This window comes from Pseudomonas sp. 58(2021) (assembly GCF_017491585.1).
Classification (GTDB): Bacteria; Pseudomonadota; Gammaproteobacteria; order Pseudomonadales; family Pseudomonadaceae; genus Aquipseudomonas; species Aquipseudomonas fluorescens_BT.
The window spans coordinates 228023-281915 of sequence record NZ_JAFGYZ010000006.1; the positions used below are offsets into that span (position 1 = coordinate 228023).

The 53893-nt window shown below is 60.7% G+C and carries 47 protein-coding genes (1 of these 47 only partly in view); 21 read left to right on the top strand and 26 right to left on the bottom strand.

The genetic code is table 11. The features are described from left to right. The 3 genes in view from J5M72_RS09365 to J5M72_RS09375 are tightly spaced (at most 17 nt apart) and all read left to right on the top strand, a layout consistent with a single transcriptional unit that may run on beyond the window. Nucleotides 1-912: the 3' portion of an FUSC family protein gene (locus J5M72_RS09365; RefSeq protein WP_207865312.1), read on the top strand. 1281 nt of this gene lie to the left of the window's left edge; the window shows 912 of its 2193 coding nt (coding positions 1282-2193); its start codon lies beyond the left edge, outside the window; it ends in the stop codon at nt 910-912. Beyond that, complete coding sequence (locus J5M72_RS09370; RefSeq protein ID WP_003221811.1) at nt 902-1102, top strand: DUF1656 domain-containing protein; 201 nt, start codon at nt 902-904, stop codon at nt 1100-1102. Before J5M72_RS09365 ends, J5M72_RS09370 begins: the two co-directional genes overlap by 11 nt. 17 nt (nt 1103-1119) lie before the next feature. Beyond that, a complete protein-coding gene (locus J5M72_RS09375; RefSeq protein WP_085611394.1) occupies nt 1120-1986 on the top strand; it encodes an HlyD family secretion protein in 867 nt (288 codons plus the stop codon). A 130-nt stretch (nt 1987-2116) separates the two neighbouring features. On the opposite strand, the gene J5M72_RS09380 is transcribed toward J5M72_RS09375, so the two are convergent. After that, complete coding sequence (locus tag J5M72_RS09380) at nt 2117-2515, bottom strand: DUF4440 domain-containing protein (RefSeq protein ID WP_207865313.1); 399 nt, start codon at nt 2513-2515, stop codon at nt 2117-2119. Continuing rightward, nucleotides 2512-3882: an MFS transporter gene (locus tag J5M72_RS09385; protein ID WP_207865315.1), complete on the bottom strand. Its 1371-nt coding sequence runs from the start codon at nt 3880-3882 to the stop codon at nt 2512-2514. The genes J5M72_RS09380 and J5M72_RS09385 overlap by 4 nt, the downstream gene beginning before the upstream one ends. A 109-nt stretch (nt 3883-3991) precedes the next feature. On the opposite strand from J5M72_RS09385, the gene J5M72_RS09390 reads away from it, so the two are divergent. Next, nucleotides 3992-4873: a LysR family transcriptional regulator gene (locus tag J5M72_RS09390; protein ID WP_207865317.1), complete on the top strand. Its 882-nt coding sequence runs from the start codon at nt 3992-3994 to the stop codon at nt 4871-4873. Between the two features lie 100 nt (nt 4874-4973). Here J5M72_RS09390 and J5M72_RS09395 read toward each other — a convergent pair whose 3' ends face one another. Both J5M72_RS09395 and J5M72_RS09400 read right to left on the bottom strand, forming a co-directional pair. Continuing rightward, complete coding sequence (locus J5M72_RS09395; RefSeq protein ID WP_207865319.1) at nt 4974-5798, bottom strand: SDR family oxidoreductase; 825 nt, start codon at nt 5796-5798, stop codon at nt 4974-4976. 35 nt (nt 5799-5833) lie between these two features. Next, nucleotides 5834-6298, bottom strand: coding sequence for a multidrug transporter (locus J5M72_RS09400; RefSeq protein ID WP_169428948.1), 465 nt, complete (start codon nt 6296-6298; stop codon nt 5834-5836). A 183-nt stretch (nt 6299-6481) separates the two neighbouring features. On the opposite strand from J5M72_RS09400, the gene J5M72_RS09405 reads away from it, so the two are divergent. Then, nucleotides 6482-9301 carry an RHS repeat-associated core domain-containing protein gene (locus J5M72_RS09405; protein ID WP_243433256.1) on the top strand — a complete coding sequence of 940 codons (2820 nt, stop codon included), beginning with the start codon at nt 6482-6484 and terminating at the stop codon, nt 9299-9301. 76 nt (nt 9302-9377) lie between these two features. Here J5M72_RS09405 and J5M72_RS09410 read toward each other — a convergent pair whose 3' ends face one another. From J5M72_RS09410 to yaaA, 13 genes are all read right to left on the bottom strand, one after another. Then, the gene (locus tag J5M72_RS09410; protein WP_169428949.1) at nt 9378-10829 is read right to left on the bottom strand and encodes a mannose-1-phosphate guanylyltransferase/mannose-6-phosphate isomerase; all 1452 of its coding nucleotides are present in this window, start codon (nt 10827-10829) and stop codon (nt 9378-9380) included. A gap of 155 nt (nt 10830-10984) precedes the next feature. Then, a complete protein-coding gene (locus J5M72_RS09415; RefSeq protein WP_085608134.1) occupies nt 10985-11641 on the bottom strand; it encodes an alginate O-acetyltransferase AlgF in 657 nt (218 codons plus the stop codon). A 14-nt stretch (nt 11642-11655) separates the two neighbouring features. Further along, entirely contained in the window at nt 11656-12831 is a 1176-nt protein-coding gene (locus J5M72_RS09420) for an alginate O-acetyltransferase (RefSeq protein WP_169428950.1), read from the bottom strand. A gap of 10 nt (nt 12832-12841) precedes the next feature. Then, on the bottom strand, nt 12842-14407 hold the full coding sequence (locus J5M72_RS09425) for an MBOAT family protein (protein ID WP_207865320.1): 1566 nt from the start codon (nt 14405-14407) through the stop codon (nt 12842-12844). A 361-nt stretch (nt 14408-14768) separates the two neighbouring features. Next, nucleotides 14769-15893: a mannuronate-specific alginate lyase gene (locus J5M72_RS09430; RefSeq protein ID WP_207865321.1), complete on the bottom strand. Its 1125-nt coding sequence runs from the start codon at nt 15891-15893 to the stop codon at nt 14769-14771. 8 nt (nt 15894-15901) lie between these two features. Then, nucleotides 15902-17353 (bottom strand): alginate O-acetyltransferase, encoded by a 1452-nt coding sequence (locus tag J5M72_RS09435; RefSeq protein WP_169428953.1) that lies wholly within the window; start codon nt 17351-17353, stop codon nt 15902-15904. A 10-nt stretch (nt 17354-17363) separates the two neighbouring features. Next, complete coding sequence (gene algG, locus J5M72_RS09440) at nt 17364-18950, bottom strand: mannuronan 5-epimerase AlgG (protein WP_207865322.1); 1587 nt, start codon at nt 18948-18950, stop codon at nt 17364-17366. A gap of 26 nt (nt 18951-18976) precedes the next feature. Then, nucleotides 18977-20458 (bottom strand): alginate export family protein, encoded by a 1482-nt coding sequence (locus J5M72_RS09445; protein WP_169428955.1) that lies wholly within the window; start codon nt 20456-20458, stop codon nt 18977-18979. Then, on the bottom strand, nt 20455-21960 hold the full coding sequence (algK, locus tag J5M72_RS09450) for an alginate biosynthesis TPR repeat lipoprotein AlgK (protein WP_169428956.1): 1506 nt from the start codon (nt 21958-21960) through the stop codon (nt 20455-20457). The genes J5M72_RS09445 and algK overlap by 4 nt, the downstream gene beginning before the upstream one ends. Nucleotides 21961-21975: 15 nt before the next feature. Beyond that, nucleotides 21976-23145, bottom strand: coding sequence for an alginate biosynthesis protein Alg44 (locus J5M72_RS09455; protein ID WP_207865323.1), 1170 nt, complete (start codon nt 23143-23145; stop codon nt 21976-21978). A gap of 35 nt (nt 23146-23180) precedes the next feature. After that, complete coding sequence (gene alg8, locus J5M72_RS09460; protein WP_169428958.1) at nt 23181-24662, bottom strand: mannuronan synthase; 1482 nt, start codon at nt 24660-24662, stop codon at nt 23181-23183. Nucleotides 24663-24745: 83 nt separating this feature from the next. After that, nucleotides 24746-26062, bottom strand: coding sequence for a UDP-glucose/GDP-mannose dehydrogenase family protein (locus tag J5M72_RS09465; protein WP_169428959.1), 1317 nt, complete (start codon nt 26060-26062; stop codon nt 24746-24748). 807 nt (nt 26063-26869) lie between these two features. After that, the gene (gene yaaA / locus J5M72_RS09470) at nt 26870-27649 is read right to left on the bottom strand and encodes a peroxide stress protein YaaA (RefSeq protein ID WP_207865324.1); all 780 of its coding nucleotides are present in this window, start codon (nt 27647-27649) and stop codon (nt 26870-26872) included. A gap of 186 nt (nt 27650-27835) precedes the next feature. On the opposite strand from yaaA, the gene J5M72_RS09475 reads away from it, so the two are divergent. From J5M72_RS09475 to J5M72_RS09500, 6 genes are all read left to right on the top strand, one after another. Next, complete coding sequence (locus tag J5M72_RS09475) at nt 27836-28912, top strand: polysaccharide deacetylase family protein (RefSeq protein ID WP_169432596.1); 1077 nt, start codon at nt 27836-27838, stop codon at nt 28910-28912. Nucleotides 28913-29261: 349 nt separating this feature from the next. Then, nucleotides 29262-30656, top strand: coding sequence for a PhoH family protein (locus J5M72_RS09480; RefSeq protein WP_085729706.1), 1395 nt, complete (start codon nt 29262-29264; stop codon nt 30654-30656). A 102-nt stretch (nt 30657-30758) separates the two neighbouring features. Next, on the top strand, nt 30759-31232 hold the full coding sequence (gene moaC / locus J5M72_RS09485) for a cyclic pyranopterin monophosphate synthase MoaC (RefSeq protein ID WP_007957321.1): 474 nt from the start codon (nt 30759-30761) through the stop codon (nt 31230-31232). Continuing rightward, nucleotides 31229-31471 (top strand): molybdopterin converting factor subunit 1, encoded by a 243-nt coding sequence (moaD, locus tag J5M72_RS09490; protein WP_207865325.1) that lies wholly within the window; start codon nt 31229-31231, stop codon nt 31469-31471. The genes moaC and moaD overlap by 4 nt, the downstream gene beginning before the upstream one ends. A gap of 3 nt (nt 31472-31474) precedes the next feature. Continuing rightward, nucleotides 31475-31927, top strand: coding sequence for a molybdopterin synthase catalytic subunit MoaE (gene moaE, locus J5M72_RS09495; protein WP_169428961.1), 453 nt, complete (start codon nt 31475-31477; stop codon nt 31925-31927). Nucleotides 31928-32206: 279 nt separating this feature from the next. Further along, nucleotides 32207-32983 (top strand): ABC transporter substrate-binding protein, encoded by a 777-nt coding sequence (locus J5M72_RS09500; RefSeq protein WP_169428962.1) that lies wholly within the window; start codon nt 32207-32209, stop codon nt 32981-32983. A 37-nt stretch (nt 32984-33020) separates the two neighbouring features. Here the strand turns inward: J5M72_RS09500 and J5M72_RS09505 are convergent, their stop codons facing one another. The 5 genes from J5M72_RS09505 to J5M72_RS09525 all read right to left on the bottom strand — a co-directional run bounded on the left by J5M72_RS09505 (nt 33021) and on the right by J5M72_RS09525 (nt 38348). Next, nucleotides 33021-33662, bottom strand: coding sequence for a PAS domain-containing protein (locus J5M72_RS09505; protein WP_169428963.1), 642 nt, complete (start codon nt 33660-33662; stop codon nt 33021-33023). A gap of 93 nt (nt 33663-33755) precedes the next feature. Further along, on the bottom strand, nt 33756-34883 hold the full coding sequence (locus J5M72_RS09510) for an FAD-binding oxidoreductase (RefSeq protein WP_169428964.1): 1128 nt from the start codon (nt 34881-34883) through the stop codon (nt 33756-33758). Between the two features lie 150 nt (nt 34884-35033). Then, complete coding sequence (locus J5M72_RS09515; protein WP_207865326.1) at nt 35034-35978, bottom strand: ornithine cyclodeaminase family protein; 945 nt, start codon at nt 35976-35978, stop codon at nt 35034-35036. A 124-nt stretch (nt 35979-36102) separates the two neighbouring features. Continuing rightward, nucleotides 36103-37581: an ATP-dependent RNA helicase RhlB gene (gene rhlB, locus J5M72_RS09520; RefSeq protein WP_207865327.1), complete on the bottom strand. Its 1479-nt coding sequence runs from the start codon at nt 37579-37581 to the stop codon at nt 36103-36105. Nucleotides 37582-37691: 110 nt separating this feature from the next. Continuing rightward, the gene (locus J5M72_RS09525) at nt 37692-38348 is read right to left on the bottom strand and encodes an alpha/beta fold hydrolase (protein ID WP_169428967.1); all 657 of its coding nucleotides are present in this window, start codon (nt 38346-38348) and stop codon (nt 37692-37694) included. A 467-nt stretch (nt 38349-38815) separates the two neighbouring features. Here J5M72_RS09525 and J5M72_RS09530 point away from each other — a divergent pair, with 467 nt between their 5' ends. The 9 genes from J5M72_RS09530 (at nt 38816) to J5M72_RS09570 (ending at nt 47647) form a co-directional block, all read left to right on the top strand. After that, nucleotides 38816-39847: an amino acid ABC transporter substrate-binding protein gene (locus tag J5M72_RS09530; RefSeq protein WP_085729714.1), complete on the top strand. Its 1032-nt coding sequence runs from the start codon at nt 38816-38818 to the stop codon at nt 39845-39847. A gap of 65 nt (nt 39848-39912) precedes the next feature. Continuing rightward, nucleotides 39913-41094 (top strand): amino acid ABC transporter permease, encoded by a 1182-nt coding sequence (locus tag J5M72_RS09535; protein WP_169428968.1) that lies wholly within the window; start codon nt 39913-39915, stop codon nt 41092-41094. Between the two features lie 10 nt (nt 41095-41104). After that, entirely contained in the window at nt 41105-42202 is a 1098-nt protein-coding gene (locus J5M72_RS09540) for an amino acid ABC transporter permease (RefSeq protein WP_169428969.1), read from the top strand. Between the two features lie 11 nt (nt 42203-42213). After that, nucleotides 42214-42978, top strand: coding sequence for an amino acid ABC transporter ATP-binding protein (locus tag J5M72_RS09545; protein WP_003221897.1), 765 nt, complete (start codon nt 42214-42216; stop codon nt 42976-42978). 137 nt (nt 42979-43115) lie between these two features. Continuing rightward, entirely contained in the window at nt 43116-43775 is a 660-nt protein-coding gene (locus J5M72_RS09550; protein WP_207865328.1) for a FadR/GntR family transcriptional regulator, read from the top strand. Then, on the top strand, nt 43765-45069 hold the full coding sequence (locus J5M72_RS09555; RefSeq protein WP_207865329.1) for a CynX/NimT family MFS transporter: 1305 nt from the start codon (nt 43765-43767) through the stop codon (nt 45067-45069). Before J5M72_RS09550 ends, J5M72_RS09555 begins: the two co-directional genes overlap by 11 nt. Nucleotides 45070-45169: 100 nt before the next feature. Beyond that, entirely contained in the window at nt 45170-45643 is a 474-nt protein-coding gene (locus J5M72_RS09560; protein WP_207865330.1) for a nuclear transport factor 2 family protein, read from the top strand. A 39-nt stretch (nt 45644-45682) separates the two neighbouring features. Further along, the gene (locus tag J5M72_RS09565) at nt 45683-45985 is read left to right on the top strand and encodes a GIY-YIG nuclease family protein (RefSeq protein ID WP_169428973.1); all 303 of its coding nucleotides are present in this window, start codon (nt 45683-45685) and stop codon (nt 45983-45985) included. A 726-nt stretch (nt 45986-46711) separates the two neighbouring features. After that, the gene (locus tag J5M72_RS09570; protein WP_169428974.1) at nt 46712-47647 is read left to right on the top strand and encodes a glutathione S-transferase family protein; all 936 of its coding nucleotides are present in this window, start codon (nt 46712-46714) and stop codon (nt 47645-47647) included. A gap of 31 nt (nt 47648-47678) precedes the next feature. On the opposite strand, the gene J5M72_RS09575 is transcribed toward J5M72_RS09570, so the two are convergent. Further along, on the bottom strand, nt 47679-48029 hold the full coding sequence (locus tag J5M72_RS09575) for a glutaredoxin family protein (protein ID WP_207865331.1): 351 nt from the start codon (nt 48027-48029) through the stop codon (nt 47679-47681). Then, complete coding sequence (gene yejK, locus J5M72_RS09580; protein WP_039769496.1) at nt 48029-49033, bottom strand: nucleoid-associated protein YejK; 1005 nt, start codon at nt 49031-49033, stop codon at nt 48029-48031. Before yejK ends, J5M72_RS09575 begins: the two co-directional genes overlap by 1 nt. Before the next feature lie 396 nt (nt 49034-49429). On the opposite strand from yejK, the gene J5M72_RS09585 reads away from it, so the two are divergent. Further along, nucleotides 49430-49711 carry an HU family DNA-binding protein gene (locus tag J5M72_RS09585; RefSeq protein WP_003221909.1) on the top strand — a complete coding sequence of 94 codons (282 nt, stop codon included), beginning with the start codon at nt 49430-49432 and terminating at the stop codon, nt 49709-49711. A gap of 126 nt (nt 49712-49837) precedes the next feature. Here J5M72_RS09585 and rlmF read toward each other — a convergent pair whose 3' ends face one another. Next, nucleotides 49838-50860: a 23S rRNA (adenine(1618)-N(6))-methyltransferase RlmF gene (rlmF, locus tag J5M72_RS09590; RefSeq protein ID WP_085747006.1), complete on the bottom strand. Its 1023-nt coding sequence runs from the start codon at nt 50858-50860 to the stop codon at nt 49838-49840. Between the two features lie 133 nt (nt 50861-50993). Continuing rightward, a complete protein-coding gene (locus tag J5M72_RS09595) occupies nt 50994-53840 on the bottom strand; it encodes a valine--tRNA ligase (protein ID WP_085697239.1) in 2847 nt (948 codons plus the stop codon). Between the last annotated feature and the right edge of the window lie 53 nt (nt 53841-53893).

The following is a 53893-nucleotide window of genomic DNA, read 5'->3' on the forward strand; positions in this document are numbered from 1 at the left end:
GCCGCTGCCACCGTGGGCCTGTCCGCCGCCACGCCGAACCCGAAACGCATGGCGTTCCAGATGGCCTGCGGCACGTTCCTCGGGGCGTTGATCGGTTTCGTCGAGATGTTTTTCATCTTCCCGTGGATCGATGGTTTCCCGTTGCTGTGTGTGATGCTCGCACCGGTGATCGTGCTCGGCTCGTTCCTCGCTTCGCGACCGCAATACGCCGGTGTCGGTCTCGGTCTGCTGATCTTCTTCAGCACCGGTTCCGTGCCGGACAATCTGACGATCTACAACCCGTACACCTTCATCAACGACTACATCGCCATGGTCATGGGCATGCTGGTCTGCGCGGCGGCGGGCGCGATCATTCTGCCGCCGAACAGCCGCTGGTTGTGGCGACGCCTGGAGCAGAATCTGCGCGGGCAAGTGGTGTACGCGATCAGCGGCAAACTCAAGGGCCTGGCGTCGAGTTTCGAAAGCCGTACCCGCGACTTGATGCATCAGGCTTACGGCCTGGCGGCCGGTCAGCCGCAGGTGCAGAAAAACCTGCTGCGCTGGATGTTCGTGGTGCTGGAAGTCGGTCACGCGATCATCGAGTTGCGCAAGGAGCAGGCGATCCTGCCGGTGCACCCGGCGTATGCCGAATCGCAACCGTGGCGGCAGGCAATCCGGGTCATGGGGCGCTCGCTGGTGCGGCTGTTCCTGCAACCGAATTCAAGCAATCTGGAGCGCGCACTGGTCGCCGTCGATCACGCGATCAGCCGGGTCGCCGCTACCGATGAACCGTTTGCGCCGCACTTCGATACCTCGGCGCTGCGGCGGGTGAAAAGTTACCTGCACTTCATCCGCACCTCGTTGCTCGACCCGCAATCGCCCCTTGCTGCCTATGCCATCGCCAAGCCCGAAGGACTTGCCCATGCCTCGTGAAATCGCCTTCCACGGCGTGTACATGCCGACCATGACCCTGATGTTTTTCGTCGCCGCGGCACTGGCCTGGGCGCTGGACCGGTTCCTTTCGGGGTTCGATCTGTACCGCTTCTTCTGGCACCCGGCGCTGCTGCGCCTGAGCCTGTTTACCTGTCTGTTCGGCGCGATGGCGCTGACCGTCTACCGTTGAGTCTGAGAATTGTCCCGATGAAAAAGTTTTTCAGCCTGCTCGCGACCCTGCTGGTGCTGGCCCTGGCGTTGTGGATCGGCCGTACGTTGTGGGAGCACTACATGAACACCCCGTGGACCCGCGACGGCCGGGTGCGCGCCGACATCATCAACGTCGCCGCCGACGTCACCGGTGAAGTGGTGGACGTGCCGGTACGTGACAACCAGTTGGTGAAAAAAGGTGATCTGCTGATGCAGATCGACCCCGAACACTATCGCCTGGCGGTGAAACAGGCGCAGTCGCTGGTGGCTTCGCGCAAGGCCACGTGGGAGATGCGCAAGGTCAACGCTCACCGCCGCGCCGACCTCGACAACCTGGTGATCTCCAAGGAAAACCGCGACGACGCCAGCAACATCGCCGACTCCGCACTGGCCGATTACCAACAGGCCCAGGCGCAACTGGAAGCCGCCGAACTCAACCTCAAACGCACCGAAGTGCGGGCGGCGGTGGACGGCTACGTGACCAACCTCAATGTCCATCGCGGCGACTACGCCCGTATCGGCGAAGCGAAAATGGCCGTGGTCGACATGAACTCGTTCTGGGTCTACGGCTTCTTCGAAGAAACCAAACTGCCCCACGTGCGCGTCGGCGACAAAGCCGACATGCAACTGATGAGCGGCGAAGTCCTCAAGGGCCACGTGGAGAGCATTTCCCGCGGCATCTACGACCGCGACAACCCGGAAAGCCGCGAGCTGATCGCCGATGTGAACCCGACCTTCAACTGGGTGCGCCTGGCGCAACGGGTACCGGTGCGGATTCACATCGATGAAGTGCCGGAGGGTGTGCTGCTGGCGGCGGGGATTACCTGCACCGTTGTTGTGAAGCAGGACGCAGTGGATAACTGACAGACCGAGTCGCTGCCAATCGCGAGCAGGCTCGCTCCCACACTGGATCTGTGCCGCACTGAAGATCCCATGTGGGAGCGAGCCTGCTCGCGAAGAGGACAACTCGGTCTGTTTGGAAGATGCCCAATAGCTACTCGCTGCAAAACGTTTCGTGCAGATGCCGCCAGATCACCCGTCCGGATTCGGTTTTTTCAAACACCACAGTTGAACGTCGATCCGTGTGCAATCCGCTCGCATCGGTCTGCTGTTCGCGATAACTCACCGTCGCGCCGCGTTCATGCAAAGCAATCCCGCGAAGCTCGTCGAGCTTGATCCTGAACCCGCTCTTCTTGCCGCCCACCGTTTGAAACAGCGCACGCAAGGCCTCGAAATCCAGCACGCGCCCCAGCGGCGTCACCATGGAAAACCGTGGCGAAAAACGCGCCAGCAATCGTTCAAGCGTTGCCTCTTCTTCCTCCACGGCAAACCATCGTTCGATGGCCTCATGGGCCCGGATCACTTCGTCAAAATAGTCGGTGTAGTCAGTCATGTGGATTTTTCCTGAAGGTGAGGTGAGCGCAGAAGGGCTAGCACTTTTGTCGAGTCGAAACGCAGTACGGCGGCCATCGGCAACAGCGTGAGCAGTGCAGCGGCGAGAAAGCAGTACTTGAATCCGTTGGCGCCCAAGGCACCCAGCAATGAACTGAGCAGCGCTGCGCCGAGGCAGAAACCGAGCTGGCGGTTGATGTTCCACAGGGCGCTGGAGTGGCCCATTTTTTCCGGCGTGATGCCGACAAATGCCAGGGTCTGCGCGGTGACGCTGCACAGACTGCCGCCCAATCCCATCAGGGCATAGGCGAGGATCAACGGGACGCTGGCGGGTTGATCGATCTGCATCAGCACGACGATGCCAAGGCATTGCAGCAGCATGCCGACAATCAGCAACGGCCTGGGACCGGTCCGGTTGAAGCTGCGTTTGCCAAGCATGATCGCCACGCCCGAGGCCGCCGCCCAGGCCAGCATCAGCGCCCCGGTTTGCGCTGCACCGAAACCGAGGTCGTGCAGATACAACACGGCAATCATGTTGGTGCCGGTAAAGATGCCGGGCACAAACAGATAGATCAGCATCGCCAGGCGCAATGACGGGTTCTTGATCAATTGCAGATCAAGGACTGCACCCGGTCTGTTCCAGCCATCTCGCAGGTAGATCCACAAGGTGATGACGCTGAGCAGCAGGACACCGCCCGCGAGATGTCGGGTTGCGGGTGCACTCGCCAGACTCACGGCAATCAACAACAGACTCAGCGCGGAAACGGCCAGCAGCAGGCCGCGAGCGTCCAGTGTCGGGCGTTCACTCCCTGTCTGATCCGCTTTCAACCAGAGCAGGCCCAGACCGAAAGCGAAAAGTGCCACCGGCATGTTCAGGTAGAAAATCCAGCGCCACGACAACGTCTCGACGATCAAACCACCCGCCGCCGGCGACAGGGCCGGCACCATCAACGCCACCAGCAAAACCACACCGGTGAAGTGCGCGCGTTGTGTCGCCGGAAACTCTCGATAGGCCAAGGCCTGACCGACCGGAAGCAGCAACCCGCCACCCAGTCCTTGCAGCAGTCGCCAGCCGATCAGGCTTTCAATCGAGCTCGCCTGAGCGATGAGTCCGGAGGCGATCCCGAACAGCAAAAGCGAACCGAGGATCAGCCGCCGCTCGCCCACCCGTGCAGCCAGCCACACGCTCAACGGAATGATCAGCGTCAGCCCGAGCATGTAGGCGTTGGTGATCCAGGCCAGTTGCGTTACCGAGGCGTGCAGCTGTGCGGCAATGTCCGGGTAGGCAATGCTGGCGGCGAACATGTTCAGCAGGTCGAGGGCGAACCCCAACAGATACACCAGCGCGACTTTCGAGCGATAGGCCATGGCAGCTTTCCTGTGATGAGGCGTGCAGGGTAGTGCGCTGGTGGCAATAGAAATACGCTGGTTTGGCTGCTAGTTTGTCAAAATTATTTTGACAGGGAGCGCTGTGAACATGGTCAGCCTGGATCGATTCGATACCTTCAAAGCCGTGGTCGAGGCCGGCTCGCTGACCGCCGCTGCCGACACGCTGGGGCAAACGCGGGCGGTGGTGAGCTTCAACCTCAAGCGCTTGGAAGAAGAGTTGGGCGTCACCTTGCTCACCCGCAACACCCGGCAACTGGCCCTCACCGATGCCGGCGAACGTTTTTATCGGCGCTGCCTGCGCACGCTGGACGAAGCGCGGCTTGCGATCGAGGAAGCACGTTCAGAGCACTCGCAGCTCAAGGGCACCCTGCGCATCACCACGACCGTGGAGTTCGCGCTGGCTCAGGTGGTGCCGGCGCTGGAAGTGTTTCGTCAGCAGCAGCCGCAACTGAACATTCACTTGTCCACATCTTCGACCCATGCCGATCTGATCTCCGAACGCTTTGACATGGCGATCCGCCTGGGCCGCATGCACGACTCCAATCTGCGGGCAGTGCAGTTGTCGACGTTCGAGGTATTTGCCGTGGCGGCGCCGGGGCTGGTCGAGCGATTTGTGCCGGTCGATACGCTGGCGGTGCTGGAGTCGATGCCGACGCTGGGGCATGGGCGAGTGCCGGAAATGACGGTCAGCGACCCGGCCGGCACCGAGCATATCTATCAGCCAAAACCGGGAACCACCGCCATCGTCGCCGACAACTCGGCGACCCTGCGCGCCTTTGCACTGACCGGGCAAGGCGTGGCGATTTTGCCGCAATGGCTGATTCAGGAAGACCTCGACGCCGGGCGATTACAGCGCTTGTTGCCGGATTACCGCTTCGCCCAGCAAGGCGTTTACGCGCTGTACCCGGACACCCGGCACCTGCCATTGAAGGTGCGGGCGTTCATTGATTTCATGAAGGGCTGGGGCTGAGTGTTGGCTGGCCTGGCCTCTTCGCGAGCAAGTCCGCTCCCACATTTGGAATGCATTCCCCTGTGGGAGCGGGCTTGCTCGCGAAAGCGTCAACTCGGTCTCAGAGCTTTGCGCGCAAGCCGAAGCGCTTCATCAACGTTAATTCCAGCAATCCTTTCGGTAACAACGTCGCCAGCAACGGCAATGCCCGGCTGCCATTGCCGATGCGGATCAGTCGCGGTGGCTTGCTCTGCTGCACAGCCTTGAGCAACTCGGCGGCGAAGTCGCTGGCCGGGGTCGGTTTGTCCTGCGAGGCCTTGGCCCGCGCCCGAATGCCTTCGCGTAACGGAAACCACGGCGATTGTTCGTTGATCAGTTGTTCGGCCTCATGGCCGGCATTCTTGGCGAAGCTCGATTGAATCGCCCCCGGCTGCACTTCCATCACGCGAATGCCGAACGGCGCCAGCTCCATGCGCAACGCATCGCTCAACGCATGCACCGCCGCTTTCGACGCGCAATAGGCGCCGGCAAATGGCGTGACCAGCACCCCGGAAACACTGCCGACATTCACCACCAGACCCTTGGCCCGGCGCAGCACCGGGAACAGCGCACGGGTCACGCCGACAATCGAAAACACGTTGGTTTCGAACTGGCGCTGCATGGCCGCAACACCGCCGTCGAGCAGCGGGCCCATGGCGCCGTAACCGGCATTGTTGATCAGCACGTCGAGGCCGCCGTGTTGCTGGTTGATCCGCTCGGCGAGTTGTTCCAGCGCTGCGTTGTCATTGACGTCGAGCTGCACCGCCGTGAACCCGGCCGTGCAGAGTGCCGCGACATCTTCAGCCTTGCGTGCACTGGCCCAGACCTCGTACCCGGCGCTTTTGAAGGCATCGGCGAGCGCGCGGCCGATGCCGCTGGAACAACCGGTAATCAACGCAACGGGCATGGCGCATTCCTTGTGCAAAAGTGTGGGGGAGGGGATCAGTCGGAGAAACTACCCTGCAATCGCTCGGCGCGAAACTCCAGGGTTTGCGGGCGATAACCGGGTCGCAGCGGTGGCAGCGGCAAACAGTCTTCCCAATTGCCGCCGGCCTGCAATTCGCCTGGGCCGCGATAGCGTGGGGCGGCGTATTGATTGTCGGCCAGGTTCACGGTGTCGCCCGGCGCATACGCGGCAATGCGCCAGCGCAGTTCGGTCAGCGGCACGTCGTTGCCGTTGTTCATCTTGAGCAGCAGCGGCCGGTCGGCAGGGCATTGTTCGGGGGCATAGACGATGCGCAGTTCAAGGCGCGCCAGTTGCTTGACCTCGCGGTTGTCCAGCCACACCACCCACATCGCCACCAGCCCGAGGCCCACAGCGGCAGCCATCGACACCGGCAAGGCCTTGGCCGGGTAGCGCAACAGCAGGATCAGCCAGGTGATGACCAGCAAGACGCCGATGAACATGTTCGAACGCTCCTTGAACTCGTGATGACCATCCTACCGAAGGGGCGCGGGAATGGACATTCACGGATTGAGCGAAGGTGCCGTTGGTCGGAACTGTAATTTCTGACAGTGGCCGAACGAGCGCTGAGCTTGCTCAGATACCCGAGGCAGAAAGACATGCCGGTCGCGCGGGGAGCGCGCTCCATGAGTTTGCACATCAATACGCCGAGGATGTCTGCAGTCGACCTGCGCGGTCTGACGGTCCGCACGGTCGACTATTGTCGGGTCATCGACGGCGGCCCGGTCGAGCCACGGATCAACCGCGTCCTTCATGACCTCGCGGGGCGTGCGGTGAAGCAGTGGGATCCGCGGCTTTGGCTGTCACAGACCGGCGACCCGCTGACACCGGCCAACCTGGCGCAGGTGTTTGCTCTGGACGCCACGGCGATTCGTTCGGACAGCGTCGATGCCGGCACGCAAATCGAGCTCAAGGGATTCGCCACGCAAACGGTGTTCAGTTGGGACAGCCGCCAGACTCGCCGCCAGATCGAACACGATGACCTGCTGCGACCGGTCGCTATGTTCGAACAAGGGGCAAGCGAGCCTCGGCGTTGCGTCGAGCGCATGACCTACGGTCGTCCCGGTAGTGGGGATCAGTCGCGAAACCAGTACGGTCAGCTGATTCGTCATGACCATCCGGCGGGCAGCGTACTGTTCAACGGGTTTGCAATCAGCGGTCAGTGCACCGAAGACACCCGCCATTTCACTCTGGATCCGCTAACACCCGACTGGCCGGAGCTGGAAGCGGATCGTCTGCGGCTGCTGGAACCCGGCGCCGGTGCGACATCGCGGTGGCGCCATGGTGCGCTCGGCGATGTACTGGAGCAGACGGACGCCCGAGACAACCGACATACATTCGCGCTGACCGTCGATGGCCGCTTGCGCGAGCGTCGCTTGCAGTTGAGGGGTGAGCCTGAACAGATCCTGATCAGCGATATTCACTACAACGCTTATGGCAGTATCGAGCAGGAAACCGCTGGCAACGGTGTGCAGACCACCCGCGTATATCGGCCCGAAGACGGTCGCCTGATGGTCCGTCGGGACGAAGACACTCACGGTGGAGTGCTGCAACACTTACATTATGGATACGACAGGACTGGCAATGTCCTGAGTATCGAAGACAAGGCGCTGCCGATCCGTTACTTCGCCAACCAGCGCATCGAGCCGGTCAGCCGCTTTGTCTATGACAGTCTTTATCAGTTGATCATGGCGTCCGGCTGGGAAGCCGGGAGTGCCAGTCAGGGCCCACATTCGATGGGGCGCGTCGATCCGGCGGCTGTCAGTAACTATCAGCAGACTTACGATTATGATCCCTCTGGCAACCTGCGCAGGCTGACTCATGCAGGCGCACAAAGTCATGGGCGCAAACTGCAACCGGCGAGTTACAGCAACCGCGCTCTGCCTTATGACGACGCACCTCCCGACGACGCTCAAATCGAAGCCGCATACGACCGCAGAGGCAACCTGTTGCAGCTGGAACCGGGGCGGATACTGAACTGGAACCTGCGCAACCAACTGCAATCGGTCAGCCCGGTGGAGCGTGCCTCCCGGCTCAACGACCAAGAGGTCTATCTCTACGCGTCTGGCAGTCAACGAGTACGCAAGATCCGCTCATTACGAACCAACGCCCGCACCCTGGTTTCCGATGTGCGCTATTTACCTGGACTGGAATTGCGCACCGACAACGGCACCGGCGAACGGTTGCAGGTCATCATTGCCGACAACGCTCAAGTACAGCACTGGGAAAGCCCGCCACCTTCGGGAATCGACAATCGGTATCGATACCAACATGTCGATCATCTGGGTTCGGTCTGTCTGGAAACCGCCGCTGACGGTGCGATGATCAACCGCGAAAGGTTTCACCCTTTCGGTACCAGCGCATGGCGGGACGGCGAATTCAGCTGCAAATTCGTTCGTTACTCGGGCAAGGAGCGCGATGCCTCCGGGTTCGACTACTTTGGTCTGCGTTACTACATCCCATGGCTGCAACGCTGGTCCAGTGCGGACCCTGCCGGTCATGGCGACGGTGCCAACCTCTACCGAATGGTTCGCAACAATCCGCTCACCTTCACCGATGACGAGGGGGCGGTCACGCGTAGAAGGCTGGCCAACGGATTGTGGCAACCTGTTATCGCGACGGGGGCTGATCGAATGATGGCCGGGGCTCTGGAGGTGAAAAGCGGCGCACCTCGGCGCGGAGTGCCCGCTACAGGCAGCTCTGGCAACATCCGAAAGGCGCTGGAGGTTGGCGAGCTGGGCAGGATTGAAGTCAGTACCCAACTGCTGGACCCCGCTCCCGGACGTTACTCGAACGAAACCGTCGCGCAGTTGAGCCGCCGTAACGGTGGCGCAGAGTTTATTTTCAGTGTGGATCGCATGACTTATTCCGGTGCTGGCAGTGGGGAATTCAATGCTTTGCGGATCGTCGATATTCCCAATGGCGAGATCCCTGACCAGAACAACGCGGTATCCGGGTATTGGGCGCCTCAGGGTGGTTATGTCGATATTCCGCTGCATCCGACAGGCACTCAGCCTGACTATGTATTTACCCCCGGTTTCAGCGGTTGCTCACTGACGGTGGATCAACTCAACGACAACGTGCTTCGTGTCCGGCATGTGGAAGGCGGAAAGGAAAATGCCCAATACAACGATCTCTCCGAAGGCCACGGAATGGGGCAGGCCGCCGCCATGGAATATCAGGATTACGGTTATGCACCGGATGATCAGGGCCGTCAGGAAAACCTCACGACCGGTTTCGCTTTCATGAAGTACGACCGCAAACAGCAGCAATGGAACATCCATTATCAGACCATTCAGGGCTCCAGCGGAATCGAGCGTTACAGCCCTGGCAGCACCGGCTTTTTCAAGAAAACCAATGCATCGGTTTCGGTTTATCCACAGACACGTATCAGGAAAACCATGAGCCGGGCAGTCATTCCGAGTGACAGGCGCAAGACGGGCTGAAAAAAAGCCCCCGCCCAACCCGCTGCGGATAGGGGACGCAGCGGGCTGGACGGGGGCTTCTTGTTTTGCGCAACGCTTACTGCGCGATGGTTTTCACCGACACGCCGCGTTCGATCGGGGTCGAGCGACCGTAGATGTCTTCGAAGCGCTCGATATCGTCTTCGCCCAGATACGAGCCCGACTGCACTTCGATGATTTCCAGCGGGATCTTGCCCGGGTTGCGCAGGCGATGCACCGAGGCGATCGGGATGTAGGTCGACTGGTTTTCAGTGAGCAGGAACACGTTCTCGTCGCAGGTCACTTCGGCAGTGCCGCTGACCACGATCCAGTGTTCGGCGCGGTGGTGGTGCATCTGCAGCGACAGGCATGCGCCCGGCTTGACCGAGATGTGCTTGACCTGGAAGCGCCCGCCCATGTCCACCGAGTCGTAGGAGCCCCACGGACGGTAGACTTCGCAGTGGTTCTGGGTTTCGCTGCGGCCCTGCTCGTTGAGCGTGTTGACCATCTGCTTGACGCCCTGAACCTTGTCCTTGTGGGCAATCATCATGGCGTCCTTGGTTTCGACCACCACGATGTTCTCCAGGCCGATCACCGACACCAGTTTGCCGTTGCCGTGGATCATGCAGTTCTTGCTGTCCTGGATCACCACATCGCCCTTGCTGACGTTGCCATTGGCGTCCTTCTCGTTGACTTCCCACAGCGACGACCAGCAACCGACATCGCTCCAGCCGGCGGTCAGCGGCACCACGCAGGCGCGCTGGGTTTTTTCCATCACGGAGTAGTCGATGGAGTTGTCCGGGCAGCAGGCGAAGGTGGCTTCGTCCAGTGTGACGGTGTCAGCATCCTGCTGGCTGCGCTCGAGGGTCAGCAGGCAGGTGTCGTAGATGTCCGGATCGTGCTTTTTCAGTTCTTCGAGGAAGCGGCTGGCGCGGAACAGGAACATGCCGCTGTTCCAGTAGTAACCGCCGGACTCGACGAACTCGGTAGCGCGTTTGACGTCCGGTTTTTCCACGAAGTGCGAGACGCGGCTCACGCCTTCGGGCAGCAGCGAATCACCGGTGGACTTGATGTAGCCGTAACCGGTTTCCGGTTTGGTGGCCGGCACGCCGAACAGCACCATCTCGCCATTTTCAGCGGCGACGGTGGCCAGGGCGAGGGCGCGTTGCAGGGCTTTCTGGTCTTCGAGGACGTGGTCGGCCGGCAGTACCAGCATCAGTTCGTCGCGACCTTCATTGACCAGCATCATCGCGGTCAGCGCCACGGCCGGCGCGGTGTTGCGGCCGAACGGTTCCATCAGGATGCGCTGGCATTCCAGATTGCGGCTGGCCAACTGCTCGTTGACGATGAAGCGGTGATCCTTGTTGCAGACCACGATCGGGGTGTCCATGCCTTCGAACACCAGACGCTCGAGGGTTTGCTGGAACAGCGTGTGTTCGCCGGTCAGGGCGAGGAACTGCTTGGGAAACTGCTTGCGCGAAAGCGGCCAAAGACGTGAACCGCTACCACCTGACAAGATCACCGGAATCATATTGTTTACTCCATAAAATCGATTTGTTTGGGCTTTTGTGGGAGGGGGCTTGCTCCCGAAGGCGGTGTTTCAGTGACATCAATGTTGAATGTCAGACCGCTTTCGCGAGCAAGCCCGCTCCCACAGGGGGAACTGCGTCAGTTCAGGAAAATTTGTTAGCGAGTCGACACCGGGCGTTTCACCCAGACTGGCGACAGGTTGCTGCCGTTGCCGGTGACGTACAGCACGGCTGCTTCACCGCGCTCCAGGGCAACCGGCTTCACATCGCCGACTTTCTTGTCGCCCTCGTACAGCGCCAGGCTGACTTTCACCGGGTTGATTTCACGCTCGCCACGGCCCTTGGCGGCCACGTTCGGCACCACGTCGGTCTTGCCGTCGGCGGTCTTCAGGGTCAGCGGCTTGTCGCTGAGGTTCTGCACGCGCACCAGGGATTTCTGCTTGTTCTTGAACGGCGGTTCTTCGATCAGTTGCGGCGCGCCGGAGGCGTTGTTGACCAGGGTGTAGTAGTGGTCACCGGCGAGTTTTACCGGCAGGGTCTGGCTGCCGACCTTGGCGCTGTAGTCACCACCCGGCATGAAGCTGAAGTCGCTGCTGGCCAGCGGCGCAACGTCGCTCAGGTTGGTGCTGCCGACGGTGGCGCTGACTTCAGCGTTGCTGGCGTTGTAGACCCGTACGAAGGTCGAGCCTTTCGGTGCGGTCGGGCCGTACAGCGCGGCGTCACCACCGGCAAAGGCCTGGACCGACAGCACGCTCAGACCCGCGACCAGAGCGAAGCGTTTAGCGAGACGACGAGGAGTTGTAGTGAAAGTCATGGTGGACCTCTCTTTCAGTTTTGCGCCCGATCGGGCGTCTCGGATTTAGTGTTTACAGCTACGTTTTGTTGGCGCGCGCCGGCTTGTTTAAGCTCTGCGACCCACTGCGGGTCGGCGTCGCCGATTTCGTTGTTCACAGGCAGATATCGTTCAGGAAACTCCCAGATCAGCACCTGTGGCGGGCTGTTCTTGAAGTCATCGCTTTTCAGGTAGCTGAGCATCGGCAGGATCGGGCCGTGGCCGTCTTCTGCGTAGTTGACGACGTCGCTGTGCAGCGCTTGCTTGAGCGCACCGACGAAGTTCCAGTTGGGGTTGGCGCTGTAGCTGGTGCCGATCAGCGCCACCGGCACTTCGCTGTTGGCGAACAGCGCGTCGTCACCGGCAGGCTGCTCGGTGGCGGCCACGGTGTTGCGCTTTTGCAGCGGCTCTTTGGCCGGCATCAGGTTTTCGAACAGCGGATCCAGCGGCAGGAACAGACGCAGGTCGCCCTTGTGCGTGACCTTCTCCGCCGGCGTGGTGACGAAACGCTGCGGCTCGCCGCTGAGCGGGAACTTGTCGGCGATGGTTTTGGCCAGGGTGTTGGCGGCGATTTCCGCGCCTTCCGGGGTCCAGTGGGTGTCGGTGCGCAGGAACACTTGCTGACCGTTCTGCTTGGCCGTTTGCAGCGGGCCGAGCAGGTCGGGGGCGAGGATCTTGTCCGCCGCGACACGGGCGTGGAAGTCCTGATAGAGGTTGGCGTGGATGCTCGCCGGTTTCACTTCACCCAGGTGTTCCGGGTACAGGCGAACCTTGGCCGGCACGATCGCCATCACCAGTTTCACGCCTTTCTCTTTCAGGGTCTGGCGCACGCCTTCGACCAGCGCGTAGTTGCCTTGCAGGTTCAGCTCTTCGTTGACGATCGGGTTGAATTCCTCATCGCTGTACAACCACTGATCGCGACCGAGCACCACGCCCGGACGACCTTCGTTGAACAGTTTGAAATCCAGCGCGGCCCAGAGGTTGGTGCCCAGTCGCTTGATCGGGAATTCATCGTCGTAGTGGGTTTCCACGGCTTTGGTCCAGCGGCCGTTGAGCACCGTCGCGTCGGCGTTGGTACTGAAGCCGAAGAAGCTGCGCACCGACCACAGACCGAGCACCAGCAGGGTCACCAGAAACAGTGCGACATAGAAGATGCGTAATGAGCGGGTCATGTCAGATCCCTCAGAACTGGAAGTAAAGGAACGGCGAGAAGCTTTGCGCCGAGAGTTTGAAAATCGAGGCGATGAACAGCAGCAGGATCAGCCCGCGCATCACGTAGCGCGACCAGTCCGCCGTCCAGTACGCCGGTTGCACCTGGGCTTCGACGCCGACGGTGTAGCCAGGCTCGTGGATGCTTGCCGGGTTTTCGCCAGGCGCTGCCTTGATCAGGCCTGGTTGCGCACCGGCAGGGCCGTCGCTTTCGACGTTGACCGCAGGTTTGGTCTTCACCGGTGGCTGGTTGGTGTACAGATCACGCAGACCGAAGAACGCCAGGGTCACGTAAGCCACCACCAGGGTCGCCACTTGCAGACCGGTCAGGCTGGCGCGGTTGAGTTCCGAGAGCGACCAGTCGCCGAAATTGAACATCGCGCCATACATGCGGCCGGCGACGTGCAGGTTCTCGGCGCGGAAGATCACCCAGCCCATGACGACCAACAGGAATGTCAGCGCCCAGCGGATCGGGTTGAGGCTGCGCGGCGCGGTGTTGAGGCCGAGCATTTTTTCGATCGCCAGCCACATGCCGTGCCAGGCACCCCAGACGATGTAGGTGATGTTCGCGCCGTGCCACAGACCACCGAGCAGCATGGTCAGGAACAGGTTGCGATAGGTCATCAGCGTGCCTTTGCGGTTGCCGCCGAGGGTGATGTAGAGGTAGTCACGCAGCCAGGTCGACAGGCTGATGTGCCAGCGGCGCCAGAACTCGGTGATCGACTGGCTGATGTACGGCTGCTTGAAGTTTTCCATGAAGCGGAAACCCATCATCAGGCCCAGGCCGATGGCCATGTCGCTGTAACCGGAGAAGTCGAAATACAGCTGCGCGGTGTACGCCAGCGCACCGAGCCAGGCATCGCCCGTGGTCGGGTTTTGCAGGGCGAAGCAATGGTCGGCTACCACGGCCAGGGTGTCGGCGATGAAGACCTTTTTGATGAAACCCTGCATGAACCGCGTGCAGCCCTCGGAGAATTTGTCGAGGGTGTGGGTGCGGTTGTTGAACTGGTCGGCCAGGTCACGAAAGCGCAGCACGGGACCGGCGATCAGGTGCGGGAAGATCGCCACGAACGCCGCGAAGTCGATCAGGTTGCGGGTGGCCGGGGTGTCGCCGCGATAGACGTCGATGATGTAGCTGATCGACTCGAAGATGTAGAACGAGATACCGATCGGCAGCAGCACATGGGTCAGGATGAACGGCTCGAGACCGAACGAGGTCATGATCGCGTTGATGCTGTCCACGCCGAAGTTGGCGTACTTGAAGTAGCCGAGGATGCACAGGTCCACCGCCACGCCGAGCAACAGCCAGCGCTGGGCCGGTTTGCTGCGTACGCCGGCGGCACCGACTTTCAGGCCGATCCAGTAGTTCCACAGGGTGACGCCGGCGAACAGCGCCAGGAAGTCCACCCGCCACCACGCATAGAACACGTAGCTGGCGATCAACAGCAGCAGGTTGCGATAGCGTTGCCCGCTCAGGTAGTACAAGCCGAGAAAGATCGGCAAGAACAGAAACAGGAACACGTTGGATGAAAATACCATCCCGATCTCTCCATGTTTGAACCAACAGTCAAGGGCCAAAGCCCCCCCAAACCCCCCGTGGTGTTGGAGGGGTGAAACGGTGTTTCTTCGAGGGTGTGGGTGGCCTTGCGACCGCAGCCCTCACCCCCGCCCTCTCCCGGAGGGAGAGGGAGCCTGATCTCAGTTGTTGCCAAAATTGAGATCGGCTCGGTCTTTCCTATTGCAGCCAATGGCCCCTTGTTTCGATCGCTTTCAAAACCTGAGAACCACTCGGTAGCTCAGGTCGGCGGATCTCTCAAAAGCACCTCGGTCAGTCCCCTCTCCCTCCGGGCGGTCCGACGTTTCGGGAGGGTTAGGGTGAGGGGCTTTTGACTTTGGCTGCTCAAGAACCCTTGTTACCTTTCTCATGCGACGGGTCGTAGACCTTGGTCAGGTCGCCACCGAGGCGAAAGGTCTTGAACGGCTGCATCCCGTGCTTCTTCTCCAGCACATCCGGCGAACAGGTGTAGAGGGTGCAGAACGGTTCGAGCCAGGCGAATTTCATGTCCTCTTTCAGATCGGTCATGTCCTGTTCCTTGCCGTTCTTCTTCTCGAACTGATCCGGGTCTTTCACCCCGGCCAGCACCCGGTCACCCAGACGCTTCAGCGCGCCGTTGTTTTCCTGGCGCAGATCCACACCGTTGACCTGGGCAAAACTGGCGATCATCGCCAGCGGCGGCAGGGCGTAGTTGTGGTAGGCGAGGGCGCGTTGCTGGCGCTTGAGTTCGTTGGGCAGGTAACCGTCGGCATCGATCTGGTTGACGCCGACCTTGTATTCCTTGACCGCCCAATCGAACAGGTCGCGGCGGTTGGTGGCGATGGACGTCGCCATCACTGACCACGCCGCCCAGTACGAGTGGTTGTTGGTTTTTTCCAGCGGCAGGTTGTCCCAGTCGCTGACCACCTGATCGGCCATTTTGCTGAACCAGGCTTCGATCACCTGCGCTTCCTGCTGATGCTGCGCCAGTGGATGGGAGTCGGAGAACTTCAGGCGAATGTACGAAGAGGCCATGCTGCCCAACGCCCATTTGCGCATCGACTTGCCGGTGTGGTTGAAGTCCTTGGACATCAACGCATCGGCCTTGGCCCACGCCGTCAACCAGTTGAGCGTGCAATCGAGCTGTTCCGGACGACCGTCACGCATGAACTGCATCACCCGTTTGGCGGTGCCGCGCTCCAGCGTGGTGATGTCTTTGGTGGTGTCGCGGAAGGCTTTTTCCGACTGCACGTTCAGCGTCGCGCGAGCCTTGTCCGAGCCTTCGTATTTGCTGCGAAATTGCAGCGGGCCGGTGTAGGGCGCCGGCATCGAGTCGCAGCCTTCGCTCTTGTCGCCGGTCTTGAATTTATCCACAGCGGCGAAGTAGCCCTGAGGCGGACGCAATGGCGCGGCGGCCTGAGTGGCCCCGGCGAACATCGCCAGTGTCAGCAGGGAAGGCGCAAGCAGGTGTTTGATCGTTCGGTTTCGCATGGCAGACCTCATTGCCCGACCTGAGCAGTTTGTTGCCCAGCACCCGGGAATACGTTGCGTTTGCAGATTTTCGCTTCGACTTTCTGTGGCGCGGTGCCCGCATCCGGGCCCTGGACTTCGACGGCCAGCAGGTTCTGCGAGGCCCAGTCTTCGTCCGTGCGCAACTCAAAGGCGAAACGACCGTCGGTGTCGGAGGTTTCCGGTTTCTCGATCTTGATGTCCTCGTGGCGACCGTTCATGTACCAGAGGGTGGCTTGCAGTTTTTTCACCGAGGTGTCGGCGAAGCGGATGTCGACCTGATGGCCGCTGTTCTGCAGGTTCAGGTTCTTGCTGTTGACCAGCAGCTCCTGTTTGCCGCCGGGCTTGAGCGTGGTGCTGGCGGACATTTGGGTTTCCTTGCCTTCGCAACCGTTATCCAGCAGCGCCATCATCTGGCGGTAGATGGTTTCCTGGTCGAGGCGATACAGCGGCGAGAATTCCCAGATAAGGATTTTCGGCGGAGTCTTCTGGAATTCGTCGCTGCCCAGGTACTGCAGCATCGAACCTTCCAGACCGCCGCCGGGGAAGGCAACGTTGAGGATGTCGGCGCCGATGGCTTCTTCGAGGAAGCCTGCGAAGTTGTAGTTCTTGCCGCTGTGGGAGGTCCCTACGAGGGTGATCTGCGGGTTGCCGGAATCGCCGAACAGATCGCCGTCACCGGCTTCACCTTTCGGCTCGGTGGTGAACTGATCCATGTACTGGATCGCGTAACTGGTGCCGCACAGTTGCCCGGCCATGTTGTGCAGGGTGCCGGTCTTGCCCATGCGCCCGGAGCGTTTGGTCTCGAACTCACGCTTGGGAATGTCGGCGAAGGCCGGGATCTGCTTGACCTTCTCGGCGACGATTTTTGCCGTGCGCTGCGCACCGTATGGCGTCCAGTGCTGGTCACCGCGGAAGTAGAAGTCGTGGGCGGGCAGGGTGTCCGGCAGCGATTCGTTGGTCAGTGGCGACAGGTCCGGCACCACGTAACCCATTTGGGCGAAACGGCCGAGCATGGTCTTGTAGTTGCCCAACGCTTTCTCGTAATCGAACGCGGCTTTTTCTGCCGGATTGAGCTTGTTGCGATTCACCAGACCACGGGTCGGCTGGTAGACAATCACCAGTTCGACACCTTTGGCCTTGAACGCATCGTGCAGCTGTTGCAGGCGTTTGTAGCCGGCCGGGGTGGTGTTGAACTCGGTGCGCAGGTCTTCCTGGGTCCGGAACAACCAATCGCCCTGGGCCTGCACCAGTGTGGTGAAGTTCTGCTGATAGCGCGTGGTGTAGTTCTTCGCGTCATGGGCGGCGGGGCACAGGCTGCAGCAGGGTTCGGCCGTGAACTTCGGCGGCTGGACTTCATCCGCGCGCACGCCGTTGCTGGCCGCCAGAATGCCTACGGTCAGGGCCGACAGGCTGAGTAATTTGATCAGGTGTGGGTGCATAAAATTATCCTCAGTCCCGCATTTCGGTCTGGCGTTCGACAGGGTCGATCAGCACGGCTTTCTGCTGGCGCACCAGCAGGTCGAGAATTTCATCCTGACGGTCACCCAGGACGCCGTTGAAGCTGATGCCGCTGGATTTGGTCGGCGCCAGCATCGACACGCGGTACAACTCGACGCTCAGCGGCGAGTCGATGGCCATCGGGCCGCTGCCGTTGGCCGCCAGTTCTCCGCCGACCACGATCAGCGAAACCTGGGCGTCGAACGGGTCGAGCTTGATGTCGCGGTCGGTATCGGTCAGGTCCTTGATGTGGCCGTAGACACCGGTCAGGCCGTTGGCCATGGCGATGTTTTCGTAAAGGCGGATGTTCACGCTGTTACGAATGCGGATGCCGTGGCGCTTGTTGCTGATGACCTTGTTGCCCCACAGCAGGTTGTCGGCGGACTCGTAAAGCGTGATGCCGTCGGTGTGGTTCTTGTAGATCTCGTTGTAGGCAATGATGTTGTTGACGCTGTTACGGTCGATCACCAGCCCCGAGAGGTGGTTGTCGAAACTCTTGTTGTTGAAGATGAAACTGTCGTTCACCTCACGGGAAATGATGATCCCGTGCTTCTTCTTCGTCCCATGGACGGTGTTCTCGGCAATGATCAGGCCGTGGGAACGGTCGTGAGGGTCGATGCCGTAGACGATGTTGTCCTTGTAGGTGTTGCCCTTGACCACAAAGTCCCGGGTCTCATAGCAGTAGAAGCCGTACCACATGTCCGAGAACTCGGAACCGACGATCCAGCCGGTCGGCTCGGGACGCTTGAGCACCTTGGCCATGTTCGGCGTGTACTGGGAAATACTCACCCCGTACGACTTACTGTTGGCGTAGCCGAAGCTGGCCATCTTGCTGTTGACGATGTAAGTCTCGGTGCCGCCCCAGGCCAGCAGAAACGGGCGGAATTCCTTCGGCGAACGGAAGGTCGCCGGGCCGTTGTCCTTCTCGCGCCAGCCAGTGACTTTGGTGTCACGCACAAACAACTGACCGTCGTTGACCAGAAACGAACCGGCCTCTTGCGACAGGCGCAGTTCCTGGGTCTGGCCGTCGATGTCGAGAATGCCTTTGCGGCCCACCACGATGGGCAATTTCGCCAGATACACGCCCGGCGAGGTTTCGCTGAAGTATTGCTTGGGCAGTTTCTGCGCCAGGTCCTTCAGGTTCATGTAGCCGTCGTCGACGAAGATCGCCTGCGGGATGCCGTGCTGACGCACCACCCATTCGGCCATCTTGTTGTCGCCGCCGATGAAGTCCTTCAGGGCGTCTTCCTGCATCATCCGGCGCACGCTGATCTTGCCCGGTTTGCTGCGCACGATTTTCGCGGCAGCGGCCTCGGCGGTGAAGTCGGAGAGGTCGGGCAGTTTCGGCTTGGCCAGTTCCAGCGCCTCGGTCGGGGCGCTGCTGACGGTGTAGGTCTTGGCCTGTTGCAGTTCCTTGGCGATGGTGACCGGCTTGCCAGGCTGAGGGGCCGCCGGTTCGACCGTGGCGAAGGCGCCAGTCGAGGCCAGCAACAGGGCGCCGGCCAACAGGCTGAGCGAGCCTTTCCTTGGGTTGTTCATGTCGGGCACTCCCTTCGCGGTTTGCATCAGAAGCGCCAGATCACGTCGATGAACGCGCGGTGCATGTACGAATCGACCTGGCTGCCATAGGCATCACCCGGCTTGAACACACCGCCACGCAAACGCACCAGGGCCGAAGGCTCGTCGATCGACTGGCTCAGCGCCGCCGGCAGCAGGCCCTGCTTGAAGTACTTGGTGACCACCAGATCCATTTCCTGGCCCAGATCCTTGTTGCCGTCCTGCAGTGGCAGGGAGGTGCTGGAAAGGATCGCGCCAGTGACGTCGTCGGTGTTGTTTTCCACAGCGTTGATGCCGTTGCTGCCCACCGGTTTGTTGCCGTCCACGCGCCAGAACTTGTGGTAGATCAGGCTGGCGTCGTACTGGTCGTTGAGCATCCAGGAACCGAACAGGGTGGCGGTCTGCATGTTGTTCATTTCGCCACGGAAAGCCTCGCCGAAACGGTGCACCCGCGAGCGGGTGCCGGTGTAGTTCGAGCGGTTGCTTTCCAGGCCGTTCTGTTGGTAATCGGCACTGGCGCGGGCATAGGCCGCACCGACCTGCCACTGCGGATCGAGGCGCAGGCGCACGCCGATGTCGGTGGCCCAGCCGTTGATGTCTTCGCTACGCTTGGCCTGTGCCGGGCGGGTACCGTCGGCGTTCAGCGGGTTGACCGTGTCGCGGTCACCGCTCATGCCAGTGATGCTGCCCCAGTAGTTGACGGTGTTGGTGTTGCGCCAGTTGTAGGCGTCGCTGTCGGCGGTCAGACCGAGCCAGCTGATGTCGCCGTTCTGGGTTTTGTCGAGGGTGTCGCGGGGCACGCCCGGTTCGGCGTAATCGAGTTTGCCGTCATCGTGGGTGTGATGGCCGCGTATGCCGACCCAGTTGCCCGGTGTCCACTGATACGCCGCATCGGCGTAGGCGTGCAGGCGATCCTTGTCTTTCGGTGCCAGCTCTTTCAGATCGGTGCGGTATTCGCTGAAGCGCTCGGCGACACCGGCATTGGCACGCAGCAGGGTGGTGTCGAAGGTCCAGTTCAGCGCTTCGATATTGGTGTCGCGCCACTGGCCGTCGTCGTTGCGCAGGCGCTGGCGACCGAACTTGAGGATCTCGCCGGGGTAGGGCGTCAGGCCGCTGTAGCCGACCCAGAACTCGCGCATCGCCAGGTAGTTTTTCTTGGTCTTGCGGTCGCCGTTGTCGGTGGTTTCGGCGCCGTCGGACTGTTGCAGGGTGTCGGTCTCGATGATGTCGGTCGAGGTCACGGCCTGCCCCATGGCGTAGGCGCTCCAGGCGCCGCTTTCGCCGTAGACCCAGGGGCGCAGATCCAGGCCCACACCGTTGACGTCGCCACCCGGGGCGGTGCCGAGGTCGCGGTCGTCTTCGGACTGGCCGGTGATTTTCACTTCGAGGCCGAAGTTCTTGGTTTCGGTCATCGCGGCCAGTGTCGGGCAAGACCAGATCAGCGCGAACGAAAGGCCAATGCCGGCCTTCACGAATGGATTCAACTTCATAATTTTTCCTCGCCGTCTTCTTCTTGCAGGGCGTGCAGTTGCATTGCGTTCGGGTTCAGGGCGCCACGGCTGGCCTGTTCCTGTTGCAACAGGCGCTGGGCTTCGGCCAGGCGCTCGGGGGGCAATTGCGCCGCGAGGGTGGTCGCCAGCTCATCGGCTTGCGGGGTGTTCTGCGCCTTGGCCAGTTGGCTGAACACGTAGGCGTTGAGCGGATCGGGTTTGGTGCCCTTGCCCTGGGAAAACAGCTGGGCGATGGCGAAGTCGGCGCTGTTCTGGCCGTTGCGCGCAGCGGTCAGCAGGTGGTCGAGAGCCTTCTGCGGATAGACCTTGCCCAGGTAGCCACGGCGGTAGATCTGGCCCAGGTAGTAGTCGGCGGCGACTTCGCGGCCAACGGCTTTCTGGAAATGTTCCTCGGCGACTTTCGCGTCGGCCGGTACCAGTTTGCCTTCGTAGTAGAGCTTGCCCAGCAACAGTTCGGCACGGGGCTGGTCGGCGGCGCGGCCGTTGTCCAGGTACTTCATCATCTGATCGACGTCGCCCAGTTCCGGGAAGTCGTAGAGCAATTGCGCCAGCGTCACCCACGATGCCGGGTACCCCGGAGCGATCGGCTCGAGCAGCGCCTGTGCAGTCTTTTCGTCGGTCTTGCCGAGGGTCGAATCGGCGAGCACACGGGCAACGGAGTCCACACGCTGGGCCGTGACGCTGCCACGGCTGTAAGCGGCCTGCATTTGCTTGATCAGCTCGGCTTGCTGGTCTGGCTGGGCACGTTTCTGATAGACCGTGGCCAGTTCGACGTAGCAGATGTCGGTGGTGTGGAGCGCGGCCTTGCAGATCTTTTCCACGTCATCCAGATGTTGGTCGTAAGTGCCCTGGGTGCGATACAGCAGCACCTGCGCCAGGCCCGCTTCCGGATAGCCCGACTTGCGCCACTGGTCGATCTGCTGCTGGGCGTTGATGTTCGGGAAACTGTGCGGGTATTGCAGGTACAGCATCGCGAGCGGGATCAGCGTGTTGCCTTCGCCACTGGCGGCGGCTTTCTTCAGCAGGGTTTCGGCCTCGTGATGTTCGGCTTCGGTGGAGCCGGGCTTGGCCACCAGCAAGCGACCGAGTCGGGCCTGGGCGCGCGGCGAAACACTGGCGGCGGCGCGGTAGGTGGCTTCGGCCTGTTTCATCTGTTCCGGGTCGCGGCTGTCGACCTGAATATCGGCGAGGCCGACCTGTGCTTCGCTGTAACCCAGGTCGGCCAGCGCACGGTAGTTCTGCGCGGCGGTCGCGGTGTCACCGCGCTTGAGCGCTTCGTTGGCCAGACGCTGGTCGGGCAGGCCGGCGCAACCGGCCAGAGACACTGCTAATGCAACTGCACACAGAGGACCCATGTGGGAGCGGGCTTGCTCGCGAAGGCGGTGTGTCAGCCCACACTGATTCTGAATGTTGAACCGCATTCGCGAGCAAGCCCGCTCCCACAAGGGCTGCGGCGTGTTCAAAAGAGTAGGAGTAGTCACAGGCATGTCCTCGACTTAAAGACCGGCAGCCATGGCTTTGTCGATCAGCCAGTTCAGGTTCGGGCCACGGTCGCTGTTCACTTCCACCGGACGGCCGGCAAAGGTGCTGTCCAGCGGCTCGTCCGGCTGGATCTGCACGCGGATATCGGAGGACAGGTCAGCGCTTTTCAGGCTGGTGCTGCTGATGATCTTGCCGGTGCGGGTCTTGTCTTCGCCGGCGATCTGGAAGCTCACGGGTGTACCCGGGCGCACGTCGCCGAACTGGCGATAGGAGAAGCGTGCATCGACGGTGGCCTGGGTGTTGCGCGGTACCAGGGTGAAGATCACATCGCCCTTGCTCGCGTATTGACCGTCAGCCACCAGTTGCTGAGCCACGGTGCAATCGCACGGCGAGGTGAGGGTGCCGGTCATTTGCTTGCCGAACAGTTCTTCAACCTTGGCCGGTTGCAACTGGTCTTCATCCAGATGGCCCTTGAGCACGTCGAGCATGCTGGTGCTGAAAGTCGCCAGCGGTGCGCCCTTGGCGGCGACGCCGTCGGACTTCACCAGGCTCTGCACGGTGCCGTCGCGAGGCATGGTGATGTTCATCCCCGGCACGCTGACCAGGCCGGCCTGCGCGTGGCTGACGAAGTACATGCTGTACACCGATTTGAAAACGAAACCCGCCGCCACGAGGCCGATCGCGAAGATACCGGCACTGAAGGTCACGGCTTTCAGACGCCCGAACGGGGTCATGCCGTGGCCGCCGTCCTTGGCCTTGCGCGCCTTGGTGAAGTTGTCGCGCTGCAGGGTTGCCAGCACTTCGCCGATGGTGACGATGTCGCCGGCCAGGTGCGAAGTGATCAGGTGGCGCAGGGTGGAAATGTCCTGCGGTTCGAGGTTCTGGAACTGGCAGCCGGCGCGGCCGGTCTGGCGGTCGTAGGAACGCACTTGCAGTTCAACATCCATGGCGATGCCGAGGTTGTCGATGACGAATTGCAGGCGCGCCTTGTACACCTGGCCGACGGTCAGTGGCAGTTGCCCGGCGTTGAACGCCAGACCACCGGCGGACAGGTCGATGACCCGCGCTTCGACCGGTGTGCGGTCAGGGCCGAAGAATCGCAGTTTGGCCGGGATTTTCACTCGGGCGTGCTGACGCTGGGCTTCGGATTCATGCACTACGTTGACGTTGACGGCGGTATTCATGGGGGCGATTTCCTTGTTAATTCAAGAGGGGCAGGTCAGACCATCATCAGCAGCACGGCGACGAAAATGCTGCCGGCGGAGAAGGTCATGGTCCGAGACGACCAGGTGTTGAACCAACGTTGAAAGCTGGCGAGATCACGGGTCAGGGAAGTGGGCTGGCGAGTCCAGGATTGTTGGTCGAGGCGGAAGAACACGTAGATCTTCACCAGCGCGCCGACGATCTGGTTGTAATAGAGAATCACCGGGTAGGCCGGGCCGATACGGTGGCCGGAGCACGACAGCAGCAGCGTCAGAATCAGGCGGGTGATGCCGATCCACAGCAGGTACGCGAGGATGAACGCGCCGCCGTACTTGAAGCTGGCGATGATCGCTACGGTCAGGCCGAGCAGCGAGGTCCACATCGATACGCGCTGGTCGAACAGCACCACCGAGGTAAAGGCGCCGAGGCGTTTCACACCCAGGCCCAGCGCCCGGGAGTTCTGCCGCAGGTTGTTGCCGTACCAGCGGAACATCAGTTTGCGACTGGCCTTGATGAAGCTCTTTTCCGGTGGGTGTTCAACGGTGTTGATCGCGGCGTCCGGCACGTAGAAGGTGTCGTAGCCCAGGCGCATCAGGCTGAACCAGCTCGACTTGTCGTCGCCGGTCAGGAACTTGAAACGGCCCAGGCGCCAGTGTTGCAGCGAGTCGCTTTCGACGTCGGCGATGAAGTCCGGGTTGGTGACCACGGAAGCTCGGAACACCGACATCCGGCCGGTCATGGTCAGCACGCGCTTGGACAGGGCCATCGAGCACATGTTGATGTGGCGCTGGGCGAAACGCAGCTTGTGCCACTCGCTCATGATGTAGCCGCCGCGCACTTCGCAGAATTCGTTGGTGGTCAGGCCGCCGACGTTGCCGAACATCTGGAACCACGGCACGGTCTTGCGCACCACGCCTTCGCCGAGCACGGTGTCGCCGTCGATAACGGCAACCACGGCGCGGTCGTCCGGCAGGTGACGGGAGATCGCACGGAAGCCATAAGCCAGGCCATCGCGTTTGCCGGTGCCGGGAATGCGCACGAAGTCGAGTTTGACCCGGTCCGGTGGATTCATCCGTGCCCACAGCGCCTTGACCAGCAGCTCGTCGGACATTTCGACGATGGAGCAGACCACGGTGGTCGGCAGTTCGCAGTCGATGGCTTCGCGGATCACCGAGCTGTAGACCTGCGCGGTGGTCAACGCGTCGATGCGAAAACTGGTGACCATCAGAAACACATGGGACGGGTCCGCCGCCTTACCCAGCTTGCGAACCTTGCGGCGCAGGTGCGGGTAGACGATGTAGAGAAAAATCATGCCGCGCACAAAGTGCGTGGCACCCATCGAGTAGCGCCAGATACCCACGGCGCCAATCAGGAAAATGAAGTCCTTCGACTCGGAGTCGAATGTGGACACGGGCAGCATCAGGGCCAGGCCCATCAGCAGGCTCAGAAACAAAAGCCAGCCGGCGGATTGCAGAAAAAAATGTGTGAGCTTGGACATGACCGTCATCCGAAGGTGATGGGGGCTTCAGGCCGCCCGCCGATTCACGGCGTGCGGCCTGAAGCTCGAGGCTTGCTGCTGCGTTACCAGCAGATCCCTTCGGTGCGGCTACCGGCACTGGTGGCCTTGGACATGAAGCCCACCAGGTCGATCACCTGCTTGCCGTGCGGCGCTTCTTCGGCTAAGGCGCGGAACTTCTCGTCGCGGTTGCCGAGGATGATCACGTCGGAGTTGTCGATCACCGAATCGAAGTCCGCATTGAGCAGGGACGACACGTGGGGGATCTTCGACTCGATGTAATCCTTGTTCGCGCCGTGGACACGGGCGTACTGGACGTTGCTGTCGTAGATGCTCAGGTCGTAACCCTTGCCGATCAGCATCTCGGCCAATTCCACCAGCGGGCTTTCGCGCAGGTCGTCGGTGCCGGCCTTGAAGCTCAGGCCCAGCAGGGCGACTTTGCGTTTGTCATGGCTTTCAACGATGTCGAAGGCGTTCTGCACTTGCGATTCGTTGCTGCGCATCAGCGAGTTGAGCAGCGGCGCTTCGACGTCCAGGGAGCCGGCGCGGTAGGTCAGGGCGCGCACGTCTTTGGGCAGGCACGAACCGCCGAAAGCGAAGCCCGGACGCATGTAGTACTGGGACAGGTTGAGGGTCTTGTCCTGGCAGACCACGTCCATCACTTCACGGCCATCGACGCCCACCGCTTTGGCGATGTTGCCGATCTCGTTGGCGAAGGTCACTTTGGTCGCGTGCCAGACGTTGCAGGTGTACTTGATCATCTCGGCGACGGCGATGTCCTTGCGGATGATCGGTGCGTCGAGTTCTTCGTACAGCGATTGCAGAACGTCACCCGAGGCCTTGTCGAACTCGCCGATGACGGTCATCGGTGGCAGGTCGTAGTCGGCGATCGCGGTGGACTCACGCAGGAACTCAGGGTTGACCGCCACGCCGAAATCGACGCCGGCCTTCTTGCCGGAGCAGTCTTCGAGGATCGGGATGACAACGTTTGCCACGGTGCCCGGCAGCACGGTGCTGCGCACCACGATGGTGTGGCGGGTGGATTTTTCACGCAGGACAAAACCGATCTCGCGGCACACCGCTTCGATGTAGTTCAGCTCCAGGTCGCCGTTCTTCTTGCTCGGCGTGCCGACGCAGATCATCGACAGATCGGTGTCACGAATCGCCTCGGCGAAGTTGGTCGTGCCGCGCAGACGACCGGTCTCGATCCCTTGCGCCAGCAACTCGCCCAGGCCCGGTTCGACAATGGGGGATTTGCCAGCGTTGATCATGTCGATCTTGTCTTTGGCAACATCGACGCCAACCACGTCATGGCCCCGTGCAGACAGGCAACCGGCACACACTGCGCCGACGTAACCCAAACCAAATATGCTGATGCGCATCGCAATTACCTCTGTATATATCAGGCCGTTAGAGGGCCGGAGTTAATGGTGTTCAGCGGTTTTAGTGCACTCGAAAGTGTGACTTGCAGGCGTCACAATGCCGTGTGCAGGCATACTAAGTTTCGAGTGTCTAAATAAGTGCACTCAAGATGTGCGCAACCAGGCCTTGTTGTGACGTGCCCCGTTATGCAGCTGATCCTCTGGCAAGAGGACTCTTGTGCAATCTCGTTTTGCGCGCCCGATGTCAGGCGCAGGCCTGTAGATCGGGCGGTTGGGTGCTCAGGCGAGCACGTTTATAAGGGCGCGGCCTTGGCCTTGTAGGGGATATTGATGGTGCGTATCTCCTGTCCTTCGATAGTTGTCCAGAGTTGTTATCCATGCAGGCAAGTTGCTGTGACAACTTGGTTACATGGTTTCAGTCTCTGAGTAAGTTATCTCGTACAAGCTCGGCGATAATCGTTACCGGTGGTATGAGCTATGCATTTGGACATAGTTCCAGTCCGCCCATCGCGAATTCTGAAATTTCTTGAAATATTGAGAAAGATGGCACTGCTCTCATATTGATAGCACTTTCCATTTCGCCCTTTATTAATAGGCAGATAATCGCGTTAGATAGTTTTGTGCCACTACTCTGAAAAAAATCAGGTGCCACTACTGAAAAAAATGACATCTGTCGAGTGAAAGAAAAGATAGAAATGAGGGTGCTGTTTTTATGGCGCCAATAAATCGGCGAAAAGGAGGGAGGTTTTTTTGACGTCGTGCGAGGTGCACGACTCTCTCTATAAAGAGTCGTGCAATGGGCATGCTTTATTCGGGTGCGTGATCGCGCAGAAACACCAGATTGTCCGGTTTGGACTGTTCGGCGCTGTAGCGATAACCCTGCACATCGAACTGTTTGAGGGCCGCCGGATCGTTGATGCGTTCCTGGATCACGAAGCGGCTCATCAGGCCTCGGGCTTTCTTGGCGTAGAAGCTGATGATCTTGTACTGGCCGTTCTTCAGGTCCTTGAACTCGGTGTTGATGATCCGCGCGTTCAGGGCCGTGCGCTTGACCGCCGAGAAGTACTCGTTGGACGCCAGGTTCAGCAGCACGTCGTCGCCCTGATCGGCCAGTGCTTCGTTCAGCCATTCGCTGATGCGTGTGCCCCAGAAGGCGTACAAGTCCTTGCCCCGGGCGTTGGCCAGTCTGGTGCCCATTTCCAGGCGATACGGCTGCATCAGATCGAGCGGGCGCAGCAGGCCGTAAAGGCCGGAGAGCATGCGCAGGTGCTGTTGCGCGTAGTCGAAATCGGCTTCGCTGAAGCTCTGGGCGTCGAGTCCGGTGTAGACGTCGCCCTTGAAGGCCAGCAGCGCCTGCTTGGCGTTTTCCGGTGTGAACGCCGGTGTCCAGCTGCCGAAACGCGCGGCGTTCAGGCCGCCGATCTTGTCGGAGACGTGCATCAGTTCGCTGATCTGCGCCGGGCTCAGTTCGCGCAATTGCTGGATCAGCTCCTGGGAATGGTCGAGGTATTGCGGCTGGGTGAAGCGCTGGGTCGCCGGCGGTGTTTCATAATCGAGGGTCTTGGCGGGGGAAATCACCATCAGCATGAAGTCGTCTCCTTTAATCGTGGGGGCGATTCTAGGGGGTTGGGGCGCATGACTCCAGCTATCGCGTCCATAGGTGATCGGCGGTTTACGAGCCGGATCGGCTATAGTGCCGCGCGGGTTTTGTTATGGAGACACCCTTTGCGCATTGTTCTTTTTTTCACCGCGTGGCTGTTGAGCGTCGGGGCCATGGCGGCACCGGGCGATATCGCCACGCTGGATCGCAGCACCTGGCCGGAGAAACTCGACAACCCGACCCTGTTCGACGTCGCCTCTCGGGCGGAAGTCCTGATGTTCGCCCGGGGCCTGCTGGGCAGCGAAGCGCTGGATGAGGCCGCGCTGGCCCAGCGTCTGGGGCTGCGCACGGTCAACCTGGACGCAATCAACAGCCTGCGCGAGCGTCTGTGGCAGCGTTTGCTGACCAGCTACAACTACGCCCAGCAGAGCTGCGATCAGGACGCTTCCTTCTGCTTCCTCGTCGAAGATCTGCCGACCCTGCGCGAGCAGGCGGCCAAGTTTGTGGTCAGCGATGAAAGCTATTACACCAAGTGGGCCGAGCCGAGCCGGATCTTCCATCAGCAGTACCTGGATGAACTGCTGCGCAAGGCGGCGCTGTCACCGCAGACCACCAGCGAAGTCGATCATTTTGGTGACTACGAGCGTAATGGCGACGAGATGCATGACCGGTTGTTCCTGTTGAGCTTCGACAGTGCCGCCAACCTGATGCCGGACAACACTGAATGGCTCGCCGAATACCTGCGCAAATCGAACATGAGTGGAACGTTCTTCATGTTGGGCAAAGATATTCAGGCGCGGTTGAACGAGCGTTCGGTGAGCAGTCTGCAAGTGGCGTTTTCCAGGCAGTGCGTCGGCGTGCAAGGCTGGGAATTCCGCTCCCACAGCCACTGGCAGGACTGGCAGGACTCGGTGCGGCGCAGTGCCGATCTGGTCAAGAGCAAGTTGCCGGAGAACTACGTGCCGCTGTTCCGACCGCCAGAAGGCCAGCGTCGCAGCGATGCGGGCAGTTTCTTCCACAATCAGGGCCTGCAAGTGGCGCTCTGGGACATCGATGCCCAGGACGGTGCCGGCAAGCTCAAGGGCAATCCGAGCGCGCAGCGGGTGCTGACCCTGATGCTGCTGTGGCGGCACGGGGTGATCAATTTCAACATGAAGCAGGATGCGGTGAAGACTGCGTTGCCGTGGCTGATCACGCAGACCGCGCAAAGCGGCATCGGCTGGGAAGACTGTCAGGACGCTTTTCGCTGACAAACGGAAAGAGCCCGGAAACATTGGGCTTGGGGTGAATTTTTTGCAAAATTCGATGCAGGCGGACTTCCGACTCTAACGGGGGCAGGGCAGTCCGCCAAGGGCTTTTCGTCACTTTGCAAAATAAACTTCAAAAAAGCGTCAAAGTGCTTTTTTCTGTCACGGGTTTTGGAGTATTACGAAGTCAGACCGCCGAAACCTGCAACACAGGTGGCGTCTTCCAAGACCCATTTTGTGTGCGGTTCACCTGCTATCCCGACAAAAGCTGTGCAGGTGGATTCGGCAGTCACTTCGAGGCGCAGCACCGCCCAGGTATTGCGTCGAATGGCTCCCACAAAGGTGACCGAGTATGGATGATCACGGACGTAGCCCTTCTTCCAACCAGCCAATCCTTTATGTACTCGATACCAACGTACTGATTCACGATCCGAATGCCCTGCTGAATTTCGAAGAACACCACGTCGCGATTCCGATGACCGTGCTTGAAGAGCTGGACAAGCTCAAGAGCGGGCATCACAGCGTGGCCGCCGAATGCCGTCAGGCGATCCGGCTGATCGACAAGACGTTGGGCGATGCCTCGCCCGAAGACGTCGAGCAAGGGGTACCGATCCAGCGCGGCAAGAGCGGGCCGAAGGGCTTGCTGTCAATTCTGATGAGCAAACAGGCCGAATCGAACCTGATTCTGCCCGAGCACCTGAACGACAACAAAATCATCAATCAGTTGATCGATCTGCACACCCGCGATCCGAAAAAACCGGTGGTGCTGGTCACCAAAGACATCAATATGCGCCTCAAGGCGCGCGCCTGCGGGATCGACGCCGAGGACTACAGCACCGACCAACTGGTCGATGACGTGTCCCTGCTGCCCAACGGTTATCACAACATGACCGGCTCCTTCTGGGACCGCGTGAGCAAGGTCGAAACCCGTCAGGACCATGGCCGCACCTGGCACCAGGTGCAGTTGATCGACAACCTGCCGGCCGTGCATATCAACGAGTTCATCATCGATGAGCAAGGCTTCGTCGGCTGGATCAAGGAGATCGAAGAAGACCGCCTGCTGATTCTGGATCTGCACCAGGAACCGCTGTTGCATCAGGAAGCCTGGGGCCTCAAGCCGCGTGACATCTATCAGAGCCTGGCGCTGTACGCCTTGCTCGACCCGGACATTCACCTGGTCAACCTGTCCGGCGCCGCCGGTTCCGGCAAGACCATCCTGGCGCTGGCGGCTGCGATCGAGCAGACCATGGTCAGCAAGCGTTATCGCCGTATCATCGCCACCCGCAGCGTACAGGGCCTGGACCAGGAAATCGGCTTCCTGCCCGGCACCGAAGCGGAAAAAATGGAGCCCTGGCTGGGCGCCATTACCGACAACCTCGAAGCCTTGCACATGGATGACGAAAACACCCATGGCAGCGTCGACTACATCCTCAGCAAAGTGCCGTTGCAGTTCAAATCGCTCAACTACATTCGCGGTCGCAGCTTCCAGCAGAGCCTGATCCTGATCGACGAATGCCAGAACCTCACGCCGCACCAGATGAAAACCATCATTACCCGGGCCGGCGCCGGTTCCAAAGTGGTGTGCCTGGGCAACCTGGCACAGATCGACACCCCATACCTGTCCGCGACCAGTTCCGGGCTGACCTACCTGACCGAACGTTTCAAGGATTTCCCCAACGGTGTGCACATCACCCTGCAAGGGGTGCCGCGTTCGATTCTGGCCGAATACGCCGAATCCCATCTGTAACCCGCCAAATGGAACCGGGCGACGGCGACGTCGCCCGGTTTTTTATGTGCGCAATTCTGACCCCCAGGTTTACAATCGACGCTCCTGATCAGGAGTAATCCCGTGCTGACTCATCTCGATTCCCAAGGGCGCGCCAACATGGTCGACGTCACCGAAAAAGCCGTGACGTTCCGCGAGGCGACGGCCCAAGCCCTGGTGCGCATGCTGCCCGACACCCTGCAGATGATCGTCAGCGGCGGCCATCCCAAGGGCGACGTGTTCGCCGTGGCGCGCATCGCCGGCATTCAGGCGGCGAAGAAAACCAGTGACCTGATTCCCCTGTGCCATCCGCTGATGCTCACTGGCGTCAAGGTTGAACTCAGTGCGGAAGGCGACGACGCGGTGCGCATCGTGGCCCGTTGCAAGCTGTCCGGGCAGACCGGTGTCGAGATGGAAGCACTGACTGCCGCCAGTGTCGCCGCGCTGACGATCTACGACATGTGCAAGGCCGTGGATCGCGGCATGACCATCGAAAGCGTGCGCCTGCTGGAGAAAGTCGGCGGCAAGAGCGGGCACTTCCAGGCGGAGCAGCCATGAACCTGACCGTGAGGTTTTTTGCCCGTTACCGCGAGGCCCTGGGTGTGGATTCGGTGAAGGTCGAGGGCGATTTTGCGACGGTGGAAGACGTACGCGCCTTGCTCGCCAAGCGTGACGGCGCCGAGGTGCTGAGCGAACAGAACCTGATGTGCGCGCGCAACGAAGACCTTTGCCAGCTCGACGAACCGGTGGTCGATGGCGATGAAGTGGCGTTTTTCCCCACTGTGACCGGAGGCTGAACCATGGCGATTCGGGTGCAGTCCACGGCGTTCGATCCCGGCGCTGAAGTCAACGCGATGCACGCGGCCAATGTCGGCGTCGGCGCGGTGGTGAGCTTTGTCGGTTACGTACGCGACTTCAACGATGGCCTCGATGTCGCCGGGATGTTCCTTGAGCACTATCCGGGCATGACCGAAAAGGCCCTCGGCAAGATCGCCATGGAGGCCGAGCAGCGCTGGCCGTTGTTGAAGCTGGAAGTGTTACACCGCATCGGCGCGCTGGAGCCGGGCGAACCGATCGTGTTCGTCGGCGCCGCCAGTGCCCACCGTCAGGCGGCATTCGACGCCTGCGCCTTTGTCATGGATTACCTGAAGACCCGCGCGCCGTTCTGGAAGAAAGAGAACACCAGCGACGGCCCGCGCTGGGTTGAAGGGCGTGACAGCGATCATGCGGCGGCGGATCGCTGGAAGCAGTAGATTTTGCGCTGTACTCCCGGCCCTCTTCGCGAGCAAGCCCGCTCCCACAGGGAAATGCATTCCAATGTGGGAGCGGGCTTGCTCGCGAAGGCGTCATCCGCAACACCGAAAATGCTATGGATTGCCCACCTGACCAACAGCAGGAAGCAATCTCTTTTGCCCAATTGACGGCTTGTACGTAAAAGTCCAGTATGGATTTACAAGTACAAATAAAGTTTTTCCCGTTTCAGCTCTTTCTTCTGTCTTGCCAAACCAACAACAACCCGCGAGAGAACGAACATGAAGAAACTCCCCCTCATCACCGGTCTGGCGCTGAGCCTGTTGGCGTGCAGCAGCGTGTTTGCAGCCGAGAAAACCCTGCGCATCGGTATCGAAGCGGCCTATCCACCCTTCGCTTCGAAAACCGACAAGGGTGAAATCGTCGGTTTCGACTACGACATCGGCAATGCCCTGTGCGCGCAGATGCAGGTCAAGTGCGTGTGGGTCGAGGGCGAGTTCGACGGTCTGATTCCTTCCCTGAAAGTGAAGAAAATCGACATGGCGCTGTCGTCCATGACCATCAACGAGGATCGCAAGAAGTCCGTGGACTTCACCCACAAGTACTATTTCACCTCATCGCGGCTGGTGATGAAGGAAGGCGCGAGCGTCGATGACCAGTACGCCAGCCTCAAGGGCAAGACCGTCGGCGTGCAGCGTGCGACCACCACCGACCGTTACGCCACCGAGGTGTTCGAGCCCAAGGGCATCAACGTCAAACGCTATGGCAACAACGAAGAAATCTACATGGACCTGGCGGCCGGGCGTCTCGACGCGATCTTCGCCGACACCATCCCGCTGAACGACTTCCTGTCGATGCCGCGTGGCAAGGGTTACGCCTTTGTCGGGCCTGAGCTGAAGGATCCGAAGTACGTGGGCGAGGGCGCCGGGATCGCGGTGCGCAAAGGCAACACCGAACTGGTCAGCCAGTTGAATACCGCCATCGACGGCATTCGTGCCAGTGGCGAATACCAGAAGATTTCCGAGAAGTACTTCAAGTCGGACATCTACGGCGACTGATGTTGAAAACCGTGCAGCCTTCGCAGGCTGCACGGTTTCAGCCCTTCAATTCCTTCAAATGCTTGTACACCGTCGCCCGCCCCATGTTCAGCACATTGGCCACATAGTTTGAGGCACTCTTGCCCTTGAACGCCCCCTCGGCGTGCAGCGCCAGCACCAGTTCACGTTTGTGGTCGCGGGTCAGCAGATTCAGGCTCAGTTGCCGCTCGCGCAGCCAGGCGTGCAGGAAAGTGTTGATCCGCTCCTGCCAGTCATCGCGAAACAGCGAGTCCGGTTGCGGGATCAGCTTGCTCGGCGAGAGGAAGAGGTCCAGTGCAGCCTTGGCGTTCTCGAACAGCGAAATATTCAGGTTGATGCAAAGCACCGCCAGCGGACGCCCTTCGCTGTCGCGCAGCACGGTACTCAGACTGCGAATCTTCTGGCCGTCCCAGTTGAGCTTTTCGTACGGGCCGATGTTTCGTTCGCTGACGTCGTCGCTGAGCATGTCTTCCAGCGACGATTCATCGCCGATCACCCGCTTCGACAGGTTGTTGGCGATGTAGTCGACCTTCTGTGTGCGCAGGTCATGCAGCACCACTTCGGCGTGGGGAAAGAACAGGGTGGCGATGGCGTCGGCGATGGCGTGGTAGTTATCCAGCGCGGCGTCATTCAGCTCGGAAGATAGTTCGGGGGCGGTCATAACTGTGGAGCTCCAGGCAACGTCAACGCCCCCGTGATCCGGGGGCGTTGCGAGTGTGCCGCAATCCGTTGGGCGCGTCATCCGGGCAAGGGCTCAGGCCAGGCGGGCAGGGGCGAGCATGGCGGCGTCCAGGCCGAACTGCTTGAGGTGCTCCGGCAACGATTCACCGCGTACCAGCGCTGCGCTGGCCATGCCCATGGCCGGTGAGGTCTGAATACCGTAGCCACCCTGGGCCGCGACCCAGAACAGCCCCGGCACCTGCGGATCGAATCCGGACAACAAATCGCCATCGGCGACGAAACTGCGCAGGCCGGCCCAGGTGCGGGTCGGGCGGCGGATGGTCAGGGTCGTCGCCTCTTCGATCTGGTAGATGCCCATGGCGATGTCGAGTTCTTCGGGCTGCACGTCATGTGGTTCGACCGGGTCGGCGTTGGCCGGCGAGCCGAGGAACATCCCGGCGTCAGGCTTCATGTAGAACGATTCGTCGAGGCTGACCAGCATCGGCCAGTGATGAATGTCCACGCCTTCGGGGCCGGCGAAGATGAACGCGGCGCGGCGTTTCGGTTGCAGGCCCAGCGGCCGGGCACCCGCGAGGGCACCGATTTTGTCGGCCCAGGCGCCTGCTGCGTTGATCACGACGGGAGCGCTGAAGGTCTGGCCGTTGGTTTGCACTTGCCAGATGCTGTCGGCATCACGGTTCAGCCCGAGCACCTCGCAGTCGGTCAGGACTTGCCCGTTGTTGCGACGGATACCGCGCAGATAGCCTTGGTGCAGGGCGTCGGTGTCGATGTCGCTGGCGGTGGGGTCATAGATTGCACCGTGGACCTTTTCCCGACGCAGGATCGGCAGCCGCGCGCAGGCTTCTTCCGCGCTGAGCAGTTGCATCTGCGGCACCGTGGCCTTGGCGCTGAGGTATTGATTGTTCAGCTCGGCGGCATCGCCGGTGAAGTCCACGGTCATTTCGCCGCGTGGAGTCAGCAGCGGGTGTTCACAGAAGCCGCTGGGCGGGTGATCGAAAAACGCCCGACTGGCCTGGGTCAGCGCCCGAACCTGCGGCGTGCCGTAAGCTGCGGTGAACAGCGCAGCCGAGCGCCCGGTGGAGTGATAGGCCGGGTGCGATTCGCGTTCCAGCACCACGACCGTGCCGTGCTGCGACAGCCAGAAACCGGTGGACGCGCCGGCAATCCCGCCGCCGATGATGATGAAATCTGCATGACTCATGGAGTTCTCCAGTGTGTACGCAATATCAAGGAGTTCGCTGTTCTCCATGTGGGAGCGGGCTTGCTCGCGAAGGCAGTGTGTCATTCGCTGAATAAGTTGCCTGACACGGCCTCTTCGCGAGCAAGCCCGCTCCCACAGGGGGGCTTGGTGTTACAGGCTCAGGTGATAAACCGCGTTGGCCAGGGCGATGTCTTCCAGGCCCAGACCGATGGAGCGGAAAAATACGTGACGGTTGTAATCGGGACGCTGCACTTTTTCGCTGAGCAGATCCGCCAGGTCACCGATGATCGCGCTGCTGTCCCAGCCATGCCGTTCGCTGGCGATCAGCATTTCACCTGCCGAACCCGGCGTGGTCAGACGATAGTCGCAGAACACCTGCATGTCGTTGAGGCTTTGCGGCGGCACTTCGTGAGCGCGTGGTGCGTTGGTGCTGATCGAGGTGATCAGCGCCGGTTTGCTCAAGGTTGCCGGGTCGATCACAGGTCCTGCGGAGGAGGTGCAGAGCATGATGACGTCGGCTTCGGCGATGGCGGTTTCGCGGCTGTCGGCGATGCTCACCCGTGGATCGACGGCTAGCAGCAGGCTGGCGGTTTTCGGGTCTTCGCTCAGGGTGGGCGAGTACACGCGGATGCTCTGCCAGTCGCGCAATGTCTTGACGTAATGCAGGTGCGCCTGGGCGACCTTGCCGCTGCCGATGATCGCCAGGCGTTTTGCGTTCAACGGGGCCAGGGCATCGACGGCGACAGCTGTGGTTGCCGCGGTGCGGGCGGTGGTCAGCTCGCCGGCATCGCAGAGCAGCAGCGGCTGACCGGTCTGCATCGACATCAGCAGCGTCCATGCCGTCACCAGCGGGCCTTGTTCGCGAACGATATACGGCGAAGTCTTGACCCCGTACACGCCATCTTCCGCCAGCACGCCGAGATAGTTGATGAAGTCCCCGGCGCCCTGGGGAAATTCCACCAGTTGCTGCGCCGGTTGCACCGCATGCCCGGCCGCCAGATCGCGGAACAGCTTGCGCAGGATCTGCGGCACATCGATCCGGGCCAACAGCTCGCGAGCCTGGGTTTGGTCAATCACGTAAGGCGTACTGGACATGTCGGACTCCGGAGGTTGTTTCTAAACTAATTTGTCCATTATGGACTTTTAGTTTTATTGAACAATATCCGGGCGAAAAAAAAGCGCAGTCCGTTGCCGGCTGCGCTTCTCTTTATAGCGGCGCTTACTGTGGACGCTTGCGCTCAACCGCCCGCAACAGATGGGTCGGCGGCGTTTCACAGCTGATCTTGCGACCGAGTTTTTCTTCGATGGACGGCAACTGATAGGAGTCGTCTTCACCGGCGAAGCTGATCGATACGCCATCAGCGCCGGCGCGACCGGTACGGCCGATGCGGTGCACGTAGTCGTCCGGGACTTCCGGCAGGGTGAAGTTGATCACGTGGCTGATGCCGTCGATGTGGATGCCGCGACCGGCCACGTCGGTGGCGACCAGCACCCGGATCTTGCCTTCGCGGAAGCCTTCCAGCGTCTTGATTCGCTTGTGCTGCGGCACGTCGCCGGACAGTTGCGCGGCGTTGATGCCGTCGCGCACCAGACGTTCTTCGATACGCCGTACTTCATCCTTGCGGTTGGCGAACACGATCACCCGCTCCCAGCCGTTGTCGTTGACCAGGTTGAACAGCAGTTTGTATTTGTCGGCACCGGCCACCGCATAAATGTGCTGTTCGACGTTTTCGTTGGCCACGTTGGTGACCTCGATTTCGACGATGGCAGGGTCGGTGGTCCACTGTTTGGCGAGGTTCATCACGTCATCGGTGAAGGTCGCGGAGAACAGCAGGGTCTGGCGTTCGCTCTTCGGCGGGGTCTGGCGAATGATCTGCCGTACCTGCGGGATGAAGCCCATGTCGAGCATGCGGTCGGCTTCGTCGAGCACCATCACTTCGACCATGTCCAGATGCACGTCGCCGCGCTGGTTGAAGTCGAGCAGACGGCCCGGGGTCGCGACGAGGATGTCGCAATGGCGCGCTTCGAGGTGCTTGAGCTGCTTGTCGAAGTCCATCCCGCCGACGAACGTCATGACGTTGAGGCCGGTGTACTTGGTCAGGTCGGCGGCGTCCTTGGCGATCTGCACCACCAGCTCACGGGTCGGCGCGATGATCAGCGCCCGTGGCTCGCCCATGTAGCGCTCTTTCGGCGGCGGGGTCTGCAGCAGCTGGGTGATGATCGAGATCAGGAACGCGGCGGTCTTGCCGGTGCCGGTCTGGGCGCGGCCGATGGCGTCTTTGCCGGCGAGGGTATAACCCAGCACCTGGGCCTGGATCGGCGTGCAATACGGGAAACCCAGGTCGTGGATGGCGTGCATCAGTTCCGGGGCGAGCTTGAAATCGTGGAAACGGGTCTTGCCTTCCTGGGGCTCGACGACGAAATTTTCGAGTTTCCAGGGAATGACCGGCGCCTTGGGCTTCGGCTCGCGGCGTGGTCTGGCCGGTTTTGGTGTTTCGCTGCGGGCGCTTTCTGGAGCGGGAGCTGAAACAGCAGCGGGTGCCGGTTCGCGTTTCGGTGTGGCTACGGGAGCCTGGCGGTCCGCCGGTCTGGCATCGCTGCGATGGCCGGGGGCGTGCGACGGCGCACTGGGAGTTGGCGCGAGCTGCTCAGCCTCGCTTTTTCCGAACATCTTCTTGAGTGCTTTGAGCACGGTCATCTCATCAATTGGTTAAGGAATGTACGCCGGCCAGTGTAATGCAAGAAACGGGCGCGGCGTAGTGGGATGATCAAAGGGGCCCGACCACCGGAAAATCGAGCTGCGAACGATCAGCGCAGGCGTTCGCTCAGCCACACGCCGATGTCGCGAATTTCTTCGGGTAACACTTCGTGCTCCATTGGGTATTCCTGCCATGTCACGGTGACACCATGGGCTTTCAGATACTCATACGCCGTACGGCCCATGGAGTTTTGCACCACGTTGTCGAACTGGCCGTGCAGCGACAGCACCGGAATCCGCTGCTGGCTGGCGGACAACTCCAGTTCGTCGCTGAATGTCGGCGCGTAGGTCGACAACGCCAGCACCCCGCCCAACGGCCCCTGCCATTTCAGAAATGCAGTGTGGTAGACCACGGCGCCGCCCTGGGAAAAACCGGCCAGGAAAATCCGCGAAGCGTCTATTCCGCTGGCGCGCTGCTGTTCGATCAATTCGATGACGTGATCGGCGGACGCTTCCAGCTCATCGCGGTCGATGGCCCGGGCCGGGCTCATGGCCTTGATGTCGTACCAGCTCGGCATGGCATATCCGCCATTTATGGTCACCGGGCGGGTCGGTGCCTGGGGCAAAACGAAGCGCGTGCTCAGCAGGCTTTCCTGCAAGGCCTCGGCTACCGGCAGAAAGTCATAGCGGTCGGCGCCGAGGCCGTGCAGCCAGATCACGCAGGCGTCGGCTGCCTTTACAGGCTGAAGAATCAAGGGCTCGGTCATGGCTGCTCCAAAAATGTGCGGGCGCTCTCATTAAGTGCGTGATTGGGGTGCGCGCCCGGTTGATCCGTTAAGAAGATGTCGCAAGGCTGCAAGTTTTGCTATTGACCTGTCGCTCAATCGCTTCAGCGAGCGGTGTGGTACGGGCTTTGCTATGAGGTAGTCGTGCAATCGATCTCGCGCCTGGCGGTAACACTATCAGTGAACGCCCGGCGACGGGATAGCAAAGAATCCGGTGATGGATGTTCGCCAATGGCCGCAACGGGCTTAGCGAATGTGAAAGGGCTACCGCCCGTTCGGCCGACTGGTGAGAAGTGAGTTGTCCATGATGTGGATTGTCTCCTACTAGACTCATAGCGAAGGTCCTGCGTCGGTTGACCCCAAAAAAAGCCAACACGGGTCGACAACGCCTCAAAAGGGTGCGACTGGACTCAAGCTCCGACACAACAAGAGCAAAACTGGAGGTTTGAATGAAGATGTTGAAATCCACGCTGGCGATCGTGACTGCTGCTGCAGTACTGGGTGTCAGCGGGTTCGCTCAGGCGGGTGCAACCCTGGATGCGGTACAAAAGAAAGGTTTCGTGCAGTGTGGCGTGAGCGACGGTCTGCCAGGCTTCTCCGTACCGGATTCGACCGGCAAGATTCTCGGCATCGACGCCGACGTCTGCCGTGCCGTGGCCGCTGCCGTGTTCGGCGATGCGACCAAGGTCAAGTTCAGTCAGTTGAACGCCAAGGAGCGCTTCACCGCGCTGCAGTCCGGCGAGATCGACATTCTGTCGCGCAACACCACCATGACCAGCTCCCGTGACGCGGGCATGGGCCTGAAATTCCCTGGCTTCATCACTTACTACGACGGCGTGGGCTTCCTGGCCAACAACAAGCTGGGCGTGAAAAGTGCCAAGGAACTGGATGGCGCGACCATCTGCATTCAAGCCGGTACCACCACCGAGCTGAACGTCTCCGACTACTTCCGCGCCAATGGCCTGAAGTACACCCCGATCACTTTCGATACTTCCGATGAAAGCGCCAAGTCGCTGGAATCCGGTCGTTGCGACGTGCTGACCTCCGACAAGTCCCAGCTGTTCGCCCAGCGCAGCAAGCTGGCTTCGCCGAAGGATTACGTGGTTCTGCCGGAAACCATTTCCAAGGAACCTCTGGGCCCGGTCGTGCGTAACGGCGACGACGAGTGGCTGGCCATCGTGCGCTGGGTCGGCTACGCGCTGCTCAACGCTGAAGAAGCCGGCATCACTTCGAAAAACGTACTCGAAGAAGCCAAGTCCACCAAGAACCCGGACGTTGCCCGTCTGCTGGGTGCCGACGGCGAGTACGGCAAGGACCTGAAACTGCCGAAGGACTGGGTCGTGAAAATCGTTTCCCAGGTGGGTAACTACGGCGAAATCTTCGAGAAAAACCTCGGCAAGAGCACTCCGCTGGAAATCGACCGTGGCCTGAACGCGCTGTGGAACAACGGCGGCATTCAGTACGCACCACCAGTGCGCTAATGGTTCTATCACCCGGCGGGCCAACCGCCGGGTGATGTTCTGTTCCATTTCTTGCGGGGCACTTCATGCAAAATTCAATCGGCGCACCAAAGCAGAGGTTCAGCCTCAGCGATCCGCGTGTGCGTGCGTGGCTATTTCAGATCATCACCGTCGTGGCGGTGGTCGCCATGGGCTGGTATCTGTTCGACAACACCCAGACCAACCTGCAGCACCGGGGCATCACGTCCGGGTTCAGCTTTCTGGAGCGCAGTGCCGGGTTCGGCATCGCTCAACACCTGATCTCCTACACCGAAGCGGACAGCTATGCCCGCGTGTTCGTGATCGGTCTGCTCAACACCTTGCTGGTGACTTTCATCGGCGTGATCCTGGCGACCCTGCTGGGCTTCATCATCGGTGTGGCGCGGCTGTCGCCGAACTGGATCATCAGCAAACTGGCGACCGTGTATGTGGAAGTCTTCCGCAACATTCCGCCGCTGCTGCAAATCCTGTTCTGGTATTTCGCGGTGTTCCTGACCATGCCGGGGCCGCGCAACAGCCACAACTTCGGCGACACCTTCTTCGTCAGCAGCCGTGGCCTGAACATGCCGGCCGCGCAAATGGCCGACGGCTTCTGGGCATTCGTGGTCAGCATTGTGGTGGCGATCGTTGCCATCGTGCTGATGAGCCGCTGGGCCAACAAGCGCTTTGAGGAAACCGGCGAGCCGTTCCACAAGTTCTGGGTCGGCCTGGCGATATTCCTGGTGATCCCGGCGCTATGTGCGCTGATCTTCGGCGCGCCGCTGCATTGGGAAATGCCGAAGCTGCAAGGCTTCAACTTCGTCGGCGGCTGGGTGCTGATTCCGGAACTGCTGGCCCTGACCCTGGCCCTGACCGTGTACACCGCGGCGTTCATCGCCGAAATCGTGCGTTCGGGGATCAAGTCGGTCAGCCACGGCCAGACCGAAGCGGCCCGTTCGCTCGGTCTGCGCAACGGTCCGACCCTGCGCAAGGTGATCATTCCGCAAGCGCTGCGCGTGATCATTCCACCGCTGACCAGCCAATACCTGAACCTGGCGAAGAACTCCTCGCTGGCGGCCGGTATCGGTTATCCGGAAATGGTTTCGCTGTTCGCCGGCACCGTGCTGAACCAGACCGGTCAGGCGATCGAAGTCATTGCCATCACCATGAGCGTGTACCTGGCGATCAGTATCAGCATTTCCCTGCTGATGAACTGGTACAACAAGCGCATTGCGCTGATCGAGCGGTAAGGAATAGCGCATGAGTACTCATACATTCAAACCCGACATGCCACCGCCGGCCAAGGTCTTCGGCCCGATGGCGTGGATACGCGCGAACATGTTCTCCAGCTGGCTCAACACCCTGCTGACCCTGTTTGCGTTCTATCTGATCTACCTGGTGGTTCCGCCGCTGCTCAGTTGGGCGATCTTCGATGCCAACTGGGTCGGCACCACCCGCGCCGACTGCACCAAGGCGGGCGCCTGCTGGGTGTTCATCGAGCAGCGTTTCGGCCAGTTCATGTACGGCTACTACCCGGCAGATCTGCGCTGGCGCGTGGACCTGACCGTGTGGCTGGCGGTCATCGGTGTGGCCCCGCTGTTCATCAAGCGCGTGCCGCGTAAAGCGGTGTACGGGCTGAGCTTTCTGGTGATCTATCCGATCGTTGCGTGGTGCCTGCTGCATGGCGGCGTGTTCGGCCTGAGCGCCGTTGCCACCAGCCAGTGGGGCGGCCTGATGCTGACCCTGGTGATCGCTACCGTCGGTATCGCCGGCGCGCTGCCGCTGGGGATCATGCTGGCCCTGGGGCGCCGTTCGAACATGCCGGCCATTCGTGTGGTCTGCGTGACGTTCATCGAGTTCTGGCGTGGCGTGCCGCTGATCACCGTGCTGTTCATGTCTTCGGTGATGCTGCCGCTGTTCCTGCCCGAAGGCATGAACTTCGACAAGCTGCTGCGGGCACTGATCGGCGTGATCCTGTTCCAGTCGGCCTACGTCGCCGAAGTGGTGCGCGGCGGTCTGCAAGCGATCCCCAAAGGTCAGTACGAAGCCGCGGCCGCGATGGGCCTCGGTTACTGGCGCGCCATGGGCCTGGTGATTCTGCCGCAAGCCCTGAAACTGGTGATTCCCGGCATCGTCAACACCTTCATCGCGCTGTTCAAGGACACCAGCCTGGTGATCATCATCGGCCTCTTTGACCTGCTCAACAGCGTCAAGCAAGCCGCTGCCGATCCGAAATGGCTGGGCATGGCCACCGAAGGCTACGTGTTCGCCGCCCTGGTGTTCTGGATTTTCTGTTTTGGCATGTCGCGCTATTCCATGCATCTGGAACGCAAGCTCGACACTGGCCACAAGCGTTAGGAGTTTTTTCGATGAGCGAAGCAATCAAAAAGCCAGTGGGCCCTGAAGGCATCATTCAGATGCAGGGCGTGAACAAGTGGTATGGCCAGTTCCACGTGTTGAAAGACATCAACCTGAACGTCAAGCAGGGCGAGCGTATCGTTCTGTGCGGCCCGTCGGGTTCCGGCAAGTCCACCACCATCCGCTGCCTCAACCGTCTGGAAGAGCACCAGCAGGGCCGCATCGTGGTCGACGGCGTGGAGCTGACCAACGACCTCAAGCAGATCGAAGCGATCCGCCGTGAAGTCGGCATGGTGTTCCAGCATTTCAACCTGTTCCCGCACCTGACCATTCTGCAGAACTGCACCCTGGCACCGATGTGGGTGCGCAAGATGCCCAAGCGCAAGGCCGAGGAAATCGCCATGCATTACCTGGAACGCGTACGCATTCCGGAGCAGGCGCACAAGTTCCCGGGGCAACTGTCCGGCGGCCAGCAGCAGCGTGTGGCGATTGCCCGCGCGCTGTGCATGAAACCGAAAATCATGCTGTTCGACGAACCGACCTCGGCACTTGACCCGGAAATGGTGAAAGAGGTGCTCGACACCATGATCGGACTGGCCGAAGACGGCATGACCATGCTCTGCGTGACCCACGAAATGGGCTTCGCCCGCACAGTGGCCAACCGTGTGATCTTCATGGACAAGGGCGAAATCGTCGAGCAGGCGGCACCGAACGACTTCTTCGACAATCCGCAGAATGATCGGACCAAGTTGTTCCTGAGTCAGATTCTGCATTGATCCGATTCAGGCCTTGAAATAAACCCGGACACAGTTCCGGGTTTATTTTTGCCCGGATTTTACCGATTGCCCTGTTTGAAGAATCTGACTACCCTGTCAGCAAATTCATCCCATGATTGGATGACAGGGCGAATTCCATGTCTGAAAACTCTTTATTGATCAAACGATCCCTGGTCGATCAGGCCCTGGATCTATTGCGCCAGCGCATCACCGACGGCACCTGGCAGGTCGGTCAGCGCCTGCCGACCGAACCCGAGCTGTGCGTCGAGCTCGGCATCAGCCGCAACACGGTGCGTGAAGCCATGCGGGTGCTGGCGTTCTCCGGGCTGATCGAAATCCGCCAGGGTGACGGCAGCTATCTGCGGGCGGTGGTGGACCCGATGGACACGCTCAAGGCGTTGTCCAAGTGCTCGCTGGATCAGGCCCGGGAAACCCGGCACATCCTTGAAGTCGAGGCCATCGGTCTGGCGGCGTTGCGTCGCACCGATGAGGATCTGGCGGGCCTTCGGGAGGCACTGGGCGTTGCCTGCAGCCACTATCACGGTGATCTCGACAGCTACATCGCCTGTGACCTGGTGTTCCACCGCCGTCTGGTGGACGCCGCGCACAACCCGACCCTCAGCGAGCTGTATCGCTATTTCTCCAGCATCGTCGGCGCGCAACTGCGCCAGACCCTGAACATCGTCCCCCGTCGACAGGAAGTCTTCGATTTGCACGTCGCCTTGCTCGAGGCCGTCGAGCAGCGCGATCCGGAGCGGGCCAAAGCCCTGTCGAGGCAGTTGATCAATGAACCTTGAAACCGAGAAACCCATGCCCCGCCCAGAAGCCTCTCCAGCCCCCGTTCGCAAGGCCGAGCTCGAAGAGTTGTTGATCGACGCCGAGGCCGATGACGAGCAGGTACAGCAAAGTCATCCATTGGTACGTCGCCCGTGGCTGTTGCTGCTGGGGCTGATTCTGGTGGCGTTGAACCTGCGTCCGGCGCTGTCGAGCATGGCGCCGCTGCTCAGTGACGTGTCGAAAAGCCTTGGCTTGTCCGCCGCACAGGCGGGGTTGCTTACGACGTTGCCAGTGTTGTGCCTCGGTCTGTTCGCTCCGCTGGCTCCGGTGCTGGCGCGACGTTTCGGTGCCGAGCGGGTGGTGCTGGGGATTCTGCTGACACTGGCCGGCGGCATCATCCTGCGCAGCAACCTCGGCGAAATCGGTCTGTTCGCCGGCAGCGTGCTGGGTGGCGCGAGTATCGGCATCATCGGCGTCTTGCTGCCGGGCATCGTCAAGCGCGACTTCGCCAGACACGCCGGCACCATGACCGGTGTCTACACCATGGCTCTGTGCCTGGGTGCAGCAATGGCGGCGGGTTCCAGCGTGCCGTTGAGCGAACACTTCGACCACAGCTGGGCCATGGGGCTTGGCTTCTGGGTGATTCCGGCGCTGGTCGCGGCGGTGTTCTGGCTGCCGCAGATCGGCCAGAAGCACGGCGCGCACAACGTTGCCTATCGGGTCCGCGGTCTGCTGCGTGATCCGCTGGCCTGGCAAGTGACTTTGTACATGGGCCTGCAATCGTCGCTGGCCTACATCGTGTTCGGCTGGTTGCCGTCGATCCTCATCGGTCGTGGGCTGACGCCGACACAGGCGGGCCTTGTGCTGTCCGGTTCGGTGATCATCCAGCTCGCCAGCTCCCTGGCGGCGCCGTGGCTGGCCACGCGCGGCAAGGATCAGCGTCTGGCGATCGTGGTAGTGATGGCGCTGACCCTCGGCGGCCTGTTCGGTTGCCTCTACGCGCCGATCGAAGGCCTGTGGGGCTGGGCGATCCTGCTGGGCCTGGGGCAGGGCGGTACGTTCAGCCTGGCGTTGACCCTGATCGTCTTGCGCTCGCGGGATTCCCACGTAGCGGCGAACCTGTCGAGCATGTCCCAGGGCTTTGGTTACACCCTCGCGTCGATGGGGCCGTTCGCGGTGGGCGTGGTGCATGACTGGACCGGTGGCTGGAACGCCGTGGGCTGGATTTTCGGCATCATTGGTGCGGGTGCAATCCTCGCTGGCCTCGGTGCCGGGCGTGCGTTGTACGTGCAGGTGGTCAGCGAAAAGGTCTGATACGCACACACTGTCGGTATTCGGAATGCGAATGCCGATAGTGTTTCGGGCGTTTGCAGATTATCGTGCTGGCAATCTGTACCTTTCCTGGAGATTGCCCATGAGTGAAGAAGCCCACAGCGCCCTGATCACCCGTTTCTACCAGGCTTTCCTGCGCCTCGACGCCGAGGCCATGGCCGCCTGCTACACCGACGACGTGGTGTTCAGCGATCCGGCCTTTGGCGAGCTGCGCGGTCGTGATGCCGGCGACATGTGGCGCATGCTCACCACCCGGGCCAAAGACTTTTCCCTGACCTTCGACAACGTCCGCGCCGACGAGCGCAGCGGTGGCGCCCACTGGGTGGCGACCTACCTGTTCAGCCAGACCGGCAACGTCGTGATCAACGACATCCAGGCACGCTTCGTCTTCCGTGACGGCAAGATCTGTGAACACCACGACCGCTTCGACCTGTGGCGCTGGTCGCGTCAGGCGCTGGGCTTCAAGGGCCTGCTGCTGGGCTGGACGCCGCTGGTGCGCAACGCCGTCCGCGCCCAGGCGCTGAAAGGGCTGAAGGCATTTCAGGCGAGTCGCTGATAAGATCGCGGCCTGTTTTCCTTACGCCTGAATTGTCCCGTGACCCGCCTCAGCGAAAATCCTCTGGATGCCGACGTTCCAGTGAGCAAATCCTGGTTCGTCTACCTCGTACGCGCCGCCAACGGCTCGCTGTACTGCGGGATCAGCGATGATCCCGTGCGCCGTTTCGCCAAGCACCAGAGCGGCAAGGGCGCACGATTCTTTCTCTCGAGCCCGGCGATGGCGCTGGTCTATACCGAGCGTTGTCGCGACAAGAGTGATGCGTTGCGCCAGGAGCGGTTGATCAAGAAGCTCAGGAAAAGTGCGAAGGAATGTCTGGTGGCGTCTTATCGGCCGGACTAAATAAGCCCTCAAACCTTGTAGATATCCCTTCCGTGGAGGCGGCACGTTGCATAAACGACAGGCAAGAAAAAACCGCCCTTGTAGGCGGTTTTTTCTGTAAACCTCGGTTTGCGGCCGGGGTTTACTGCATCTCACTGGATACACTGGCGCAGGCCAAGAGTATTCGTCTTTACGTCACCAGGCAAGCCTTGAAACACCCATTCCAGAGAATGCGATTTTGAGCTCATTTGTTTAAAAGACGATATATCAATCCGATTACTATTCATCCGCTCGCATGCCAATGCAGCTTTTGAGGTCTGGCTGATCGACGTAACGGTTTCATGCCCTCTGACATGGGGTTGCTCCCGTGCCGGAATGATTTTTCAGGGGGATCACAACCGGCCGCCTCATTGGGTACATTGGCGTGTATTCCGAAGGCGTACGTGGTCCGGTAAGCGCGCTGGAGGTTTGGCCCCCAACCGGAGGCCAAAACGTATGAAGCTTTTGCTACGTACTCTGAGCCTCGTATGGAGGTCGTTCAAAGCGTTTCGCTTTTACGAGTTCCTGCGAGATCACTTTGATGACCTGATGTAAGGTCCTTGATGTGGGAAGCCGTCTCAGCCTTGGCTGAGACGGTTTTTTAGTGCCTATCAACCTGACTGATCATTTCCCATCAGCCGGATCCGTAGGCCGCGAACGAATTGCGCGCTAAGCTGCTGGCTCACTTTCTGTACGGCGGAGCCGAGCATGTCCGAGTTGATTCTGCATCATTACCCGACCTCTCCATTCGCCGAAAAGGCCCGGTTGCTGTTGGGTTTCAAGGGCTTGTCCTGGCGTTCGGTGCACATCTCGCCGGTGATGCCGAAGCCGGATCTGACGGCCCTGACCGGTGGCTACCGCAAGACGCCCGTGCTGCAGATCGGCGCCGACATCTATTGCGATACCGCGCTGATCGCCCGTCGCCTCGAGCAGGAAAAGGCCCAACCTTCGTTCTTCCCGGAAGGTCAGGAAATGATCGCCGCCAGTTTCGCCGCCTGGTCCGATTCGGTGGTGTTCCAGCATGCGGTGAGCCTGGTGTTCCAGCCGGAATCGGTGGCGGTGCGTTTCGGCAAGTTGCCGCCGGAAGCGATCAAGGCCTTCCTCGCCGATCGTGCCGGACTGTTCAGCGGTGGCAGCGCGACCAGGCTGTCGGCCGAGCAGGCCAGGCACAATTGGCCGACCTTCATGACGCGTCTGGAGCAGCAGTTGCAGCGTGAAGACGGTGACTTCCTGTTTGGCGAGCCGTCGATTGCCGACTTCGCCATGGCTCATCCACTGTGGTTCCTCAAGGCCACACACGTGACGGCGCCCTTGGTGGATGCTTATCCGGCGGTGTCGGCGTGGCTGGGGCGTGTGCTCGGTTTTGGCCATGGCGCGGCCAGCGAGATGAGCTCGGAGGAAGCACTGGAAATCGCGCGCAGTTCGACGCCGGCGGCGTTGCCGGACGAAGCATTCACTGATCCGAACGGGTTCGTGGCAGGTCAGCAGGTGCTGATCGCAGCGACAGACTACGGTGTTGACCCGGTCGCCGGTGAGCTGGTGTTTGCCGGTCGTGAAGAGCTGATCCTGCGCCGTGAAGACGAACGTGGCGGTTTAGTGCATGTGCACTTCCCGCGCTTCGGTTTCCGTATCGAGAAGCGCTGAAACAACCGAGGGAGCCGATTGGCTCCCTCGTTCATTTCAGTGCCGCGAGAATCTCGTCCGGATCAAACCCGCGAATCAACGTGCCATTGACGTCGATCAGCGGGATCCCGCGTCCGCCCAGCGCTTCGTAGGCCTTGCGCGCCTCGGCGTCCTTCTCGATGTCGAATTCCTTGAACGGAATGCCTTTCTGATCGAGAAAGCGTTTGGTCTGCTTGCAGTAGCCGCACCAGTCCGTGGCGTACAGCACGACATGGGCATTGGCGCGAACCTGCTCGGACGCCATCTGCGACGGGTTGAACACCCGCTCGATCTTGCCCCAGTTCTGGTAAACCACGACCACCAGCAGAACCAGCGCGACCTTTTTCAGTACATTGCCGAGCATCAGTTGCGACGCTTCAGCTGATCGGTGAGCGAGGTCGGCAGGCCCTTGATGACCAGCGTCCCGGCTTCTTCGTCGTATTCGATCTTCGAGCCCAGCAGGTGCGCTTCGAAGCTGATCGACAGGCCTTCGGCGCGACCGGTGAAGCGGCGGAACTGGTTGAGCGTGCGCTTATCCGCCGGGATCTCCGGCGACAGGCCGTAATCCTTGTTGCGGATGTGGTCGTAAAAGGCTTTCGGGCGTTCTTCGTCGATCAGCTCCGACAGTTCTTCCAGGCCCATCGGTTCGCCGAGCTTGGCCTGGCTGCTGGCGTAGTCGACCAGGGTCTTGGTCTTCTCGCGGGCGGAATCTTCCGGCAGGTCTTCGCTCTCGACGAAGTCGCTGAAGGCTTTGAGCAACGTGCGGGTCTCGCCCGGGCCGTCGACGCCTTCCTGGCAGCCGATGAAGTCACGGAAATATTCCGAGACCTTCTTGCCGTTCTTGCCCTTGATGAACGAGATGTACTGCTTGGACTGCTTGTTGTTCTGCCACTCGGAGACGTTGATCCGCGCCGCCAGGTGCAGTTGACCGAGGTCGAGGTGGCGCGACGGGGTCACGTCCAGCTCATCGGTCACCGCCACGCCTTCGCTGTGGTGCAGCAGGGCGATGGCCAGGTAATCGGTCATGCCTTGCTGGTAATGGGCGAACAGCACGTGGCCGCCGACGGACAGGTTCGATTCTTCCATCAGCTTTTGCAGGTGCTCGACCGCGACCTTGCTGAACGCGGTGAAGTCCTTGCCGCCTTCCATGTATTCCTTCAGCCAGCCGCTGAACGGGAACGCGCCGGACTCTGGATGAAACAACCCCCAGGCTTTGCCCTGTTTGGCGTTATAGCTCTCGTTGAGGTCGGCGAGCATGTTCTCGATGGCGGCGGATTCAGCCAGTTCGGAATCACGGGCGTGCAGGACGGCGGGTGTGCCATCGGGTTTTTTGTCGATCAGGTGGACGATGCAATGACGGATCGGCATGGGCTTCTCGGCAAGTGAAAGGGAGGAGGGCGGGCTCCCCCGAAAAAGCGCTCAGTGTACCGCAACCACTGGTTTTGGCGCGGGGTGAAGGGCAATTCGGGGTCATGGGGCAGCGCTTATGCATTTATTTACCGATTTAGCGCAATAAACCTGACCATTTGGCTAGCTAGAGGCGGATATTTCCTTGTCTCTGTGCTAGTTTTGCCCGGTCTTACGCGTAGTCACTGCGTTAAGCGTGCATTCAGCATTTGTCAGGTCGAACCAAACCCTGATTTCGGCATCTATAACCCCGACTCGTCGTGGTTATCGCCGAGGGTGCCAGATCCAGAAGATCGGGCTCGATGGCTGACACTGCACTCTGCAATCCATATGAATTTGATAGGGAAGGAACACTACATGGCTCTTACTAAAGACCAACTGATCGCCGACATCGCTGAAGCTATCGACGCGCCGAAAACCACCGCGCGTAACGCTCTGGACCAACTGGGCCAAATCGTTGCCGATCAGCTGGAAAACGGCGGCGAAATCACCTTGCCAGGTATCGGCAAGCTGAAAGTGACCGAGCGTCCTGCCCGCACTGGCCGTAACCCATCGACTGGCGCTGCCATCGAAATCCCTGCCAAGAAAGTGATCAAGCTGGTTGTGGCCAAAGGCCTGACCGACGCTGTGAACAAGTAAGACGCAGCGATACAAAAAAAACCGTGCGCCGGAGTGATCCGGGCACGGTTTTTTTACGCCTGCTGTTTGTGTTTCAGCAGTAGCGGCGGCTGCTTTGCGATCACGCGCCGCCCCGGTTGAAACGTATTACTTGCGAACCCAGCGTTCGCGCCGCCAGATCTGCTGCTCGGACTTGGTCTGGAAGGTCCAGGCGACGAAGCGGCTCTGCTTCTGCCCCTGGGACATTTCCACCACCTGGCTTTCCAGCGCGCCGGCCTTTTTCAGCGCGGTTTCGATGGCGGGCAGGTTCGAGGCTTTCGAGACCAGGGTGCTGAACCACAACACCTTGTGCGCAAAGTTCGCACTTTCGGCGATCAATTGCGTCACGAAGCGCGCTTCGCCGCCTTCACACCACAATTCGGCTGACTGACCGCCGAAGTTCAGCACCGGCAGTTTGCGTTTCGGGTCAGCCTTGCCCAAAGCTCGCCATTTGCGCTCACTGCCCTTGGTGGCCTCTTCCATCGACGCGTGGAACGGCGGATTGCACATGGTCAGGTCGAAGCGCTCGCCGGGCTCCAGCAGGCCGATAAGGATGTGCTTGCGGTTCTCCTGCTGGCGCAGCTGGATGACCTTGTTCAGGTCGTTGGACTGGACGATGGCCCTGGCGGCGGCCACGGCGGTCGGATCGATCTCCGAGCCCAGGAAATGCCAGCGATATTCGCTGTTGCCGATCAGCGGATACACGCAGTTGGCGCCCATGCCGATATCCAGCACGTTGACGATGGCGCCGCGCGGAACCACACCGTCGTTGTTGCTGGCCAAGAGGTCGGCCAGGAAGTGGATGTAGTCGGCGCGGCCCGGCACCGGCGGGCACAGATAGTCGGCCGGAATATCCCAATGCTGGATACCGTAGAACGACTTGAGCAGCGCCCGGTTGAACACACGCACCGCATCGGGGCTGGCGAAGTCGATGCTTTCCTTGCCGTACGGGTTGGTGATCACGAACTTCGCCAGTTCCGGCGTGGTCTTGATCAGCGCCGGGAAGTCGTAACGACCCTGATGGCGATTGCGCGGGTGCAGGCTGGCCTCTTTACGCGGCGCCACAGGCTTGGCCGGGGTGGCGGAGTCAGGCTTCTTGCGCGCAGGTTTCGGTGTACGTGGGGCGTTCATGGGCGTGGTCGATTCGGGTAGGGCTGAAAGTGGCGGCTATTGTCCCACAGGGAGCCGTGTTGTTGGCCGGAAAAGTGCCGGGCACAAAAAAGGGAGGCCGTTGCGGGCCTCCCATTTTCAGTGCGATTTGCCGTTACAGGCTGGCAATCCGCGCGTGCTGCTCGGCCAGCTTGGCCAGAGCCTGTTCGGCTTCGGCCAGTTTGGCGCGTTCCTTCTCGATGACCTCGGCCGGGGCCTTGTCAACGAAACCGGCGTTGGACAGCTTGCCCCCAACCCGCTGGACTTCGCCCTGCAGGCGCAGGATTTCCTTGTCCAGACGCGCCAGTTCGGCGTTCTTGTCGATCAGGCCGGCCATCGGCACCAGCACTTCCATCTCGCCAACCAGTGCGGTGGCGGACAGCGGTGCTTCTTCGCCGGCCGCCAGCACGGTGATCGATTCCAGACGCGCCAGCTTCTTCAGCAGCGCTTCGTTCTCGGTCAGGCGACGCTGGTCTTCAGCAGTGACGTTTTTCAGGTAGATCGGCAGCGGTTTGCCCGGGCCGATGTTCATTTCGCCACGGATGTTACGGGTGCCGAGCATCAGGCCCTTGAGCCATTCAATGTCGTCTTCGGCTGCCGGATCGATGCGCTCTTCGTTGGCCACCGGCCAAGGTTGCAGCATGATCGTCTTGCCCTGAATGCCGGCCAGCGGCGCGATGCGCTGCCAGATTTCTTCAGTGATGAACGGCATGAATGGATGCGCCAGACGCAGCGCCACTTCCAGTACGCGAACCAGCGTGCGGCGAGTGCCGCGCTGACGCTCGACCGGCGCGTTTTCGTCCCACAGCACAGGCTTGGACAGTTCCAGGTACCAGTCGCAGTACTGGTTCCAGATGAACTCGTACAGCGCTTGCGCCGCCAGGTCGAAACGGAACTGATCCAGTTGACGGGTCACTTCGGCTTCGGTGCGTTGCAGTTGCGAGATGATCCAGCGATCCGCCAGCGACAGCTCGTAGGCTTCGCCGTTCTGGCCGCAGTCTTCGCCCTTGTCCAGAACATAACGCGCGGCGTTCCAGATCTTGTTGCAGAAGTTGCGATAGCCTTCGACGCGGCCCATGTCGAACTTGATGTCGCGACCGGTGGACGCCAGGGAGCAGAAGGTGAAGCGCAGGGCGTCGGTGCCGTAGCTGGCGATGCCGTCGGCGAACTCTTCGCGGGTCTGCTTCTCGATCTTCTTCGCCAGTTTCGGCTGCATCAGACCGGAAGTGCGTTTCTGCACCAGGGTTTCGAGCTCGATACCGTCGATGATGTCCAGCGGGTCCAGGACGTTGCCCTTGGACTTGGACATCTTCTGGCCCTGGCCATCACGCACCAGACCGTGCACGTAAACGGTCTTGAACGGAACCTGCGGCGTGCCGTCCTCGTTCTTGATCAGGTGCATGGTCAGCATGATCATCCGGGCAACCCAGAAGAAAATGATGTCGAAACCGGTGACCAGCACGTCGGTGGAGTGGAATTTTTTCAGGAACTCGGTTTTTTCCGGCCAGCCCAGGGTGGAGAAGGTCCACAGACCCGAACTGAACCAGGTGTCGAGCACGTCGTTGTCCTGTTGCAGCGCAACGTCCGGGCCGAGGTTGTGCTTGGCGCGTACTTCGGCTTCGTCGCGACCGACGTAGACCTTGCCCGACTCGTCGTACCAGGCCGGGATGCGGTGGCCCCACCACAGCTGACGGCTGATGCACCAGTCCTGGATGTCGCGCATCCACGAGAAGTACATGTTTTCGTACTGCTTCGGCACGAACTGGATGCGACCGTCTTCAACGGCAGCAATCGCAGGCTCGGCCAGCGGCTTGGTGGACACGTACCACTGGTCGGTCAGCCATGGCTCGATGACGGTGCCGGAGCGGTCGCCTTTCGGCACTTTCAGGTTGTGATCGTCGACGCTGACCAGCAGGCCGGCGGCGTCGAACGCAGCCACGATCTGCTTGCGCGCTTCGAAACGCTCGAGACCGGCGTACTCGGCCGGAATCTTGCCGTCGATGCTGTCGTTCAGCGTGCCGTCGAGGTTGAACACCTGCGCTGCCGGCAGCACGTTGGCGTTCTTGTCGAAAATGTTCAGCAGCGGCAGGTTGTGGCGCTTGCCGACTTCGTAGTCGTTGAAGTCGTGGGCCGGGGTGATTTTCACGCAGCCGGTGCCGAATTCAGGATCGCAGTAATCGTCGGCGATGATCGGGATGCGGCGGCCGACCAGCGGCAGCTCGACAAACTTGCCGATCAGGGCTTTGTAACGCTCGTCGTTCGGGTTTACCGCGACGGCGGAGTCGCCGAGCATGGTTTCCGGACGGGTGGTCGCGACGATCAGGAAATCGTTGCCTTCAGCGGTTTTCGCGCCGTCGGCCAGCGGGTACTTCAGGTTCCACAGGAAACCTTTCTCGTCGTGGTTTTCCACTTCGAGGTCGGAAATCGCCGTGTGCAGCTTGGTGTCCCAGTTGACCAGACGCTTGCCGCGATAGATCAGACCGTCTTCGTGCAGGCGCACGAACGCTTCTTTAACGGCTTCCGAGAGGCCGTCGTCCATGGTGAAGCGCTCGCGGCTCCAGTCCACGGACGAACCGAGGCGGCGGATCTGACGGCTGATGTTGCCGCCGGATTGATCCTTCCATTCCCAGACTTTCTCGAGGAATTTTTCCCGGCCCAGATCGTGGCGGTTCTGGCCCTGGGCTTCGAGTTGACGCTCCACCAGCATCTGCGTGGCGATACCGGCGTGGTCGGTGCCCGGCTGCCACAGGGTGTTGCGACCCTGCATGCGACGGAAACGGATCAGGGCGTCCATGATCGCGTTGTTGAAGCCGTGACCCATGTGCAGGCTGCCAGTGACGTTCGGCGGCGGGATCATGATGGTGTAGGAGTCGCCCGCGCCTTGCGGGGCGAAGTAGTTCTCGGACTCCCAGGTGTTGTACCAGGAAGTTTCAATGGCGTGCGGCTGGTAGGTCTTATCCATGCGCGGCGGGACCCTATTGGCATTTATTCAGGAAAAGCCGGGAAGTATAGCGG

Coding starts and splice junctions, on each gene's coding strand:
- J5M72_RS09370 (WP_003221811.1), top strand. CDS start 902: ATGCCTCGTGAAATCGCCTTCCACGGCGTGTACATGCCGACCATGACC.
- J5M72_RS09375 (WP_085611394.1), top strand. CDS start 1,120: ATGAAAAAGTTTTTCAGCCTGCTCGCGACCCTGCTGGTGCTGGCCCTG.
- J5M72_RS09380 (WP_207865313.1), bottom strand. CDS start 2,515: ATGACTGACTACACCGACTATTTTGACGAAGTGATCCGGGCCCATGAG.
- J5M72_RS09385 (WP_207865315.1), bottom strand. CDS start 3,882: ATGGCCTATCGCTCGAAAGTCGCGCTGGTGTATCTGTTGGGGTTCGCC.
- J5M72_RS09390 (WP_207865317.1), top strand. CDS start 3,992: ATGGTCAGCCTGGATCGATTCGATACCTTCAAAGCCGTGGTCGAGGCC.
- J5M72_RS09395 (WP_207865319.1), bottom strand. CDS start 5,798: ATGCCCGTTGCGTTGATTACCGGTTGTTCCAGCGGCATCGGCCGCGCG.
- J5M72_RS09400 (WP_169428948.1), bottom strand. CDS start 6,298: ATGTTCATCGGCGTCTTGCTGGTCATCACCTGGCTGATCCTGCTGTTG.
- J5M72_RS09405 (WP_243433256.1), top strand. CDS start 6,482: ATGAGTTTGCACATCAATACGCCGAGGATGTCTGCAGTCGACCTGCGC.
- J5M72_RS09410 (WP_169428949.1), bottom strand. CDS start 10,829: ATGATTCCGGTGATCTTGTCAGGTGGTAGCGGTTCACGTCTTTGGCCG.
- J5M72_RS09415 (WP_085608134.1), bottom strand. CDS start 11,641: ATGACTTTCACTACAACTCCTCGTCGTCTCGCTAAACGCTTCGCTCTG.
- J5M72_RS09420 (WP_169428950.1), bottom strand. CDS start 12,831: ATGACCCGCTCATTACGCATCTTCTATGTCGCACTGTTTCTGGTGACC.
- J5M72_RS09425 (WP_207865320.1), bottom strand. CDS start 14,407: ATGGTATTTTCATCCAACGTGTTCCTGTTTCTGTTCTTGCCGATCTTT.
- J5M72_RS09430 (WP_207865321.1), bottom strand. CDS start 15,893: ATGCGAAACCGAACGATCAAACACCTGCTTGCGCCTTCCCTGCTGACA.
- J5M72_RS09435 (WP_169428953.1), bottom strand. CDS start 17,353: ATGCACCCACACCTGATCAAATTACTCAGCCTGTCGGCCCTGACCGTA.
- algG (WP_207865322.1), bottom strand. CDS start 18,950: ATGAACAACCCAAGGAAAGGCTCGCTCAGCCTGTTGGCCGGCGCCCTG.
- J5M72_RS09445 (WP_169428955.1), bottom strand. CDS start 20,458: ATGAAGTTGAATCCATTCGTGAAGGCCGGCATTGGCCTTTCGTTCGCG.
- J5M72_RS09455 (WP_207865323.1), bottom strand. CDS start 23,145: ATGAATACCGCCGTCAACGTCAACGTAGTGCATGAATCCGAAGCCCAG.
- alg8 (WP_169428958.1), bottom strand. CDS start 24,662: ATGTCCAAGCTCACACATTTTTTTCTGCAATCCGCCGGCTGGCTTTTG.
- J5M72_RS09465 (WP_169428959.1), bottom strand. CDS start 26,062: ATGCGCATCAGCATATTTGGTTTGGGTTACGTCGGCGCAGTGTGTGCC.
- yaaA (WP_207865324.1), bottom strand. CDS start 27,649: ATGCTGATGGTGATTTCCCCCGCCAAGACCCTCGATTATGAAACACCG.
- J5M72_RS09475 (WP_169432596.1), top strand. CDS start 27,836: ATGGCGGCACCGGGCGATATCGCCACGCTGGATCGCAGCACCTGGCCG.
- J5M72_RS09480 (WP_085729706.1), top strand. CDS start 29,262: ATGGATGATCACGGACGTAGCCCTTCTTCCAACCAGCCAATCCTTTAT.
- moaD (WP_207865325.1), top strand. CDS start 31,229: ATGAACCTGACCGTGAGGTTTTTTGCCCGTTACCGCGAGGCCCTGGGT.
- moaE (WP_169428961.1), top strand. CDS start 31,475: ATGGCGATTCGGGTGCAGTCCACGGCGTTCGATCCCGGCGCTGAAGTC.
- J5M72_RS09500 (WP_169428962.1), top strand. CDS start 32,207: ATGAAGAAACTCCCCCTCATCACCGGTCTGGCGCTGAGCCTGTTGGCG.
- J5M72_RS09505 (WP_169428963.1), bottom strand. CDS start 33,662: ATGACCGCCCCCGAACTATCTTCCGAGCTGAATGACGCCGCGCTGGAT.
- J5M72_RS09510 (WP_169428964.1), bottom strand. CDS start 34,883: ATGAGTCATGCAGATTTCATCATCATCGGCGGCGGGATTGCCGGCGCG.
- J5M72_RS09515 (WP_207865326.1), bottom strand. CDS start 35,978: ATGTCCAGTACGCCTTACGTGATTGACCAAACCCAGGCTCGCGAGCTG.
- rhlB (WP_207865327.1), bottom strand. CDS start 37,581: ATGACCGTGCTCAAAGCACTCAAGAAGATGTTCGGAAAAAGCGAGGCT.
- J5M72_RS09525 (WP_169428967.1), bottom strand. CDS start 38,348: ATGACCGAGCCCTTGATTCTTCAGCCTGTAAAGGCAGCCGACGCCTGC.
- J5M72_RS09530 (WP_085729714.1), top strand. CDS start 38,816: ATGAAGATGTTGAAATCCACGCTGGCGATCGTGACTGCTGCTGCAGTA.
- J5M72_RS09535 (WP_169428968.1), top strand. CDS start 39,913: ATGCAAAATTCAATCGGCGCACCAAAGCAGAGGTTCAGCCTCAGCGAT.
- J5M72_RS09540 (WP_169428969.1), top strand. CDS start 41,105: ATGAGTACTCATACATTCAAACCCGACATGCCACCGCCGGCCAAGGTC.
- J5M72_RS09545 (WP_003221897.1), top strand. CDS start 42,214: ATGAGCGAAGCAATCAAAAAGCCAGTGGGCCCTGAAGGCATCATTCAG.
- J5M72_RS09550 (WP_207865328.1), top strand. CDS start 43,116: ATGTCTGAAAACTCTTTATTGATCAAACGATCCCTGGTCGATCAGGCC.
- J5M72_RS09555 (WP_207865329.1), top strand. CDS start 43,765: ATGAACCTTGAAACCGAGAAACCCATGCCCCGCCCAGAAGCCTCTCCA.
- J5M72_RS09560 (WP_207865330.1), top strand. CDS start 45,170: ATGAGTGAAGAAGCCCACAGCGCCCTGATCACCCGTTTCTACCAGGCT.
- J5M72_RS09570 (WP_169428974.1), top strand. CDS start 46,712: ATGTCCGAGTTGATTCTGCATCATTACCCGACCTCTCCATTCGCCGAA.
- J5M72_RS09575 (WP_207865331.1), bottom strand. CDS start 48,029: ATGCTCGGCAATGTACTGAAAAAGGTCGCGCTGGTTCTGCTGGTGGTC.
- yejK (WP_039769496.1), bottom strand. CDS start 49,033: ATGCCGATCCGTCATTGCATCGTCCACCTGATCGACAAAAAACCCGAT.
- J5M72_RS09585 (WP_003221909.1), top strand. CDS start 49,430: ATGGCTCTTACTAAAGACCAACTGATCGCCGACATCGCTGAAGCTATC.
- rlmF (WP_085747006.1), bottom strand. CDS start 50,860: ATGAACGCCCCACGTACACCGAAACCTGCGCGCAAGAAGCCTGACTCC.
- J5M72_RS09595 (WP_085697239.1), bottom strand. CDS start 53,840: ATGGATAAGACCTACCAGCCGCACGCCATTGAAACTTCCTGGTACAAC.